Origin of the sequence: Kitasatospora sp. NPDC048540 (genome assembly GCF_040651175.1) — a bacterium.
GTDB lineage: Bacteria > Actinomycetota > Actinomycetes > Streptomycetales > Streptomycetaceae > Kitasatospora.
The window spans coordinates 1,602-49,977 of record NZ_JBEZIR010000058.1 but is presented as its reverse complement, the minus strand read 5'-3'; the positions used below and the strand labels follow the sequence as shown (position 1 = coordinate 49,977).

The following is a 48,376-nucleotide window of genomic DNA, read 5'->3' as shown; positions in this document are numbered from 1 at the left end:
ACTGAGAATCGTACGACGCGCCTGCACTCCCCATGGGGGCGCGCATGCCAGGGGACGTCCCCGCTGGCTCCCACACGCCGGCGGACGCCCGCTACAACCGGCAGGCTCACGGCTCACAGGTTCCTGAAGGTGGCACAGCGATGACGGCCGTTTCGCTGACAGGGAGGCCACGGCGCGAGGCCGCCGGAGCGGACGGTGGCCGCTCAGACGAAGGAACGGGCCCCGGTCAGGACCGCCGATCAGGCCACCAGCAGCAGCTCACGGACGGGTGACACCCAGGACTTTGCAACCGCCCTGGGGTACGGGTTGATCGCCGATCCGACTAACTTTCATCGCTGTCGTCATCCTCACTGTCGTCCACTTGGCGCGGCTGCTCCACGTCGAAGTCTCCGCCGGACTCAACCCGGACGAGCTGCCATGAATTGTCGTACGAAGATTTCTCCAGAAAGTAATCCGGCGAACCGGCGAACTCCAGCAGCCGGCCGCCCTCCCTGAGCCTCAACCGCCCCCCATTCGTCAAACAATAGAGGAAGCCTTCCAAGGAGATCACATCCCTGCGGTTACCATAAATCTTGACGAAGATCGGAGCACCTCTGTACATGAGCCGGCGATCCTCCGGCCTGACCTCGACCTCCGCCCCGGCAACCCTCACGACACCCGACACCGGATCCGGCCTGCGCACCGGGCCGCCTTCTTCTTCGCCACTCCCGGAGGCGCCATCTTTATCGACCTGACCAGCGCTTATGCTGACCTCATCGCTGCTGGTCTCGTATTCCACGCGGGGAGGCTGCTCCACGTCGAAGTCTCCGCTCGAATCAACCCTGACGAGATTCCATGAATTGTCGTACGGATATTTCTCCAGAAAGTAATCCGCCGAACCGGGGAACTTCAAAAGCTGCCCGCTCTCCCTGAGCCTCAACTTCGCCGCATTCGTCAAGCAATAGAGGTACCCCTCCAAAGAGATCACGTCCCTACGGTTACCATAAATCTTGGCAGAGATCGGAGCATCCCTGTACATCAGCCGGCAGTCCTCCGGCCTGACCTCGATCTCCGACCCGGCAACCCTCACGACACCCGACACCGGATCCGGCCTGCGCACCGGGGCGTCTTCTTCGCGATGATTTTCGTGGATGCCGCTTTCGTCGGCATGGACGGCGCCGTCACCGATCACCTCCTCCGCCTCGTCGTCTTCCTCGTCGGTGGTGTCGTCATAATCCGGGCCGGGTTGGCGATCCTGATCCAGGTAGGTCCCGGACTCGTCCACGAGGACCCAGGTGTCGTCACGGTCGAGCAACAAGAAATACCATTCACTCTCCTTGAATTTCAGCGGCTCCCCTCCGAGCAGCAGCGGATTAAAGCTGGCGCCGGCAATACCGCTCATCCTCGACAGGATGACACCGTCGTGGACGACCACCTCCGCCCGCCTTCCCCGCTCGGACGACCTCACTTCCTTCCCCTGGTAAGAAAGGCCGTGGGCGCGATCGAACGTCGTCGCCCTCTTCTGCAGGCGCTCCCCGCGAACCCGCATCATTCCGGATTTCATCTGTTCTTCGCCGGAGAAAAACCTTCCGACCTGTCCGGCGAGCTCGGACGCACCGGTCATGAACTCGGACATGTGCGCCTGTACCGTGTCGGAGAATTCTGCGGCCAGCCGCTCGGCTGCAGAAGGCGGCGGCTCGGGCCCGCGTTCGGCGACGTCAGTCTCCCCGCTGGTGGTATCGCTTTCCTCATCGGCCTGCGGAACCAGATATTCCGGAAAGAGCTCCCCGAATTTGTCTGTGAGCATCCAGCGGCCGGACCTGTCACGCTGCACGTGATACTGCCGGTCCGGATCGAAGGACAGAGGGGAATCACCCTCGAGCAGCGTCCTGGTCCAATATTTTGTGCCAAGAGAATGCGCTGCAACGATTTCTCCGTTGATTGTGCAGGCCTGTGCCTTGCACCACACGTCGGCCCAGACCGGCTCCCCCCGGTAGAACAGCCTGCCATCTTGATTCATCAGCCTGACGGGCTTGACGTCCTCAGGGAGGCCGTCCAGAACGCTCGTGAGACCGGCCTTGATGCTGAGAACTCCGCCGACCACGGATTCCAGCCGCCGTTCTTCGCCGTCCACGATCTCGACGACATCGCCCATCGCACTCAGATCTTCCAGCAGAACATCCAGTTTTCCGATTATTCCCCTGATCGTTTCAGTGCTCCGCGGAGAAGCCTCGAACTCCTCCTGGAGAGCGCCGATCCGCTCACTCACCGACTTGGTTCTCGACTGGCCAGCGCCCACTTCTCACCCATTTCCGCCAGTATTCTTCGGCCGATTCCGTCAGCGGCCGATCTCGATATCCGAATAGACTTTCTTGACGCTGTCAAGAAACCTGTCCACCGCTTCGCTCATCTGATCTATCGTTTCCGCCGGTGGCGCGGCGATGCGTTCGAGGAATGCCGCTGTCACCTCCTCCTTGATTTTTTCACCATCGGCCTGCCGGGATGCGCACACGTCGTCCCATATTTCCGAGAGCTCACTGTCCGACGGGCGCTCGCCCAACTCTTCCGACAGAGTTGATACGACGGCCTGGTAGATTTCCTGTGCCATCGGCGAATTACCCGGGCCCGGCAACCGTTCGATCTTGACACCGCAGGCCCATTCGATATACGCCCGTGCGTAGTCGACATCCCACTCCTGCGACTCCCGTGAAAATTTTTCGAACCGTTCGAACTGGCCTCTTTCCTCGGCAACGGCTCCGAGCGGTCCGAGGACGGCGTCCCCCCAGGACTCCCACCTCCCGTCCCAACTCGGCCGAAGATCTGCCAGGAGCCCCCACCAAGTGCCGTCGTCGGCCTCGTCTCCCCATTCGACCCAGCTGCTCCCGTCCCAGCAGAACGTCCCCTCCTCATGTACCGCAAACATGCTTTCCCAGTCCGTATTGATGTACGGATCTGGCCAGCGGAGGATGTACGCGTGCTTCTTTATGAGTGCAGCGAGGTCGTCCCGCCCCGCCGGAAATTCCTCCGACCTGATCCGGGCCAGGAACTCCTCGACATAGCTGTCGACCGGATCCCCGGATGTGGACACCTTGAATGCGAGGGCGCTCCAGGGATCCGACAGATCGACGTCCGGTGAATCAGGCGGGGGATCCGGTAGATCCCAGCACTGAACCGCTCGAAGACACCATGTGGTCCACTCCATCTCGCCTCCTTCGTAGCGCTGCGGTCATTCCGGCCTGGGGCTGATGAATTCCCGGCCCGCCGGCAGTTGCAATGCAACGGATGTGCTGCAGGATCAGCCACAAGACCGAGGGACCACGGGACGGACAAAGCACAGCCCACCGTCAGATTCGCACCGGTTCGGCCCGGAGAGATTCTTGTACGGCTTTTATTCCGGGTAGGAATGCGGACCCGGACCGTTGCCCAATGAGGCTTTTCATTGCCTGCCGGAGCCGGATGAGCCATGCAGCGCTCAGTGCCCGCGAAGTCGTGGAAAGCCCCAGGATCGTCCCTGGACCGGTTATCCTCGGTCGACTGTCGGGACGGTCGCTGCGGACAGCTCGATGAGGTCCGGGGCCTCGAGGGTCATCAGGGTGAGGATTCGGCGCCGGGCCGGGTGGTGTCCGGGAAGGGAGAGGCCGTCACCCCGGCGGGGCTGCACCGCTGGACTGTCGGTGGCGGGACCGTGCGGGCGTGCGGGAGCACCGCCGCCGAGAATCGTCACCACACGGCAGACTTCGCGCCGGGCACAGAGAAGCCGTCGGCGCCAGGAACACACCGACGGCGTCCCGGGGGCAGCCGGACGCGATTCCAGCGCCGGCGAAGACTGGTCCTGGCCCATTGCGCACCCCTTCGTGTCGCATATGTGAACGGAGAGCCGGTCACGGATACGGTCTCTCCGATGCTTAAGAGTGACAGACGCCGGGCGATGGCTAACCTGCGAAGAGGCAGCAGGAAGGCCGGAACAGTCAGCCCGAAAGGGCAATGCGCACGCCGGCCCTTGCCGACACGCAGGGACGGGGACGGATAAAGGGGCCGGCAGAGAATCGTGCATCAATCGACCGGTACCAGATCATGGGGTCGATTATGCCGGCCCTACGGCATCACGCGTCTCTACCGCATCCCACGCCGGTCTGCCATCGCTCAAGCTCTCGCGCTGAGCTTTGAAGAGTCCTGCCCGATCGGGCTTGTTCCTGGAATTTCCAAGGCATCTCCGACGTCCCGCAGAGGCACTCCAAAGTGCAGATATCTCACATGTGCGGATGCAACAATGGCATCCCGCACCTTAGCATGTCGCGACAGGAAATGAGTATCCTCATGACCATCTGGGTAGCCTCGCATGGCACCTTCGACGCCAACGCTCAGCCGCTCATCACATTGCCTGACGGTTGGACGCTCTCCACATACACGGACCACGGGACGGTTCTGGAGAAGGTCGTTGGATATGAGGTCGCCCGCCGAGGCCTGCCCCCGGACCCGGATCACGTCCACCGGGGACCGGTTGAAATTTCGAACTATAATATTGGCGCCCTCACCCTGGTCGAGGCCCTCGACTACCTCACCGTGAAATCACCGCAAATACGGCTGAAGCTGGCCGGCTACGATTTCGACGCACCGCCGGGGACCGCGTTGTGTCAGGGAACCGCAGAGAGCTGCACCGCGAGTGGCCACACGTGTACCGGCATTCTGGGCAGCGCCGGCCCCCTCGCTTCGACCGGGGACAGGGACATTCACTTGATCGCTTGCCTCGAGCCCACGGTCGACGGCAAGCGCCTGGCTCATGCTGCACTCATCGTGACCGAGACCTTGCCCGGCGAGAACAACGCCGAGTGGTTCACAGCGCTCACACAGAGCCAGGACAAGTGGCTGGCCAACATGATTGCTTCCGTGCAGGACATGGGTGCCCGGAGAGAGATCATGGCGGATTTCGAGCGTTTGAACGAGGAGGATAAGGTGCTTCTCCTCCAGAGGGACGCCATCAGGAAATTCTGCTACGGCCACTACGGCGCCGAGTTCCTCCTTTCCACAAAAGAGGGAGGAGAAAAGCAGCACGGAAAGATGTCCTTCCATCGCTGGCTGATGTCACTCGATGAGTCGGAGCGAGATCTGTACATAGCCTCGGACAACCCGGTTCCGGACGGAAGGGACGCCTACTGGGAAATTTACAGATGGTTCGCCGAATTCGCAGCAAATCCCGAGCTGGCCTGGAGCAGTCTCGAGGAGATCGATAGAGCGTCACTCCGGGAAGGGAACTACGACCTTGTGAGGGACGAGCAGATGCGCGATCTGCTGAAATCCTTCCAGCTGACTGCCGCAAAGCTCGACATCAAGGCCGTCTACACGCCGCCGGCGCCAACAATCCAGGGTATCTACTTCGACGAAAATGCGACTACAATACCCGAAGATACTCCGCAGCCCAGGTACTACTACACGCCAGATTCAGATGAGAATAGCACCCCTGACGATTCTCAGGATGATTCGCAGTATGACGATTGAGGCAGAAGGCCCTGGATCTTCCTTCAGTGCTCCGCCCGCTATCGCCCGTGACGGCCGTTGTCCCCTGCTGACTCGCCGGCCGGGCCCCTCCGTGGATCCCGCATCCCCGGTAGCGCCGTCGTCCGCTCACCGTTGGTGGATCGAGGACAGCGCGGCCGCGGCCATGGCCGAGATTCCCGTGGGCAGGGAGAGCCGGAGGTCGGGGGAGAATTCCGGCGAGTGGTTCGACGGGAGGCGGCTGATCTTCTCGGGCGCCGTGGTTCCGGGTGCCGCGGCCCAGTGCCGGGGGGCGACCGTGCCGAGCATCCAGTAGGCGGTGCGGATGCCGGTCACGCCGTGAATCCCCGTCCCGGCCTCCCCGAGGAGCGCAAAGTCCTCTGCTCCCATGGACAGTTGCCAGTCCGTCACCGCTTTCGCTCCGAGCACTTCGCTGTGGGCGGCGCGGACCGTGCGGGTGACGGCCGGGTGGGGGACGTTCGCGGGAGAGCGGGAGACCACCGTGATGTCCGGCTCGCGGGCGCAGCCGGAGGCGGCGCACTCCGCCTGGACGATGCGGTGCACGGCTCGGCCCACCCGGTTCAGCACCTCGTCCGAATAGCCGCGTGCCGTGATCCCCAGGGTGGCCCGGTCGGGTATCACGTTGCTGGCGGATCCGGCGTGCAGTGATCCGATGGTGAGGACGACCGGCTCGGCCGGACCGGTCTCCCGGGAGACCACGGTCTGCAGGCGCATGACGATGGCGGCGGCCGTGACCACCGGGTCGACGGTCAGTTGGGGGGAGGCTGCGTGTCCGCCGGTGCCGTGCACGGTCACCTCGAAGGTGACGCTGCCGGCCATGACCGGTCCGCGGCCGTGTGCGACCAGGCCGGCGGGGAAGCTGGCGGAGTGCTGTGCCAGCGCGACGGTGGGCGGGTCGAATCTGGTGTAGAGGCCGTCCTCCAGCATGGCCCTGGCACCGCTGAGGGTCTCCTCCCCCGGCTGGCCGACGACGAGGACGGTGCCGTGCCAGTCGTCGGCCAGCCGGGCCAGGACCGTTGCCGCTCCCGCTGCCGCGGCCAGGTGCAGGTCGTGTCCGCAGGCGTGCATGACCGGAACCTTCTCGCCGGACTCGGTGGTGCCGAAGACGGTACTGGCGTAGCTGAGACCGGTGCGCTCGGTCACCGGCAGGGCGTCGAGTTCGGCGCGGATGAGGATCACGGGTCCGTCCCCGCGGTGGAGGCGGCCGACCACGCCGTGTCCCCCGATGCCGGTGCTGACGGTGTAGCCGGCCTCCGCGAGCCAGATGGCGAACTGCTGTGCGGTGCGCCGTTCGTGGCTGGAGAGTTCGGGGTGGCTGTGCAGGTCTAGGTAGAGCGCGGCGGCCGGGACGAGGACGTCGGCGGTGGCCGCGTGGATCTTCTGCACCGTGGCAGGTCCGAGTGGGGTCATCGCGGGTTCCTCCGTGCCGGTCGGTGGGAGTCGTCGGGGGGTGTGTCATCGGGTTGTCAGTGAGGTTCGGGGGGATCCGTCAGCGGCGGCTGCTGGACTGGTAGTCACAGGTGACCTGTACGGGACAGCGGGTCACGATCCGAGAAGGAGGCACCATGGCAGCCAAGTCCGACCTCGCCACGCTGGCCAAGGAGATCCTGGAGCTGGAGTCGGAGACCTTCGAGCTCTCCGACTACACCGACGCGACGGAGATCGAGCTGGCGTCCTCGACCAGCACCTGCTCCTCCACCACCAGCACCACCAGCTGCAGCGCCTGACCGTCCTGCCGCGCGTGTGCCCCTCGGGTCGGTGTCGTCCGGCCCGGGGGGCTTCGCATGCCGTCACGGGAACGGGTGCGGCACACGGCGGATCTCCTCGTCGGACAGGTCGGTCGTACGCCGTCCCGCACGGCGGAAGGCGGTGCGCAGCCTGGGCATGGTGAGTGCGCGCTGGCGGTGCCAGCCGAAGTCGATCGGTAGCAGTCCGGGGACGATGGTGGCCACGGTCCGCAGTCCGATGTCCTGCTGTTCGGGGGTGGTCTGGTCGACGACGATGACGTCGTGGCCGGCGCCGGTGAGGTGGTCGAGGCAGAATCCGAGGTCGTCGAGGAGGTCGTCGGTGCGGGGCCTGATCCGGGCCCAGTCCCGGTAGGTGTCGTGGACTGTGCGTCGGGCGGCCGGGGCCAGGTAGGTGTCTGCGTGGCGGGCCATCCGTGGGAGTCCGAACAGCCGGGCGTGGTCCGGTAGGTGTCTGACCAGGGTGAAGTCGTCGGCCATGGCCTGGAGTTCGTCGTGGTGGTCGTGGACCTGGCGGGCGAGGTGCGGGATGTAGGTGAGGACTTCGGCGAGGGCCGCCGTGATCGCCTGTTCGGGGTCGAGGGCGGCGCCGGCGGCGAACGACAGGTGTCCCGGGCCGCCGTCGTGGCGAACGGCGAGGCCGGTGACGACGGGGATCGGCAGGTCGGCCCGGCTGTCGAAGGCGTGGAGGCGGTAGCCCTGGAGGGCGGCGCGGTCGGCCATCGCCCGGACCGGTCCGGTGGTCAGGCTGCGGAGGTCGATCTCGGTGGCCTCGGCTGCGCCGTACCAGTGGAGCAGGAAGGCGTCGCGTTCGATCAGTTCGAGCAGGCCGTGCAGGATCGCCTCTTCGAGGCAGCTGCCGGTGGCGCATCCGTTGGAGGATTCGAAGACGAAGTTGTCGGAGCTGAGTTCCGCGCTGTAGTGGGCGAGGCGGACCGGGACGAGGAGGGGGCGTTGGTCCCGGAGGGAGTAGCCCCAGATCCAGGGGATGGTGGCGGCCGGGTCGAACGGTCGGACGTGGGGGTCGTCGCGGTAGGTGTCGGGGGTGTAGCTGCCGCAGGTGCGGGGGTCTAGTGCGGCGTCGTGGAGGTGGTCGTAGGAGTCCAGGACGGGGCGGGTGCCGCGTCGTTGGTGGGTGCCGGCGTACCGTTCGAGGCCTTCGAGGAGCGCGAGGCGGCGGCTGGTGGTGTAACTGTTGCTCTGGCCGCTCCAGTTGACGTCGGTGAGTCCGGCGTAGCCGCGGACGAAGGCCGCTCCGGAGACGGGTGCGGTGGTGGGGGAGGTCAGGTTGAGGTGGGTGCGGGGGCCGAGCGCGCCGCAGACCGGGTTGGCGAGGGCCTGTTCGGGGAGGGGGAGGCTGGCGGCAGGCCGGAGCCGGTAGGTCTCGGGGTGGGGTTTGGTGCGTGAGGTGAGGGTGATGCGGGCCTCGTCGGCGTGTTGGGGTCGGGGTTCGGTGCAGGCGGGGCAGATCGGGTCGGGGAGGATGGGGACGGTTCGGGTGTGCAGTGTCGTCAGGTCGAGTTCGGTGACCCGGGGCCGGGGCGGGCCGTGGCGGGTGTGGTCGGGGTGGCGGGGCAGCAGCCGTGCCTGGTACAGGGCCCAGACGGCGTCGAGGACGTAGGCGGGCAGTGGCGGGCGTCGGGCCGTTGCGCGGGTCTCGGATCCGTTCTCCAGGGCTTCCCGTTCGGAGCGCGATCGCAGGCGCTGCCGGCGCAGGGCGAGGCAGTTGCCGCAGGCGGTCGGTTCGGTGCCGCGGTCGTCCCAGGGGCCGATCAGGATGGTGTCGGCGGTGAGGTGGACGTTGGCGCGGCGGCGAAGGCTCCGGTGGGGTTCGTCTTTCGGTGGTGTGCGGGCGTCGGTGGTACCGAGTGTCGCCACGCGGGGGGCGGGTGCCGGCGGTCCGGGCCGGTGGGTGAGGGCGAGGCGTTCGTCGAGTGACTGCTGGAGGGTGTCGCGGGCCAGTGCCCACGGGGTGTCGTCGGGTGGCGGGTGGTGCGGTGGCCGGGGTGCGGTCATGGCGTGTCGCTCCACTTGAACATCCGCAGTGCGGCGGCGCTCAGCAGGAGGGTGAAGAGCAGGAGGGCGCCGCAGGCGGCGGCGGCGTGCTGGTAGTCGGTGCGGCCCGCGATCGTCCGGGTGAGGCCTTCGTTGAGGTAGCGCAGGGGCAGGACGGTGGACAGGGTGCGGATCCAGCCGGGCAGGGTGTCGAGGGGGATCCACGATCCGGAGAAGAAGGCCATCGGCATCATGACGAAGTTGGCGAGGGCGGAGACCGCTTCCGGGGTGGCGGCGATCGAGCCGATCACCAGGCCGAGGGCGAGGAAGGTGGTGATGCCGGTCAGCAGGACGGGGATGGACAGTGGCCAGTTCGGGCCGAGGTGCAGGCCGAAGGCGGGCAGGAGGGCGACGCCGGTGAACAGGAGTGTCTGGAGGGCTGCGGTGGTCAGGGCCGTCGTGTAGCGGGAGAGCGCGAGGGTGCGGCCGGTGGTGGGGGTGAGTCGGATGAGACGCAGGAGGTCGTCGCGTCTCCACTGGACGAGGGTGAAGGCGGTGCCGAAGACGGCGGCGTTGGCCAGGCCCCAGGACAGGACGCCGGGGGCGATGTGGGCGATGGCGCCGAGCCCGTCCGCGCCCGGTTGCTCGTCGCGGAAGATGGTGCCGAAGATGGCCAGGAAGATGAGGGGGAAGGCGAAGGTGAAGAAGAGGGTGGTCTTGTCGCGGTAGGCGGTTCGGTGGGCGGCGCCGGTCAGCGCGCGGTAGGCGCTCACGGGGTCGGCTCCGGTGCGGTCAGGGTGAGGTAGACGTCTTCGAGGGTGGCGGTGCGGGTCTGGACCTTCTCCAGGCCGACGGTCGCTGCGAGGCGGGCCAGCACCTCGCCGGCGCTGCGGGTCTCGATGATCACGGACATCCCTTCGAGGGCGGCCCGGTCGACCCCTGCGATGTGTTCGGCCGCTTCGACGGTGATGCGGTCGGCGGGGACGGTCAGGCGGGTGGGTGCTCCCAGGGTGTCGAGCAGCCGGTCCGGGCGGTCCAGGGCGGCGATGCGTCCGGAGCGCAGGACGGCCACGCGGTCGCAGAGGGCTTCGGCCTCGTCCAGGTGGTGGGTGGTGTAGACGATGGTGCGGCCCTGGGACTTGAGGGTGCGCAGGACGCTCCACAGGGAGCGCCGGGCCTGCGGGTCCAGGGCCGCGGTGGGCTCGTCGAGGAAGATCAGCTCCGGTTCGTGGACCAGGGCCGTGGCGATGGCCAGTCGCTGGCGCTGGCCGCCCGACAGTGCTTCGACGCGGGTGTCGGCGCGGTCCGTGAGGCCTGCCAGGCGGAGTGCGCGGTCGGCCGCCGCGTGGTCGAGCCGGTAGAGGGCGGCGACGGTGCGCAGGTGTTCGCGGGCGGTGAGCCGGCTGAAGAAGGCGGATCCCTGGGTCTGTACGCCGATCCGCGGGAGGAGGTCCCGGTTGCGCGGCCAGGGGTTTCGGCCGAGGACGGTCACGGTGCCGGAGTCGGCCTGTCTGAGTCCTTCCATGATCTCGATGAGGGTGGTCTTGCCCGCGCCGTTGGGCCCGATGAGGCCGAGGAACTCCCCGCGTCGTACCTCCAGGGAGACGCCGCTCACCGCCGGGTGGTCGTGGTAGCTCTTGTGGACGGCCTTGAGGACCAGTGCGGGTGCGGTGCCCGGGGTCTGCTCGTTCATGTTGCCTCGGCTTCGGTCGTCGGTCGGCGGTCCGCCGACGCGGTGGCGGCGGCGGTGGGCCGGTGGCGCCGGCGGGCGGGCAGTGCGGTGAGCGTGAGGAGCAGCAGCGGCAGGCTCGTGGGGGCGGCGGCCGTCCAGGCGCCGTGGTGCGGGGCGAGGGCCCGGTACCAGGCGGCGGACCAGAGAACGGCGGCGCCGGTGAGGGCCGTCAGGGTGCCCAGGCCGTAGGCCGTGTACACCGCGCGTGCCCGGCGGGGGTAGGGCGTGAGCCGGGCCGGGGTGTCGCGGCGGAGTGTCGTGGTGATCCGCAGGGCGAGGTAGCGGCGGCTCTCGGCGGCGAGCCGGTGGACGCCCAGGGCGTGGCCGATCATCCTGTAGCCGTCGAACGGGGGCAGCGGGACGAGGTTGACGAGTGCCAGCGCGCTGCCCGACAGCAGCAGTGCGGAGAGTGCGGGCCAGGCCTGGCTGGTGGACGGCAGGGTGGTGCTCACGGCCCAGAACGGGAGCAGGACGAGGAGGTTCATGACGGTTCCGGCTGCGGCGGTGGCGACCTGGTGGCGGCGGGTCAGGAAAGGGAGGTCGTGGATGTCGCAGTAGGCGATCACGACGGGCAGTCGCCATCGCAGTCCCATGCTGCCCGCCTCGGCGCCGAAGCGGCGGGCGGCCAGGGCGTGGGCCAGTTCGTGCAGCGCGGAGCTGATCCACAGCGCGCATCCGACGGCCACCAGGGCGGCGGGCTGGTGCAGGAGCCGGCCGCTGCGGTGGAGGTGGTCTCCGAGGTGGGCGGCGATGGCCGTCTCCATCGTCAGGGCGGCCAGCAGGAGCGGTGCGAGGATCCAGGGGCGCAGGGCGAAGCCGGTGGTGCGCAGCAGGCGGTCGGTGAGTGCGGTGGTGTCGGGGATGAGTTCGAGGGTGCCGGACAGTGGGGTGTTCTTGGTGGTGGTGGGTGTGGGGGCGGGGTCGGGTGCGCCGGCCATCAGGCCTCTGGCCCAGAGCAGGCGCAGGAGTTGTGCCCAGTTGGCGTCGCCGAGGGCGCGGCCGAAGTGCTGTGCGTACTGGTGGCCGATGTCGCCGAGGGTGTGGTGGCCGTCGAGTCGGGTGATCAGGAAGTGTTCCCGTTCGCCGAGGAGGAGGGTGCGGCGGCTCCGGCCGGTGCGGACCAGGTGGACGGTGGTGGTGCCGTGGAGCAGTGGGCCGCTGAGTTCGATGTCGTGGCGTAGGGCGGGGCGGTGTGCCGCGAGCTCGCTGGGTGGGGTGTCCGCGGTCATCGGTCGCGGTCCGTTCCGGTGGTGGGTCTCGGTGGCCGGTGGTCCTGGAGTGTTCGGTACAGGACGTAGGAGAGGTAGGCCTCGTCGCGGATGGTCATGTGTAGGCGGTTGTTGGTCATGTGCATGTAGGGGAAGAGCAGGCGCAGCAGGGCTTCGTCGGGGTCGGTGATCCGCTGGTCCCGGCTTCCGTCCCGGGAGCGGAAGACGAGTTCTCCGTGGTGGGCGAGGTCCGTTGCACGTTGGGCCAGTTCGCGGCAGTGGGCGGCCCAGTCGCGGAGGGTCGCGGGCAGCCGGTGGGTCTCCCGGTGCCGGATCGCGTCGAGCATGGCCTCGAACCGGGTGTCGGCGCCGGTGGGCAGTCTGGCGTAGCCGCTTTCGTACTCGTCGCCGCCGATGAGGTCGGTGCCGGCGAAGGACGTGTGCCAGAAGCGGTGGTAGGAGTCCAGGTAGTCGATGACGTCCTCCCGGTCGCGCAGGAAGGATGCGGCCATCACCAGCATCAGTTGGGCGGCGGTTCCCAGGGTGACGGTGCGCAGGTGGAGGTTGAGCGTGGCGAGTGCGCCGATGACGAGGTCGCTGGAGTGTTCGAAGTGCCATTCGGCGAGTGCCACCCCGGCCGGTCCGCCGTACTTGCCGTATTCGGGTTCGTAGGGTTCGAAGCTGGCGGTGTTGTTGGGGCGTAGCCGCATGCGTCCGTCGGGTGACTTGAGCTGTTCCTGGTCCTTGTCGGGGTATTCGAGGCCGAAGAGTGTGTTGTACATGTCGGCGCGGAATCCGGAGGCCTCGACGTCGTAGAGGGCGGGGCGGGCGCGCAGGAAGTCGTCCACGGCGTGTCTGGAGCGGTGTCGTATCTCGTCGGTGGCGTCCGGTGTGGCGGGTTTGAGGCGCAGGCGGACATGGGGGCCTTCGAGCCAGTAGTTGATGAAGAAGTAGCCGCTCAGGAGCTTTTCGTCGCGCAGGCTGCGGATCAGGGGGTGGACGCACTGGAGCAGCAGCGGGCGGGGGTTGGCGGCGTAGAAGACGTGCAGGGCCTGCCAGGGGCCGGCGGGATCGTCGAGGTCCGTCGTGCTCGGGGTCGGGGCGGTCATCGGTCTCCTTCGGGTCGGCCGGTGGTTCGGGTGGGTGCGGTGGTGGTGAGGGTCTGCACGACCAGTTCCGCGATGTGGTGGCCGCGGCCGGAGCGGGTGAACAGGTCGTCCTCGTCGGGTAGCGCTTCCTGGAAGTAGGCCTGGCCTGCGGGTTGGTCGAGGAGGGCGTCGAGGGCGTTGAGGGCGAGGTGGCTGTCGAAGTCCACGTACTGGGGTTTGCCGTGCGGGGTGCGCCGGCGGGCGCCCGCTGGGGTGTCGGGGGTGCTGACCCGGACGTAGACGCGTGGTGGCAGGCCGTGGTCGTGGCGCCAGCGTTGCCAGGCGAGGTACCAGGTGGCGTCGGTGGTGCCGGGGCCGCGGGTGGGCAGGGTGGTCAGGTCGGTCTGCCAGGTGCGGCGGCTGAGCACGATGTGTCCGCAGCGGATCCGGGGTCGTGCGGTGACGCCGTCGTGGTCGGGGGCGTGGGGTATGCCGGCCCAGATGTCCAGGGGGATCATCCAGGTCGGGGACAGCAGGAGGAGGGTCTGGGGGATCTCAGGGAGCATCTGGGGGGCGAGGTAGCCGAAGTACACGGGGATCACCTCGCGTCCGAGCCGGGTCGAGCGCAGCAGGAGCCGGTCGGATGCGGGGTCGTGCTCGATGTGGAGGTCTTCGACGTCGATCCGGTGCTCGGGCGGGGCGGAGCTGACCTCACCGGTTGAGACGATCTCGTAGTCGGTCAGCCGGCCGTGGAGGTTGAGGTTGGTGGTGGCGAATCCCCCGGTCAGTTCGGCCAGTACCGCGCCGTGCGGCCCGGCCTCGGCGGCGGCACGCCTCAGCCGGGCGGACAGGTCGCCGTCGGCGGGGGCGTCGGGGGCGTCGCGGGCGTCGGGGGCGTCGAAGCAGTGGGTGAACCTGCTGAACGGGAAGGCGAGTCCGCCGTAGGACTGGTTGAGGACGACGTGGGGATCGCCGGTGCGGGCGACGGGCTGCAGGAAGTGGGTCCTGGGGTTGAGGAGCGGCCCGGTGCCGCGGAACAGGTCGGCGACCGCGGTGAGCGCCGGCGTGCTGAGGCGGATCTCCTCGTCCTCGCCGTGCCGCTCCCACTGTTCGCGCAGCATGCGGGTGAACGCCTGCCGGGCTTGGTCGAGTGCCGTGATGCCGGGCAGGTGCAGCCAGTTGGGCTCGGGGGTGTAGGCGCCGTCTGCGTCGAAGGGTGTACGGCGGTCGGCGGCCGTCAGGTACTGCTCGAAGAAGTCCTCACGGAATTCGTGCACCAGTCTGATGAGGTCGTCACAGCGTCCGCCCGCTCCGTAGCGGGCCAGGAAGAAGCCTTTGAAGGTGATCCGGTGGGCGATGGTCCGGTCGAATACCCGCAGGACCCGTTCCACGGCGTACAGCGATCCGGTCAGTCCGCCGTCCTGGCCGGGGGCGGGCGGGAGCGGGTATGCGGCGGTTTCGGGTCCGGCTCTCACGTCCTCGAACAGGAGTGACCGGGGCAGGGTCGCGGTGTCGTCGCCGAGTTCACGCTGGATCTCTTGGAGGGCGGTCCGTAGGTCGGCGAGCAGGTGTCCGCGCTGGGCCGGACCGGCCGAGGGATACCGGTCCACGCAGGAGATCGGTCCTTCGAGGCGGTCGGCCAGGGTTCGTGCCCAAGGCCGGTCCACGGTGCGCAGGGCGGCTTGGAAGTCCCGCGCCGGGTCGGTGCTGTGGACGTCGACGGCGAGGCAGGGGACCTGGACCAGGCCCAGTTCGGTCAGCGCCCCGAGGTAGCGTTCCGCTTCCTCGGGCCGGGCCTGCTGGTCGCGGCACAGCCAGTGGGACAGTTCCCGGTAGCGGATCGCGGGGTGGTGGCGGAAGAGTTCGAGCATCCGGTGCAGCGTCCCGCTGCGGCGCAGGAAGAAGATCCGGTCGGAGGCGGTGTCGAAGGCGACGGCCGCCGTGTCGTCGCCGGTGGCGATCCGGCGGCGTACGTAGCGGATGTGGTCGTCGTTCTCGGTCCATCCGGCGGCCGGGCTCACGGGGAGGTCGTCGCGCCTGTCGCGGTCGGCGAGGACCGAGTCGGCGAGGCGGGCGAGGACCACGACGTTCAGCCGGGGGTGGCTCGACCATCGGTCGGCGATCTGGATGACCGGTGGGGCGGCGGTGTCGGCCGGGGACGGCTGCAGGTCGCCGACGGCGACGCCGGTGAAGGTGCTGAAGGGGCTGGTCTTGCAGGCCATGCGGTAGACGTAGGCGGTGAGGGAGCGTTCGATCTTGCGTCGGCGCCGCTCCGGTGGGCGGTGGGGGCCGTCGTCGAGGAAGGCGTCGAGCTGCTGGGCGAGTACGGGTGAGGCGAGCTGGAGGCCCGCGCGGAGCCGGGGCTCTGCCGCCAGGTGGCGCAGCTCGGTGCGGGTGCGGTCGAGGTCGGCGGCGAGGACGGCGGGTCCCCGGGCCCGTAGGTCCGCGAGCCCGGTGAGGTCCGCTGCCCAGTGGGCGATGTCCTCGGCGATTCCCGCTGCCCGGCTGTCGTGGAGTGCCGGGATGTCCAGGTGGCCGTGGGCCGGGCGGCTGTTGAAGAGCTGTCGGCGCAGCCGGATGAGTGCGCGCCGGGCGTCGGCGTCCTCGGTTGCTCCGATCAGTGGGTGCAGCCGGTCGCTGAGTGCGGCGCCGCGGGCGGCGAGCCGGTCCTCCTCCCGGATGACGTGCGCGGCCCACCGGCTGCTCTCGGTGCAGCGCAGCCGGCGGGCGGCGTCGATCGGCAGGCCGGCGACGCGGAGCATGAACTGCTGCTGGAGGGCCCAGTCTTCGCCGGGATCGGCGCCGGGTCGGGGCGGCTGGGTGCCGGGTGCCCGGTCGGCCGTCGGTGCGGTCATGGCCTCTCGCCTCCGTTCCTCGCCGCGTCAGGCGATCTCGTAGCGGAACTCGGCCGGGTTCGGCCGTTCGTGACCGATCATCATGAGGAGCATGGGGGCTTCGCCGTCGGGGAGTGCGAGTTCCTCGACGAAGGAGAGGTTGTCGAAGCCGAGGGCCACTCCGGCGGCCAGGCCCAGGGCGCTGGCGGCGGTGTAGTGCGTCTGGGCGATCGCGCCGATCGTGGCGTTGACCAGCCGGTAGCCGCGGTCCCCGACCGCGTCGAGTACGGCGCCGGTGCGGACGGTCGGCACCAGGACGGCCGCGGCCTGTTCGAGGTTGTAGTTGCCCAGGAAGTAGTTCTTCTGCAGGAAGCCGCCGGGCGGGCCGGGTTTCACCAGGTGCAGCTCCCCCGGGCCGGGTGCGTACTCGTAGGCGCCGGGGGCGATGCCTTCGGCGTGGTTGACGAAGGCGTAGAGCTTGGCGAGTGCGGGTTCGCCGTGGGCCTGGGCGTCGCTGTGGACGCCGGTCGCGGCGGTTGCCGCCAGGACGGCGGCCAGCTCGGCCGCGGTGATGGGGGGTGCCGCCTGGAACCGGCCGAAGCTGCTGCGCCGGCGGCGGAGCGCCGTTCGGACGTTCATGGCGAGGGGGGCCGCTGCTGGGAGGGGGGTCCGCGGTCTGCCCGTCGGCGCCGGCCGGGCGGCGGCGTTCTCGAGTGCGCCGGGTGCGGGCCGCTGTGCGGCGTTCTCCAGGGTGGCGGCGTGGATGCGCTCGACGGTGCCGAAGGTGCGGACTCGGCGGGAGCGTTCGTGGTCCCGGTGGCGTACGGCCCGCGGGAGGACGCCGACCGGCGGTGCGAGGGGTCCCGTGGTCTGCCAGGGCAGCGGGACCACCGCGAAGACGCCTTCCTCGGCCGGGGTGAGTCCCAGCAGACGGCCGAGGCGCTGCTCGTCGAACCACAGCGCCGGGGTCACCGGCAGGTCCCGCGAGCCCGCCCAGATCCGCCAGGTCTGCAGCAGTGCGCCGACGTCCATGCTGACGGCGTGGAAGCAGAAACTGTTGTACTTGAACGAGTTCTGCCAGAACTTCACTCCCAGGACGAGGAAGTTGTCGGCTCCGTCGGCTTCGGGCAGCCCGCCCAGCGCCTCGCGTACGTCGCCCGAGAGGTCCCCTGTGGCGAGGCGGACCATGGCGTGCCGGGCGGTCGCGTAGTGGTAGACCCCGGGTGGCATCGGGCCTTGCGCGCCGCACACCCAGTAGATGGTGACGGGGTAGAGACCGCCGCCGGAGGAGGCGCCCCGGAACCAGTTGGTGCGCGAGTAGTGGGGCAGTTCGGCGAGGTCGGTGTTGCCGTGGACGGCGAGCCGCCGGCCGAGCTGGCCGTAGGAGTCGAGCAGCATGCCGGCCAGCGACGGCAGTGTGAAGCGGCCCGCCGCGGCGTCCCCGCCGGGGAAGATCCCGTCCTGGACGGTTCCCCCCGGCGGGAGGCCGGCCTCGGGCAGGGGGAAGACCTCCGCGCCCGGGTAGAACTTGGCCTTGCGGGGGCGGTCCCGCCAGTCGGGGGTGAAGTCGAGCGGCTCCATGCGGACTCTGCCGCGGGCCAGGATTGCCGCTGCGTAGTCATGAGCGAAACCCATGGGGTGTCCTTGTCTCGATCGGGGGCCGGGCGAGCTCACGGGAACGGGTGCGGCGCGGGGTTCAGGTCCTGCGGTCGCAGGTCGCGCTCCCGCAGGCCCGCCTCCCGCAGGGCGGTCAGCGTGCGCGGCATGTGCGGGGCCCGCTGCCGGTGCCGGCCGAAGTCGATGGGCAGGAGGCCGGGCACGATCACCTTGACGGTCCGCAGCCCGAGGTCACGCTGCTCGGGCCGGGTCTGGTCGACGACGATGACGTCGAACCCGGCGCCGGTGACCTCCGCCAGGCACCGTTCGAGGTCCTCGCGCAGGTCGCCGGAGCGGCTACGGCCTGCCTCGGCTCGCAGCTCGTCCAGCGACCGAGGCCGCGGCCGCGGCTCTCGCGGGTCCAGCAGGAACGCGGCGTGGACGGCCATCTCCGGTGTCCCGTAGAGCATGGGGTGGTCGTGCAGGGTCTGCACCAGGTCGAAGTCGGCGGCCAGCGTGCGCAGCCGGGCTTCGTCGCGGCGGAACCGGCTCTGCAGGTTCACCGCGTCGGTGGCGATCTCGCACAGGCCGCCCCGCAGCGCGGCCTGCGGGTCGAGGCTCGCGCCCGCGCCGAAGCACAGGGTGCCTGCGGCGCCGTCAGGCCGGGCGGCCACGGCCACCACCACCGGGATGGTCCGGAAGGTCACCCGGGCGTCGAAGAAGCGGGCACGGTAGCCGTACATCGCCAGCCGGTCGACCATCTGGCGGATGTGCGGGTCGGTGCCGTCCCCGGACGGGTCGATCTCGGGCAGCGCGGCCCTGCCGTACCAGGAGAGCAGGAAGGCGTCCCGCTCGATGACCTCCATCAGGCCGAAGTAGACGGCTTCTTCGAGGCATCCGCCGGAGGCGCAGCCGTTGGAGCTCTCCTGGACGAACCGGTGGTGCAGTCCGGGTGTGTGGTAGTAGGCGATGATCTCCGGTACCAGGACGGTCCGCGCGTCGCGCAGCGAGTACCCCCGGACCCAGGGGATCTCCCGGTCGGGGGCGAAGGGGGGCACGTCGGGGTTGGCCCGGTGGAAGGCGTCCGGGTAGAGGCCGCAGATCGCGGGGTCCAGGGCGTCGGCGGCCAGTTCCTCGAAGGTGCCGACGACAGGGGCGATCCCGGTCCCGTTCCGCATCCCGGCGAGGCGTTCCAGGCCCTCCAGGATCCCGATCCTCGTGCTGGTCGTGTAGCTGTCCGCGTGGCCGCCCCAGAAGACCTCGCGCAGGTTGTCCCCGGAGCGCACCGCGAAGGCTCCCAGGACGGCGGAGGTGGAGACCGACGTCAGGTCGGGTGCCGTGCCCGCGCCGAGGGCTCCGCAGTGGGGGTTGGCCAGTGCGTCCAGCGGCAGGTCGTAGTCGGCGAGGGAGCGTCGCCGGAACGAGCCCGGTGCGTGCTCGGGGGTGCTGTGCAGGGTGATCGCGGCCGTGGGTGGGTTCTCGGGCACGCCGGTCGAGCAGGCGGGGCAGTCGGCGTCGGCGAGCAGTCGGTGCCGGGTCACCTCGAGTGTGCGCAGGTCGACCTCGTAGACGTCCGCGGACGGTGTCCCGGGCGGGCCGGGTGGCGCGGATTCCCGGTGGGCGGCGACGAGCGCGGACAGGGCGGTGACGGTGAACGGGGTGACGTGGGGTGTCGGGTGCGTCGCCGTGGTCCCGGTGCCGAGTTCCAGGGCGTCGCGCAGCCGGCGGGGGCGCACCGACTGCCAGCGGCGGGCCAGGCACGTCCGGCACGGCCGGGACGGGCCGGTGCGGGTGCCGGTACGGGTGCCGGTGCGGGTGCCGGTACGGGTGAACGGGCCGACCAGGGCGTGGTGGCCGTAGATCTGGACCGGCACGCTGTCCGGGTCCGGTGCCGGGCCTGCGGAGGGCGGTCGGGCCGTCAGTTCGTTGCGCAGGCCGAGCATCGAGATCGCGATCCGCGGCGGCGTATGACCGCCGGACAGGTCAGCCGGCATGGGGGGACCCGCCGGTGAGGATCACGCGGACCACCTCGAGTCCCCCGGCCCGCAGATCCGCCGGGCCGGTCCGGACGGCGAGGGCGTCCCCGCCGTGCTCGCGCAGCCGTGGCAGCAGCGCCTCCCAGCTGCCGTCCGGGCCGGGAGCGGCCTGCTCGGTGATGTGCAGGGTGGCCGGCTCGAAGTCGCCGAGCAGCGGGTCACCGGTGTCGACGGCGGCCGGACTGCCGTCGGCGGCCGGCGGGCCGAACTCCGGGTCCCGGCGCAGCTGCACGGGTCCGATGAGGTCGCGCAGGGCCGTGGTGGCCGACCGCTGCCAGGACGGTGCGCTGCCGACCGCCCAGGACCAGGTGCCGTCGGCGGGGTCGAGGGCACGTGCCAGCAGGACGTGGACGCCGGTGCGCCGGGCCTCGCCCAGATCCAGCAGTTCGACGGTGAGGCCGAGGTTGCGGGCCGAGGAGGCGAGGAAGACGAGTTCGGCGTCGGTCTCCAGGTGCTCCGGCACGACCAGGCCCACGGGGACGGCCCGGCGCAGTGCGCGTTGCAGGGCGTCGTACGCCAGTGCCGTTCGCAGGCCGTGGGCCACGGCGTCGGTCGGGGTGCTGCCGACGCCGGTTCCTGCGCCGGTCGGGATGTGCAGCCGTTCGGCGTTGTGCGGGCCAAAGGTGTGCACCGCGGCGGCGGGGACCAGCACCTTGTCCTCGGTGGTCAGCGAGGTGGCGACGGCCCAGTGGCCGATGTGGTCGGGGTCCGCGCCCGTGCCGCTCGCGGTGGCGAGGGAGTCCGGTGCGAGCAGCGGCATCCGGGAGCGGGCCCGGGCGAGTTCGGTGCCGCTGAGCGGTTTCACGGGCGGCGAGGAGTGTTCGGCGTGAACGGCGGCGGCGGCCTCGATCGCTCCGAGTCTGGCCTGTGCCACCGTGTGGACGTCGAAGGCGACGATCTCGCGGCGGGCGGATCCGCCCGGCGCGAGGCTCAGCGATCCGATCTTCAGTGGTGTCTGGGTCCACGGTTCGTCCGTGAAGCGGCGGAACACCCCCACGGCCGGGCCGACCAGTCTCATCCGCGCGTCGAGTTGTTCGATCAGCCGGTCGACCACGGCCGGGGCGTGGATCGGTGTTCCGGGTCCCGTCGGCCGGGTGGCCGTGGGCGGCTGCCCCACGCGGTACTCCCCCGGGTCGTCGGCAGCCCGTTCCTCGGTGCAGAAGGGGCAGCCGGGGTGGGGCAGCAGCGTTTGGGCGTTCACGTCGAAGGACTCCAGGTCCTGGAGGAGGACCTGTCCTTCGGTCTCGGCGGGCAGCGCCCCGGTGGCGAGCCGGAACACCTCGTACCCGAGGAGGTTTCCCAGCATCGCCGACAGCGGCCGCCCGGGCCGTTGCGGGAGGGGTGTCGTCCGGGTCCCCAGGGCGATCGCGCTCCACAGGTCGGCGGCGGCGCCGGGATCGCCGTTGGCTCCCAGCCGCAGCGCGGCGCAGCACCAGCAGCCGGCCGTCCCGGGGACCATCAGCGGGCCGACGACGGCGCGCCGGCCGATGACCGAGTACGGCAGCAGGGTGCGGCCCTGCGGGATCCCGGTGCGGATCAGGTGGATGAGCTGGCGGTGGCCGGCGGGTCCGTCCGTCGTCACGACGGTGTCGTATACGGCGAGATCGGCCCAGTCGAGCGGGCCGGTTCCGCCGTCGGTGCCGGCCGGCCGGATCGGGGAGAGCTCGACGGGGCACTTGTGGCCGGTCAGCTCCAGGATCTCCTCCGCCACCTGGTCGAGCCCGTTCTCCGGTGTGTCGAGTCCGGGCAGCACGCCTACGCGGCGGGCGCCGTTGCGGACCAGGCTGAGGACGCACCAGCGGGCCACCAGGTCGTCGCCGAGCACGGCCACCCGCGTCTGCCGGAAACGGTGGAAACGTCGGTGCGCACCGTCGGCGTAGTGGTCGATGTAGGCGATCTGCGGGGCGAAGCGGTCGGCGACCGCCGTGGGCAGGGGTGAGGGTCTGCCGTCCTCGGGCGGGACGGCGCGGGCGAAGCCCCGTTCGTACAGGGCGGTCACCAGCTTGACCACCATCTCGCGCTGGTTCGCGCCGAGTCCCTCGCAGACCTCGGCGACCAGGTGTTCCCCGGTCAGGAAGGGCACCACCAGGGTGGCGAACCGGTATGCGGTCCGGCCTTCGAGCTGAAAGCCCCCGTCGGCGTTGTGGAAGAGCACGCCGTGCGGGGTCCTGGTGAACAACGTGTCCCGGCGGATGCGCGGTCTCGTACCGGCGACCGCTTCGTACGCATCGTCCATGTCGGCAACACTCCTGTTGGAGAAGGTCTGGGCTTCGACTGCTGCGGGGTCGGCAAGCTGCGGACCCGCCCCCGGTCGGTGGCTCTGTGCTCTTCCGGAGGCGGGCGTCACCGGGGGACCGTGCCCGTCGGCGAGAGCGGACCTCGGCGGGGACCGTCTCCCGGGGCGGCGGGTGGGCGTGTGCCCAGTTCCCGGCCGAACCTGCGCAGCAGGTCGTGGAGGCCGTAGGTGCCGGGTGGCCCTCCTTCCTCCGCGAGGCCGACGTCGACCAGGCGCTCCATGAGCTCCTCGGCGCGGGCGTCGGGAAGGCCCAGTGCGATTCCCGCGGTACGGGTCGACAGGGGGTCGTTCCCGGCGGCCGCCACGGTGAGGAACGCCCCGGCGGTGGCGGGATCGAGCCGTTCCAGTGCGCCGGCGAGCATTCCGGCGACGGACACCCCGGGGTCGCCCGCGATCGCCAGCCGCCCGTACGGATCTTCGCGCAGCCACTGCAGGAAGTCGCCCACTCTGAGCCGGGGACGGGTGAGCAACCGGGCCGACGCGATGCGCAACGCGATCGGGAGGTGGCCGCACAGGGCCGCCAGTTCGCGTACCGCCCCGGCGTCGGCCTCGGTGCGTTCGGGCCCGAGAGCCGTGGCCAGCAAGTCGAAGGAGTGTTCTTCGGTGAGCGGCTGCAGCCGGTACACCCGGCCTCCGTGTGTGGCGACCAGGCTCGCCAGACTCAGCCGGCTGGTCACGATCACGGCGCCGCGAGGGGCCGATCTGAGCAAAGGTTGGGCCTGCTCCGCCGCTACGACGTCGTCCAGGATCAGCAGGACCCGGCCGTTGTCGGCCGCGGCTACCGGGGCGGTGGGGGCGGCCGACGGCGGCAGCGGGTGATCGCCGCCGGCTCCGGCAGACCTCCCGTCCCCGCCGGCCGGCCAGATTCCGCTGCCGCCGGGGAAGGCTTCCCGGACGAGCGCGGCCACTTCGAGGGCGAGGGCGGTCTTCCCGGTGCCCGGTGCCCCGGAGATCACCACCAGCTCCGTCCCCGGTCGGTCCCGGGCCAGGTGGGCGACGATCGCCGCGCACTCCTGGCGGCCGGTGAAGCCCGGGACGGGGCCGGGTACGGGCGCGAAGCCCTGCGGGCGGCCGCCGCCGGACAACGCGACCTGCTCGACGGGCCCTGCAGAGCGGCGGCGCGCCTGTCCCGGATCGAGTTCTTCCCCGCGGAGTACGGCCAGTTCGAGCCGCTGCAGCGAAGCCCCGGGCGCGACGCCGAGCTCCTCCTGCAGGTACCCCTTCACCCGGCGGTACTCGGCGAGGGCCTCCATCTGCCGGCCGGCCAGGTACAGCGCGCCGATCAGCTGTTCCCAGAAACGTTCGTGGCCCGGGTGGGAGCGCGTGGTGCGCCACAGTTCGGAGATCACCTGGCGGGACCGGCCGAGCATGAGCTCGACGTCGTAGCGCCGTTCGGTCGCTCGCAGCCACTCCTCGCTGATCCTGGGCACCTCGTCCCGGTGCAGCAGATCGGAGTGGACGTTGGCCAGGACAGGACCTTTCCAGAGCGCCAGGGCTTCCGACAGCGTGAGCAGTTCCCGCTCGGGGTCGCGTGCCGCGCCCGCGGCGCGCATCAGCTCGTTGAAGCGCATCAGGTCCAGGGTCCGGCCGTCCGCGGCGATGCGGTATCCGCCCGGGATCGTCTCGATCCGTGTTCCGGCGATGCCGTGGCCTGCGAATATCCGCCGGAGCCGGAGCACGCAGGCGTGTAAGGACGTCTTTGCCGAGGCCGGTTGGACATCGCCCCACACGGCGCGCAGGAGCGACTCGGTGGAGACCACGGCGTTGGGGCTCAGTAGGAGAGCGGCAAGCAGCGTGGCCGGCTTCGACGGTTGGAGGACGACGTCCTCCGACCCGTCCGTGATGCTCAAAGGGCCGAGGACCCTGAACGTCTTCGGCCCGACCGGTTGCGGGTGCGTCATCTCGCAGACCCGTCGCGTCTCTCCGCCCCCACTCCCCCGGCCCCGCTCCGGGGCGCGGAGGAGACCGGGGAATCCGGGTCGGCGCATCGCCCGCGCTGTGTTCGCGGAGCCGGTAAGGTAATTTCCATCAGCACGGGCTGCAAATCCTCTCCGGAACAGAGAGCGGACCAGCGGGGGAAAGAAAAGCTCGCTCTGGGGGATTGATTGCACCGACCTGCCGCGGAGTTCCGGACGGGCGGATTTCAACGGACGGGCAGGCAGCGGACGACGACGGCCCTCGAACGCTTTATGCGGATGCCCTTCCGGCGGCTCGCCCGCAGCGGCACTCCCGGTCCGTTCGACGTTAGTCGGCATTCACTCGGAGCGGCAAGAGCGCGGGCGGCAGTTTTACAGGACACGGACAGGAGAATGGTCCGATTCCATCCCAAGCCTTGAGAAACGGTGACTTATGGGGCTATACGAGCAGAGCGCGATCAAACTTTGCACCACCGAAGCCGATTTCGTGATGCCGGCCTGAAGGAGGTGGCCGGCCGTCCCTGATCAGGCCGGCGGTGGGGAGGCATCGACCGATGAGATGGGGCGGCACCGGCTCTGCTTCAGGCTGCATCTGCTTCAGGCTGCGCCGGACGGCTCGGGCGACCTGGTCGAGGCAGGCCACAGCGAGACTGCCGAGGGCGCGCTCGACCAGCCGCCGGACAGACGCCCTCCTGCGGTTGGGTCCGGCGTGTACGAGGACCAGCCGTGCCGCCCGAGCAGAACCCGCACGCCTCCCACGGTGCAGCAGACGTGGAACATCCGCTCGGTCGACGGCGTCAGCCGGGCCGGAGTCCACCGCTGCCCCCGGCCCCTCCCACTCCGGCCACGCGATCCGGGGCATCGACCGGCTTCGGGGACCGGGTGATCCCTTCGGTCCGCTCCCGCGCGGCCCTCTCCGCGTCGGCCGGACCGCCACCCCCATGCCTACGATCCGCACGGCGTACTGGAGTCGCCGTCACCACACACATCAGGCACGGATCCCTGCCCTCGAGTGTGACCTTACGGAAATTTCAACGCCGGCGGAGTTCAGATCAGCTGGAGGTATCACGACCGTCGCTGCCTCCAGGGAGGATCCATGGGGAAAACCGTCTACGTCGTCAGCCATGGCAGATTGTACAACCCCAGGGCATCCTTCGAAACACCGGTCACCCTGCATTTCAATAGCCTGAGCGGCGCCGTCGTATACCGTGGAAACGGGATCGCCGTTCTCAATGTAGGCGGATTCAAGGCGATCGGCGCAAGTGAGACGATAGGGCCCGGCGGAACGGTTAGCAACTACCACCTTTCAGCCTTCAACGACTGGGAACTGATCCAGCATCTGGCAGTCGAGGGAAACAGTCAGCTGGACGGGAAGCTATACGTCATCGGCGAGCTCCAGGGAAAAACCGTCAAAAACTCCAGAGGCGAGGAGATCGGCGTCGAGTCCATAGCGGAGTGCCATCTGGACGCCGCCGTCAGAACGATGATCGAAAAGGAGGGCGAGCTCGACTCCATACAACTCATCAGCTGCAGGATCGGACTTGGCGGTGGCGGCGGCGGAACGATTCCGCTGGGGAATGAGGAGAGCCTTCCCACCGACTCGTCGAAGAGACTCAGGTTCGGACGCGGCGGTGGTGATGAATTTAATTTCGATGACGAGGAAGACCAGCGCCGGCTGCCCACGTCGAGGAGGGAGTACCAGAAACGCCGGAGAATTTCCCGAACACCCGAGGGGATGCGGGGTCTGGAGAACCTCCCCCAGTCCATCCGCGCGTCATTCTACGAGTTCGGCGATGACGACGTCCATGAGCAGCGCCAGCACTGGGAGAACGTCCAGAGGGAATCAAACTGGACCACACCGGACCGTCGACACATTGTTCCAATGATTGTTTGGGACGCAGAGTTCATGACGCCGTCGACAATAAATGACGCCTGGCCCGAGAAGGACTGGCGCGACGCATTCTACCTGTTCCTCGAGGGATATTACGGCAGCCTGCCGTCGAGAACGCTGAAGCACTTCGACCTCAAGCCTCCCGGCGAACTCAAGGCGAACCTCAACCTCTGGCTGATGATCAGCCAGTGGCTTTCACCCGGCGAAAATCTCGTTGCCTTTGTCGACGGCTCGGGGAAGGAACTGAGCGCGGAGCAGGTCATGGACTCCGAAATCATCGCCTACGCCAAGGGGGATCGCGGTCCGCAACCGCGCACACCCGCTGGAAGCGTGGAGGGAATCGAATTCCTGAGCGGCAGGCTCATGAAAATCTCCCTCGCAGCCAACGCATCCGGGCAGGGCGAATTCTTCCAGATATACACTTCGATCGACGATGCGGACGCGAAATTCGTTGCCCAAAGAATCCATTCCTGGATGCAGGGCAGCTCAAACCGGGAAGTCAAGAACTGGGCGGACTCCAACCCCCCGGGAGATGCACTTCCCGAGTGGATCGGGACTTCCTTCTTCATGCTCCCGGACGAGCTCGAGACAGAATACTGGCAGATCGTAGATTCGGCCTCGGACGAGGCCGTCAGATATTCACGAGAGTTGCTCGAGGAATCAATGACGCAACTCCGCGACGCCCTCTGTGAAAATCTGCAGGCATGGTGGGAGGCATTCGCATCCGTGCGGGATGCACTGGCCCTGGAAGAGACGAAAGAGAAAGCCAGGCGCAATGCCACCGAACACTGACGTCGCCGCGGCCGGCCAGGAGGCCGTAACGCCGGCGTCGCGCGCCGGCAGGGTGGACTTGACGGATGCTCACGGGCTGACGCCCTGACCGGACGACCCCGCGAGGGCAAGAGTTTGACATGATGTCATGTATCCGTCAACCGTCGGACGCCGCACGGTTCCCACCTGCGGCCTGGATAGGCTGCCATGCACCCCTCAGACTCGAGCATGTCCCGTCGCCGCTTCCTCGCCTCCGGAGCCGCCACGGCCGGACTCACCGCCGCCGCGTCGCTGCTGCCGCCGTCCGTGCAGGCCGCGCTCGCCGCTCCCCCGCGCCCGGGCGGTCTGAGAGCGATCGAGCACGTGGTGATCCTCATGCAGGAGAACCGCTCGTTCGACCACTACTACGGCACACTGCGTGGCGTACGCGGCTTCGGTGACCGCAGTGCGATCGAACTTCCCGACGGGAGCAGCGTGTTCGCCCAGCCGACCGGCGACGGCGGACACGTGCTGCCCTTCTCCATCCGCGACGCGGCGGCCGACGGCGGCCGGGACATCCAGTGCGTCGGTACGCTCGACCACAGTTGGCCGGGCGGTCACCGGGCCTGGAACAACGGCCATTACGACCAGTGGGTTCCCGCGAAGACGGCGGCGACCATGTCCCACTACGGGCGCGATGACCTGCCGTTCCACTACGAACTCGCGGACACCTTCACCATCTGCGACGCGTACCACTGTTCGGCCATGACCTCGACCTCACCCAACCGCAACTACCTGGTCAGCGGCACCACCGGTTTCGAGGCCGACGGCCGGCGGGCCATCGGGAACGACGCCTACGACGAGGACCACCACCCCGGCTACGGTTGGCCCACGTACGCCGAACACCTCAGCAGGGCCGGCATCTCCTGGAAGGCCTACCAGGAGTGGAACAACTACACCGACAACAACCTCGAGTTCTTCACCCCGTTCAAGCGGATCGCGCGCGCCGTGCTGGACGCGGCGGGGTTGCCGTACCAGAGCCTGGGCAGCTTCTACCACGACGTGCGGCACGCCGAGCCTGCGGATGCCGACACGCTCCTCGCCAAGCTGGCGCGTGGCGTGACCGTCCTCGACGGGCCCGACCGTGAGCTGTACGACCGCGCCCTGTACCGCGGTCGTCCGCAGAGCCTGACGGGCGCGTTCGCAGCCGACATCGCCGCCGGAACCCTGCCGGCCGTCTCCTACCTGGTCACCTCCGCCGCCGAGTCGGAGCATCCTGACGACTCCTCGCCCGCGGCCGGTGCGGCGCTGACCTACCGGGTGCTGGACGCCCTTGCCACCAACCGCGACGTGTGGGACCGCACGGCGGTGTTCATCACCTACGACGAGAACGACGGCTACTTCGACCACGTCCCCCCGCCGGTGCCGCCCGGGGACACGACGGATGAGTACGTCGATGGGCAGCCCATCGGGCTGGGTGTGCGGGTGCCGATGATCGTGGTGTCCCCGTGGACGGTCGGTGGGTATGTCTGCTCCGAGACCTTCGACCACACCTCCATCGTGCGGTTCCTGGAGAAGTGGTCCGGAGTGCGCAGCACGGAGATCAGCGGATGGCGCCGTACCGTCGCGGGTGACCTCACCGGTGCTTTCGACTTCACCGCGCACGCCCGCGCTCCCCGGTTGGACACTCCGGGTCCGGTGCCGCCGTTCACCGACCGTTGGGCTCCTGTCCCGCCCGCGGACCAGCGGATGCCTCAGCAGGAGCCCGGTAGCCGCCCGGCCCGTGCGCTGCCCTACCAGTGCGACGCCCACGGGTGTGCCGACGGGAGCGGGCTGCGTCTCGCGCTTCGGAACGAAGGTACCCGGAGCTCGCATTTCACCGTCTACACCTACGGCGACCGCGCTTCCCAGCCGCGTCCGCTCGGCGTGATCGGCTCCCAGGCCGTGCGTCTGCCGTTGAACGGTGACGGTACCTACCGCGCCGTGGTGACCGGTCCGAACCGGTTCCGGCGTGACTTCGCAGGCACCGGCGCAGAGCGCGTCGACGTCCAGACCATGATCGACGTGAAAGGCCGGGCCGTCCTGCTCACGCTTCACAACCGTCACACGACGCAGGCGGAGTTCGTGCTCGCGTCGCAGGCCTACACGGACCGGCCGCCGCTGCGGGTCGTCGTTCCTCCGGGTGGCACGACGACCGCCCGCTGGCAGACCGCGGCTGCGCAAGGCTGGTACGACCTGACCGTCACCGCGAGCACGGACCCGGCGTTCCGCCGCCGCCTCGTCGGGCACCTCGAGAACGGCAAGGACAGCGTCTCGGGCTGACCGCGGACGGGCGTCACCCGGGTCGTGGTGGCCGGACCCCGGCCCGGGTGGCGTGATCGTTCGGTTCGACGGGATCGGCCCGGCGCCATCCGGCCTTGGCAGGTGAGGGCCGTCTCGGCCTGTGCGGGTCGGGGTCGTCGGGGCAGCGTCGGCAACGGCTGCCCGTACCGGGTCACCTCGCGCTCCGTCAGCCGTCACGCCGCCAGGTCCCGCTCACCGGCGGGCGGGCCCGCGCACCTTCCGGTATTCCCGGACCGGGCAGTCGACCATGTGAGGTATCCCTCATTCGAAATCGCCGTTGGATCGTCGTATCCGGCGCCGGGATCGCTGGAACGGCCGACAGCGACGGCAATTTTCGTGCGTGCAGGTACTGTTGGGCGCAGATCAAGCAGGTTCTCCCCGAGAAGGCCTGCAGGAGAGACAAGTTGGCGATGGCCAGCACATGAGGAGAGAACGAGATGCGCACTCTCACGAAGGCCGCGATACTCGCGGCCGCTGCGCTCGTGGTACCGCTCACGTCGACTCTCGCCGTCGACGCCTATGCCGACGTCCCCTCGCCGGCCGCGGGCTCCGGGTTCCCGCTCCATATCAACGGGGGGGACGGTGACTACATAACGATCGTCGGTCAGCAGACGCCGGGGCATTACTCCTTCATCGGTTCCGAGGGCAATGTACTCCCGGTCACACAGCAGCCCGAACAGGGCATGTCGTTCCCGCTGGGTGAGGTGCATGACGGAGTGATCCCCATGCCGTCCCACCTGGAAGGCGGCCGGATCTTCGTCTCCAAGAAGCCCTTGGTGATGCCGGCGGCCACGGTGGACGGGCAGCCCAGCGACGCCGGATACGTCCAGCCGGACCTCAACAACCCCGGCGATCCCAACCAGGGCAACCCGTACGACTTCTTCGAGTACACCTTCGACAACGGTCACGTCCCCTTCGGCGGCAACACCACGCAGGTCGACGGGTTCTCGATCCCGATGACCGCGGAGCTGAAGCAGGACTCGTCGGGCTTCGACCGGACGGTCGGGATCCAGGGCATGACCGCCGGCCAGGTCGTCGACAGGTACAGGCAGTACGCCGACGGCACTCCGTTCGTCTCGCTGGCCAACGCGGACGGCAGCCACATCACGGCTCCCCGGTCGGCGGCCGCCTTCCAGTCGGGTGGAGCGGGTGTGACGTACTTCGACTCCGCGATCAAGAAGGCGTGGGACCAGTGGCAGGGCGACGGCCGGTTCAAGCTGACCGACGGGAACAACGTGTACGTCGGCGGCACGGAGGGAGCGGGCACGCAGCTCACCTACAAGAAGGAGGTCAACGGCCGGCAGGTCGGCGGCGGTACCGTGGCCATGCCCACCACGACGGATGTGGCGGCCTGCTCGGGAGCGCTCGCGTCGGGCAGTGACACCGACAAGTTCGTCGGGGCCCACCTGTGCGCCGCCTTCAACCGCGGGATCGCGCAGAACGACCCCGACACCTGGGGCGACACCGGCACCTTCTACCGGAACGCCCCGTTCAACGAATACGCCGCCTTCTTCCACCAGATCAGCGGCGACCGTCTCGCGTACGCGTTCGCCTATGACGACGTGCACAACCAGAGCTCCGTGATGATCCTCCCCAACGCGGACGCACCCACCAGCCTGACCCTCACGATCGGCTCCTGAGCCTGGCGATTCCGCGGATCCGCTCCAGAGCGCCCGCCCAGGTCGGGGCGGGTTACGGAGTCTCGCAGGCGACGGCCCGGCGGTACGTGGAGAGACCGTCGACCGAGCAGTTCGACGACCTTCAGGACGCCGCCGTCGCGGAAGCCGAGGGCTTTGCCGACGCTCGGACCGTCCCGCTCTGTCGGTGCCCGGGCTCAGCCGTGCCAAGGCCGCCGCGCTGATCCACGCCGAGACGATCGCCCGGGGTGAGCTGCGTCGGGCGGACCTGCTCCGGTTGGGCTGTCGAGGGGCTGCGGAGTACCGGCTTGCAGGTCAACGCCTTCAGCGGATCGGTGCCGCTCGCAGGCGCGCGCTCGCCGCTGCGGTCGCCGACGACCGTGTCCGCCTGGGCTCCACGCCGCCTCGGCCTGCGGGCCCGCGGGACAGGCGCCCGCTGGCGGCCCGGGCGTGGCGCGCCCTGGACCGGGAGCAGTACCGGATGATCGTGGACTCGGTGCTTGCGGAGCGTGGCATCGATCCTGTCCGTTTCCGGATGCCTGGTCAGGAGGTTTGGCGGTGGTGGAACGGCGTGGCCCCGGCGGGTCCCGGTCCGATGGACGCCGTTCCTGCTGCCGCTGGTCCTCCGAAGGCGGTCGCGGAGTTGCTCGCTCTTCCCGATGAGGAGTTCGTCGTGGCTCTTCTCCGGGACGCGTGGGAGGCCGAGAATCGGTTCCTCGCCCATGACGCGGTCGTCGAGCGTTGGGCGTCGACGGCCGCGACGGCCCGGGCGTGGGGGCGGTATGCCGTCGCACTGGCCGATCGGAGGGCCCTCGCCGCACCTTTTCTCAGCCGTTCTGCCGCCCTTGAGCGGCTCGGCGCGGTCTACAGGGATCTGGCCGTCCTCAATCTGCGTGCCCACGAGGCGCAGCAGGCTCGGAATTTCTTTGTGCGCCGGGTCTTCGCGGATCACTGTGCCCGCCGGTTGGCGCTCGTGCCCGACCTGCCGGGTCTGCTGGAGGAGGCGGTGGGTCGGCTGGTCGCGGTTGAGCCCGAGTTCGGGGGTGCGTTGCTCGAGTTGGTCGCCCGGCACGGGAGTGAGTGTCCGCGGGCGGCTGCGGGGTGTCTGTCGTGTCACCGCGGTCTTGCGGCGGCGCTCGGCGGTGGTGTGCCGGTGGCTGTTCCCGAGGATGCGCCCGGTGGGCGGATGCATGGGGATTACGCCACCCGTCATGCTCTGCTCGCCGATCTCCCGGGCGATCTACCGTGGGCGGTTGCGGATGCGGCGATCGGTTGCGAGGACTCGGCGGCCTGTGGTTGGGGGTGGGCGGCTGCGGATGGCGCGTCGGCCTGGGGGTCGTCGTACGCGTCCGGCATTGCGGAGGCCGAGCTGATCGGGCTCTGTGAGGCGGCTCTTCGGCTGCTGGAACGGTAACCCGGGCCGGACGGTGCTGGTGCTGTGTGACAACACCCAGGCCGTTGGTGCCGTCGCAGCCGCTCTTGCCGCCGGTGCTGTGGGGCCTGCTCGGTCGGGTGATCTCACACGGCGACCGTCTCGAAGTGCGGTGGCTGAAGGGGCACATCGGTCATGATCTCAATGAGACCGCCGATCGTCTCGCGTCGCTGGGTCTGCGCTCGGCGACCCGGTTCGTTCCCCCTGCCGAGGTCCGGCGGGTTCTCGGTGAGATCGGGCGGATGAGTCTTTCGGGGGTCGCGTAGGGGGCCGGGCGCCGGGGTTCTGCTCCGGGTGGGTTCCGGCCTTCCCGGTATGGCGGGGACAGGGTCAGTGTCTCGGTGTGTCCGTGCGGGGTGGGATCTCCGTGATCCCTCCGCGTCGTCTGCGGCGGGTAATCTCCTCCGTTGCGGGTGGCTGCGGCCTCGACGGGGTGGGGGTGGAGGGCAGAGCCGACCCGTGTGCCTGGTCCTGGGGGCCGAGTCGGCCCGCGCCGAGCACGATCTCGCGGGGCGCGGGTGCGAGGTCGGTCTCCAGCTGCGGCACGATGGGGACCGTCAGTTCCAGCACGAGGTGGGCGCGTGGTGTGATCCCGAGGCCGGACCACAGGCCGTGGACAGACCGGCCCCGGTCGTCGCCGCAGCGTACCGAGGTGGGGAGCCCGGAATCGGCGAGGGATCCGGTCAGGCAGTCTTCCGTGATCGAGTCGGTGGCCGAGCAGGCTTCGATGAGCCGGCCGATCAGGGTGTGCTCCTCCAGGGTGTGCTCTTCCAGGGTGTGCCGGGAGGGGTTCTGCGGGGCAGGGGTTGATCGGGGCCATGCGGTGGCCAGGTAGGAGACGCGGTAGTGGCGTGGGGCGGGTTGCCTGCCCACCAGCCGTCCGCCGTTCTCGCGTACCTCGGACCACCCGGAGCGGAGTGTCTCCTGCCCGCCTCTGCGGATGTCGCAGAGGAACAGGCTGACGAACGCCGTGTCACGTCCGTTCTGCCAGTCGGCCTGCGGTGTGTCGAATCTGACGGCGGTGCCCGGTGGGAGTGCGTTCCCGAGCCAGTTCGCCAGTGAGAGGTCCACGTCCTGCAGCATGCCCTGCTCCGCTTGTCGGTGGAACGAACGTATGGTCTCGCGAGGAGCTGCCCGTGGCCGAGCCGGTGACCGGCGCATCCGCCGGACCGCTGACCCGGTGTCACCGTGTCGGCGTGTCCGCGGGTTCCGCCGGGGCCGGTGCGGTGGGGCGCCCGCCGGTTCTCGTCCCTGCGGGCGGTGGGATCGTCCAGGGTCCGTCGGCCGTGTGCGAGCCGGTCCAGGTCCGGCTTCGCCACGATCCCGTTGCCGGGTCGTACCACTCGTAGATTCCGTTCCTGCGGTCGTGGCGGTGGTCGGGGAGGTGGTCGTCGTCGCCGGCGGGGATGGTGGTCCGGTGTGCGATGAGCCGGGTGAGCCAGTTGATGAATGCGCCCGGGTCTGCGCCGGGTGCGGTCAAGGTGGCGAACTCGGATTCGAGTCCGCTGTCGTGCTCGGAGAGCCAGTGGGAGAGCTCGGCCCGGTAGGTGTCGGCCCGCTCCGGGTGGTCGGGCCAGCGCCGATCGCCCGCGAAGGCCAGCACGGCCAGCTGCTCCACCAGGTGGGGGATTTCGGTGTACTGGAATCTGACGGTGCTGCGTGCGGTGAACCACTCGATGAGCCGTTCGACACCGGCGGTCTCCAAGGCCATGTGCGAACTCTCCTCGTCCCTGGCTGGCTGGATACGGATGGGTCGGGCTGCCGTCCGGTCCGGCACCGGTGTGCGGCCGGCCCGGTGCGGAGCTTCACGTTCCCGGTGGCCTCGGCTGTGGTCGTCCTGCGTCAGGCACCGGTGCCTGCTCCTTCGACGCCCGGTTCGAGGAAGCTCAGCACCGTGGAGCGCCCGCCGAGCAGGTAGCCGAGCGCAGCCGCGTGCATCGCCTCGACGGGTGCGATGGTCGCGGCTGCGAGTACGGCCGGCCCGTTCGCCTGCAGGCTGCCGGCCGCGGTGGTGTGGGTCTGTGCGGCGCGTTTCTCCAGGGCCTGGAGGAGGGGCACGACCTCGTCCACACTGCCGGCTGCTCCGAGGGCCAGCAGCTCTCCTCGGCCGGTCGGGGAGAGTGAGGTGACCGCTGGGCGTTTGGCGTCGCGCAGGATCGCGTTCCAGGTCTGCGCGTGCTGGGTGTGGTGCTCGACGGCCGCTTGTGCGAATGCGGACAGTGCGGGGACCGCGGGGCCGAGTTTCCCGGAGCTCAGGGCGGATTGCAGGGCCTGGTAGGCGCTGACGGCCTGGTTCTCCAGGGTTGCGGCGAGGGCCACGGTCCGCAGGTCGCCGGTGTACGGCAGCGGTGACGGTGCGCGGCGGCTGCTGCACGCCGTCAGTGCGAGGCCGATGCCCGCCCCTGCGGCGCCCAGGACGAAGACCCGCCGGGACGGCTCGGGGAGTGTCCAGTTCGCTGCGCCGGGGCCGGGGCCGGGTCGGGCCGTTCGGGATGTCCTCATCGCACCACCCCTTCGTTGATCGCGGAGGCGTCGGTGGTCGGGTAGTCGGCGTGGGGAATGCCCGCGGTTCCGAGTGCGGGTGGCAGCAGGTGGGCGGCGGTGCGGGGTGCGCCGGGCTCGGCCTGGCCGTCATCGAGCAGGCTGCGGATGATGAGGAGCTCGGATCCGTGCTGTGCCTCGACGGAGGCGACGTTCACGAAGAGCGATCGTAGGCCGCCGGTCTCGGTGAGGGTGGCGAAGCGGGTGCACGTCTGCGCGTTGATGCCTTCGAGCTCCGTGAGGAGGGCGACGAGGTGGGTCGGGTCGGTGATCTGGCCGAGCATGCGCCCGACGCTCGCGGCGTACCGCATGTCGGCGGTGTGCTGCGGGGCGGCGCCGGCCTGGGTGACGGCCTGGTTGAAAGCCGTCGCGTGTGCCGCGTGATGGGCCTTGTTACGGGCTATCAGCTCCCGCAGGTGGGCGTTGCCGTCACCGGCCAGGAAGGGCAGTGCCTCGGCCGAGGTGTAGGACGTGACGGCGAGGTTCTCCAGTGCGGCGGCGGTCTGCAGGACCTGGACGTCGAGCGGGGCCTGTGACGGGATCGGTTGCGGCGCCGCGGTGGGTGATTCGGTCATCGGGTGTCTCCCGCGGTCGCGCTGGGGCTCGGGGTGGGTCCGGGATCGGTCTGGACCGACACCGTGGACCGGGCGATGATCTTGTTCTGGCTGTTCGCCGGGTCGGTGGACGTCACGGTGACCGTGACCGTCGCCGTCTTCCCGTCGAGGTGATCGAGTGTCCCGGTGATGACTCCGGTGGCGGGGTTGATCACATCGCAGTCGTCATGGTCGACGGTGTCGCACGGCAGGCCCGTGGCGGAGTATTCGAACGTCGCACCGGGGTATCCACCGCTCGGGACCGCGGCCACCGCCTTGAAGCTCAGTGCTTCGCCCGCCGTCTGCTTGGCGCTGGTGTTGAACTTCACCACCAACGGCACCACCGTGGCCGTCAGGCGCAGCGTGGTGGTGACGGACTCGCCGAGGGCGTCCTTGACCGTGACCTTTCCCTGGTAGGTGTCCGGGGCGCAGGTGATCTGGACGGTTTTCTGGGTTCCGGTCGGCGGTTGGTCGGCGCGCGCGGCGGGAGGTTGGCTGCACGGCCCGTCGGGGATGCCGGAAAGTTCGCCGATCGCAGGGGCGAAGGTGAGTCCGTTGAGAGTGTTGGCGGGTGGTGTCGTCGTCGCGGTGAACTCGTAGGTGTAGGGGGCTTTGCCTCCGACGGGTTTGATCGCGGTGCGGAACGGTTTGCCGATCTCGCCGGTCCAGTCGTCCGCGGGCTGGACGGTCAGCGGGTTGATGACCGTGATGGTCAGTACGGTGTTGGCGGTGACGCTGTAGTCGGTGGTGTCGCTGACGGTGAGGGTGAACTGGCGTGGTCCGAGGGTGCTGGAGGGGAGGTTGGGGACGGTGCCGCTGATACGTCCGGTGGAGGCGTCGAGCTGGAAGCCCGGGGGGAGCGCGCCCTGGGTCACGGACCAGAGGTAACGGCCCGATCCGCCGTTCACACCGGTCGGTTCCACTCCCGGGTAGGGGAATCCCAGGGCCGCGTCGGGGAGCACCGGCATGGAGAAGGACAGCGGTTGGGTGACGGTCAGCGGGATGGTGAGGGTCGCGTTCTGCAGCGGGGGGCCGGAGTCGGTGACGGAGATGTCGAGTTTCACGGCGCCGGTCTGCACGGGGGTTCCGCTGAGGACCCCGGTGGAGGAGTTGAGGCTGAGGCCGTTGGGCAGGTTGGCGGAGGTGACGGACCAGGTGTAGGGCGCTCTGCCACCGGTGGCGGTGAGGGTCTGTGAGTACTGCTGGCCGGTCAGCGCGTTGGGCAGGGCGGTCGTGGTGATCCGCAGTGATCCGGCGACGGTGATCGTGAGGGATTCGGTGGCGGTCAGCGGGGGTGTGCTGGTGTCGGTGGCCCGGACGCCGAACGGGAAGCTGCCGGTCGCGGTGGGGGTTCCGGTGATGGTTCCGTTGGGTGCCAGGGTCAGGCCCGGCGGGAGGGTACCGGTTGGTGTCCACACGTAGTTCGGGGATCCGCCCGCGGCGGTGAGTTGCGCGGAGTAGCCGAGCCCGATGGCCGCCGCCGGGAGGCTGGAGGTGGTGGTCGCGAAGCCGGTCACCACTTTGGTGGTGAAGGCCTGGGAGGTGGTGCGGGCCGGCGCTCCGGCGTCGGTCACCAGGACGGTGAAGGTCGACGAGCCGTTCATCTGCGGGGTTCCGCTGACGGTACCGGTGGCGGCGCCGAGGGTCAGTCCTTCCGGCAGTTTGCCGGCGGAGACGGACCAGGTGTACGGGCCGGTTCCGCCGGACGCGCCGAGGGTCTGCGAGTACTGGGCGGTGGCGACGCCGTCGGGGATGGCGAGGGTGCTCATCAGCAGGGGCTTGGCGACGGTCAGGGACAGGTGCTGGGTGGCGGACTGGTTGGGTGAGGCCGAGTCCGTGACCTCGACGGTCAGGTCGGAGCTGCCGGCCTGGGTGGGTGCGCCGCTGATGGCCCCGGTGGTGGCGTCGAGACTCAGTCCGCTCGGCAGGGTTCCCTGTCCCGGTGCGAGTGCCCACTTGTAGGGTGCGGTGCCGCCGACCGCGGCGAGCGTCTGGGTGTACGCGGTGCCCGTGGTGGCGGACGGCAGTGACGAGCTGTCCACGGCGAGGGTGCTGAGGACGGTCAGTTTGACCGCTCTGGTGGCGGACTGGGAGGGGGGTCCGGCGTCGGCCAGGTGCACGGTGAGGGAGGCGGTTCCGGCTGCGGTCGGGGTTCCGCTGATCACGCCTGTGCCCGGGGCCAGGGACAGGCCCGGTGGGAGTGCTCCGGTGCTGATGGTCCAGGTGTACGGGGCGGTGCCGCCGGCGCCCGCGAGGGTGTGGGTGTAGGGCTTGCCGAGTGCGGCCTGCGGCAGGTCGGTCGTGGAGACGGACACCGGGCCGACGACGGTGACCATCACCGAGCCGGACAGGACGGGCGGGCCGGAGGGGTCCGCCGCGGGACTCTGGGCGGCGCCGTCGGAGGCTTTCGGTGGCGCGGGGGCGTTGGTGGCCGCCGGGGACGCGGTGGCGGTGGCGCTGGTGGCCGTGATGGTCGCCGAACCCGGGCTGAGCGCGGTCACCTGGCCGCTCTGGGACACCGTGGCGACACGGGGGGCCGAGGAGGTCCACACCAGTTTGGGCAACGGCCCGGACCCGGAGGTGAAGGTCCCGGTCACCGTGGCGAGGTCGCTCGCCCCGGTGACGAGGGTCGGTGAGGCGAGTTTGAGGGCCAGCGCGGTCGGCGGTGCCGGTTTGGGGCTCTCCTTCTGCTTGTCGCCCGCGCCGGCCGCGGCGGACTGCGCCGAGTCCGCTGCGTCCTGCGCGTGCGCCGCCGCGGACGCGGCGGTAGCGGCGGAGTGCACGACCGGGCGCAGCACGTTGATCCACAGCGCGAACAGCAGGCCGGCGGCCACGATCGAGATCGCCAGCGCGGGGAGCAGCCATTCGGGGAGGGTCTGTTTCTCCAGCATCACTCCCTCGGTCTTCGTGGTCTGTCCCTGTTCGGGTACCGCGTGGACCTCGAACGGGAGGGTGCGGTTCGGTCCTCTGAGGAAGGTCTTGCGGGGTACCGTCTTGACTCTGACGAACGTGGCGGTGCCGGGGCGCGCCACGAAGACGGCGGGCCTGGTGCGGAAGCCGAGCTTGACGTCCGGGTCGAGCGTCTCGATCCGCAGTCGCTCAGGCCGGTTTCCGCGGTTCTCCACGACCAGCTTGAACCGGGCCGCCCGGCGTCCGGTCGAGCTCTTGGGCACGAGCTGCGCCCCGAGTTCGCCGAACTCCCCGACATGGACCGTGCCTTCCTCGATGCACGAGCCGTCGGGGTCCTCCTTGGACATCGCGCGGAGACCGAAGCGTAGTTCGCCCGGGGTCAGGGAGGCGGCTCGCGGTGGCCGGAAGGTGACCCGGATGCGTTCGAAGGCTCCGGGCAGGAGATTGGCGCGGGCCGGTTCGACGCTCGCCCACTGCGCAGCCTCGCCGAGCACGTCGAGCAGGATCTGGTCCACCACCATGCCGGTGTTCTCGACGCGCAGGACGCAGGCGGTCTCTTCACCGGGTACGACCTCGACCGCGTCGCTGCCGTCTTCGAAGGTGACCGAAACACCCATCTGCTCTTCTCCTTCCGCGGCCCCCGAAGGCGTGCTGCCGGCCGGTCGGGCCGGCGGGGCCGTCCGGGGGACGACGCGGCCGGCGCATGACAGGGCGTTCGAGGCGTCCCGTGGTGGATCAGCCTGGCAGCACGCCGGAGCCGGGGGCCTGCGTCAAACGGCAGACAACTGCGCAGCCGTGGGGCCTGCGGTGCCGCGCGATGAGGGCGCGGCGCCTTCTCCATCCCGCCGAGGCGGGTGCGCGATTAGGTACCGGCTAGGGATGTCCCTAGTCGACACGGGCGATCATGACATGGACATTTGTGGGGGCTGGAGGCTCACCCCGGAGCGGACGGAATCCCGGCGGTGGTGCGAGCCCGGCCACCGCTGCCCGCGTACGAGCGCCGGGCCACCGTCGGACCTGGAGGTTTCCGTGGAAGGCCGTGTACAGGTGGCGATCTACGCCGATGACCCGCTCACCCGCACGGGGTTGGCGACCGAGTTGCGCCGACGCCCGGACATCGAACTCGTCGAACCCACGGCCGGCGGCTCGGCCCGGGTGGTGGTGCTGGCGCTCGACGCGCTGACGGCGTCGTCCCTCGAACTGATCAGGATGATGCGCTCACGGGAGGGTACGCAGGTCGTCCTCGTCATCTCCTCCCTGTCCGACGACGAGTTGCTGGCCGTCGTGGAGTCGGGCGCGTGCTCGGTGCTGTGGCGGTGGGAGGCCACCACCACGTGGCTGTCGCGGGCGGTGGTCAGAGCGGCCACCGGCGAGGCGGCCCTGCCTTCCGATCTGCTGACCCGGCTGCTCAAGCGGGTGGGCAGGATCCAGCACGACGTGCTGCGCCCCCAGGGGTTGTCGCTGGGCGGGCTCTCCGACCGTGAGCGGCGGGTGCTGCGGCTGGCGGCGGACGGCTTCGACACCGACGAGATCGCAGGTGAACTCGCCTACTCCAAGCGGACCGTGACCAGTGTGGTGCACGACATCACGGTCCGGTACCAGCTGCGTAACCGAACGCATGCGGTTGCTTACGCCATCCGCGAAGGTCTGATCTGATGACGCGTCACGATCAGATCCAGCCAACTCGTTCGGCTCCAGCCTCGTCGTCGGCGCTGTGCACCACCAGCCTCGGCGGCCACCCGTGCAGAGCAGGAGGCCCCTTGTCGACCGCCATCGGTGTCTGGTCCTTTCCACCCACCCGCCGCCTCCGGCCGGAGCCCGGGTCGGAGGCGGTCCCGTCGTCGGGTCCGCGCGAGACCACGCCCGTCGACGCGGAAGCGGACCGGTCCGGGACCGCGTACGAGCCGTGGCCGGACACCGCGTTCACGCGATCACTGCGGGCGCTGTCCCAGCCGAGCCGACGGCTGCTGGCGGCGATGGCCGTGGTGGACCAGGAGACCCCGCTGCCCGTCCTCGCGGTCATCGCCGACCTGGCCGATCCCAGCGCGGCGCTCGACGACCTCGTGGAGGCCGGATTCGTCACCTGGTTCCCGCTGGGGCTCACCGAACCGGTCGCCATCGCCTCGGCCGCGCTCCGCGACGCCGTGTACCAGGACCTGCCTCTGTCGCTGCGCCGCACCCTGCATCTCGCCGCGTCCGAGCAGATCAGCGGCGTCGGGGGGTTACGGCACGCGCTGCTCGGCACCCGTCGGCGCGACCCCGCGCTCGCCGCCCGGCTGGAAGAAGAGGCGGTGCGCTACCACGACGCCGGGGACAGCGAACAGGCCGGGACACTGCTCCTGTGGTCCGCCGACGTGTCGGCCGACCACACGGAACGCGAACGCCGGCTCCGCCAGGTGGCGCGGTGGGGCGAGCGGACGCCCACCGCGGTATGGGCCGCGCCCCTCGGACAGCGCCTCACCCTCATCGGACCGAGCGTGGAACGCAACCTGTTCCTCGGCCGTCTGGCCACCCGCGAGGCCCGTTACGCGACCGCACGCGCCCTGCTGGACCAGGCGGCCGCTCTCGCCGGCGACCTGCCCGCACCGGCCCGCGCGGACGTCGACCTGGCGACCGCGGCCCTGCACTCGGACACCGCAGCCGTGCAGGCCGAGGAGCAGGTCGCGCTGTCGCTCCTGGCACACGGCGGACTCCGGGACGAACACCGGCAGTGGGCACTGTACTTCGCGGCCGACGCACACGGCAGGATCCACCACTCGCCCGTCGCCGCTCTGCACCGGCTGGAGGCTCTCGCACCGGGGTTCCGTTCCTCACCCGGCGACCGGACCGACCGGGGCCTGCTGCTCTGGGCGCGCGGTACCTGGCTCACCCAGAGCGCACGGCCCGCCGAGGCGCTGGGTGACCTGCACGGTGCGCTGCGCTCCCACGACGGCGCGGCCGAGCGCGTCCTCGCCCTGACCTATGCCCACCTCGGCTACGCCTACTTCCAACTCGGCGACTGGTCGGCTGCACTGCGCGAGGCGCATGAGGCGATCCGGGCGGCCGATGCGCGCAACGACCGGCGTGACGCCGTCCCGGCGACCGCGCTGGCCGCGTGCATCACCGCGCTCCGCGGCGACTGGGACATGGCGGCCGCCCACACGGACACCGTCACCGCGGACCACCGCGCCCTGGGACCGGCCCACTTCGGGGTGTTCCCGGCACTGGCCGCCGCGACACTGGCCCGGGCGCGCCAGGAACCCAGCCGCATGCTCACGGCGCTCACCCCGGTGGCCGCACAGCCGGACCTGTTCTCCCTGCACCAGTTGTGGTGGCGGCCACTGCACGTCGAGGCCCTCGTCAGGACCGGCAGACTGCGCGAGGCACGTCCGGCACTCGCCGGCCTGCGCACCGCCGCCGAGCCCGGCGCCCGCCTGACGGCGACCCTGGCCCGGCTCGAGGGCCGGCTCACCGCGGCCGAGGGCGACCCGGCGACCGCGACCGACCACCTGGCCCTGGGAATCGAGCGCGCGGCCGGCGAGGACTCCCCTCTCGCCCTGGCCGAACTCGACGAGGAGTACGGCAGGCAGCTGTTGTTGCAAGGCGCCCGGCGCCGGCGGTCCGCGATCAGGTCCCTGGTGTCCGCGCACGAGCGTTACCGCGAACTCGGCGCGCGGCCGTTCGCCGAACGGTGTGTCAGACAGCTCCGGGAGGTCGGTGTGGAGATACCTCAGCCGGCGACGGGTGACAGGACCGCGAACCTGCCGACGGCCGACCGCACCCCCACCGCCCTCACCGAGCAGCAGTACCACATCGCCCGGCTCGCCTCGGACGGCATGACGAACCAGCAGATCGCGCACGGCCTCTTCGTCAGCCCCAAAACGGTCGAGTACCACCTGGGAAACATCTTCGCCATGCTCGGCATCACCTCCCGCCGCCAACTGCCCGCCAGTCTCCGCATGCTGACGGCGGTACGCCGGGAGGCATACGGGCCGGCCTGAGGTCGTACCCCGCGGCTGTCCGGCCGGGTGTTGTGCTCCGAGGGCCGCGGGCTAGGCTCCTGACGAGATCATCGCCACCGAGCAGGAGGTCCGCGGGATGGGCGGGACTGTGACAGCGGTCAGCAGCAACAGCGAGTACTCGTTCACCAAGCCCAACCGGGCCGGCATCATGCTGCTTGCCGGGCTCGGTGTGGAGGGGGACGTACACGCCGGCGTCACGGTCAGACACCGCTCACGTGTCGCGCAGGACCCCACCCAGCCGAACCTGCGTCAGGTCCACCTCATCCACGAGGAGCTCTTCGCCGAAGTCGGGGAAGAGGGATTCTCCGTATCGCCCGGCGAACTCGGCGAGAACATCACCACCAGCGGAATCGACTTGCTCGGCCTGCCCGTCGGCACACTGCTGCACCTCGGCGACGAGGCGATCGTGGCGGTCACCGGCCTGCGCAATCCCTGCCTGCAGATCGACGTCTTCAAGGACGGCCTGCTGAAGAGGCTCGTCGGCCGCGACGAGGCCGGGACCATCGTACGTAAGGCCGGCATCATGGGCGTCGTCCGAGAAGGCGGCGTGGTGCGTCCCGGCGACACCATCACGGTGGAGCTCCCGGACCAGCCGCATCGGCCCCTCGACCGGGTCTGACCCTCCTTTCCTCCTTTGCGAGCGAGCCGGCCGGGTCCGGCCTCGATCGCGGGTCGGCCCGTAGGCGGCCGGAGCCCGGAGGTCACGGCCATCGGCCGCACCACCTCCCCCGCTCCACCGGTTGCTCCCGGTTTCGATCACCGTCGAAGGCGATCGTCCTCGCCGTACACGGCACCGCACAATCAGTCGTGCCGGTTTGAGCAGCGCTCGAAAGGCCCGGAAGGCCGGCATCCGCACCACCACCACCCGGAGGATCCGGCACGCAGCGACGACGGCAACGGCAAAGACTATTTCAAAGCATTGTCATGGGCGCGACACTTCAGCCATCCTCACCGCTGTGAGCACACCCGCTCCCCCGCCCGCCACCCGCACCGCCTCCGGACCTCGCACAGCACCGTCATCGAACCGCCCCCTCGTGACCGGGGAGAGCCGACCGCCCGGGTCACCCGGCGGTGCCGTCGCAAGCGAAGGGAGAACCCGTGCACCCGGCAGACCGAGGAGACCAGGCGATCCGGCCGTGGGCCGGGGCCGGGACACCGCCCGGGGACGGACCGAGGTGGCGCCGGACGGTCCCCACCGAGGACGACATCCCGCTCCGGAAAGCGATGCGATCGCCGACCCGGAACCGGCCCGTGACCGAAGTGACCCGCACCGCCCCGGCACCGGCACGGCCCCCGGGTCCAGGGCTCACATGGATCCACGTCACCGGGGGTGCCCAGGCCTGCCGCACCTCGCCCGACCGGGAACACGACCACGACGTGGCACCCGCGGCACCCGAACTGCGCCCCACGGGACTACGGGCCCTCCACCGTGCCGCCCAGGCCCACGACGCAGACCACGCACTCGCCCACCGCGCACTGGCAGCAGACCGCCCCGATCCGGCCCTGGCCGCAGCGCTGGAGGACGCCGCCCTGAACGGCCAAGGGCCCCTCGGCGCCCGTTCCGTCGCAACCCGCCAACTCCTGGTGTGGGCAGCCGACCTCAGCACCACCCGCGCGCAACGGGAACGCCGACTGCTGCTGGCCGCACTTCACGAGGTGTACGAGGGAGTGCCCGGGAACGGAACCCTGTGGACGCGGATCGAGACGCTGCCGCCGTCACCTCTGCGATGCTGCGCACTGGCCGGCCGCGCGCTCCTCCAGGACCGGCTCCGTACGGCGGGGATCCGACTGCAGGCCGCCCGCGACGCCCTGGCCGCCACAACCGCGCCCCCGGCACCGGGCGACGGCGACGGCGACCAACCACATGCGCATCCCCGAGGGGAGGACCCGTACTTCGCGCTCGCGGCGATCGAGACCCTGGCGGCCGCCCTGGCGTGCCGCACGGCACGGGGCACAGCAGCCGTCGACGCCGCGGGCAAGGCGCTCAACGCCGCGAGCCGGGACACGGTCCAGACCCGCACCGCACGGCGTCTGATGCTGATCGGCCACTCCTACACCGCCGGCCCTCGTGAAGTCCTGGCCGCCCTGGGCGAGCAGGACTTCGCCGTGACAGCGCCGGCGACCGTGCCGGTGCGGCCACCGGAGCACCTGGAACCGGAACTGCTGCTCCTACGCGGAGAGAGCCGACTACTGGTGGGCGAATTCGCGGCCGGCACGAGCGATCTGGAATGCCTCGTCCAACGTCACACCGGACACCGGGGGCACCCGGTACGGCTGCGCGCGCTGGAACGACTGGCGCTGGCACACTTCCTGGACGGGAACTGGCAGGGCGCCGATGACGCCGTCGAGCGCATCGACGCGGCCGGAGGCGGCACGGCCGGACAGGCATTGCGCACGATGCTGCTCGCCGCGCGCGGATCGGCCACCACGTCACCACCGAGCGGAACGCCGGTACCGGCACACCGCAGGGCGTTCGAAGCCGACGACCCCGAGCGCCTCGTCATCGCCGTGTCCGCGGACGCCATCGGCCTGCTCGCGCGCCGCCGCTACGCGGACGTGCTCAGGGCGACCACGCCACTGACCGACGACTCCCACGATCTGCACGACGCACCGCAGAAGTTCGCACCGCTGTGGCTACCCGCCCGTGCGGAGGCGATGGTCGAGACAGCGGCAGCGGCAGCGGGGGCGAGGGCGGGGGCGACAGCCGAGGTGGAGGCGGAGGCGAGTCTGGACGAGCTGCGCCGGTGCGGCGGTCGCAGCCCCCACCTGATGGCCACCTTCCACCGACTCGCAGGCCGGGCGGCCGAGTATCGGCAGGAGCCGGCACTGGCGGAACGCGAGTACCGGGCGGGCCTGTGGACCGTCACAACGGGTATCCGGGTCCCGCGCCTGGAGGTGGCTCAGATCGAGCACGCGTACGGCCGGTTCCTGTGCTCTCTCGGGCGGTCGGCGGAGGGACGCGGACGGCTGCAGCGGGCCCAGGACATCTTCGTATCACTCGGTGCGTTCGCGTTCGCCCGCCGTGGCGAGCACGATATCAGCGCCGCTGCCCCCGTGGCTTCGCGGCCCCCGTTCGTCGATCTGACCGAGCGCGAAGCGGAGGTGGCCCGGCTGGTCTCAGCGGGGTTGACCAACCGCCGGGTCGCCGAGGAGCTGTTGATCAGCGCGAAGGCGGTGGAGTACCACCTCGGGAAGATCTACCCGAAACTGGGGGTGCGCACGCGGGGCGAGCTCACGAACAGATGGCCGGGCTGACACCGCCGGGGCCGGTGACAGGACAGCCGCGCTGCTGCCCCTGCTATGTGGAGGCGGTCCCGGTCACGGCCCGGTCGCGGGACTGCCAGGAGCGCGGATCGTGGAAGTCGACGAAGTGATCGACGGCCTGGTGGCCACCGGAGAACCAACCGACGGACCTCGTACGTGCCGGGCCTCGTCGGTGCAGTGCCACTCGTATACGGTATATCCCGATCAGCCGGGCGTCGGCCCAGTGGGAGGCCGTCCGGCCGAGCGTGAAAAGTCGACAGAAAGACGATCCGTCTCGGGACTACGGATTGCAGCAGGAATTTACTTCACACTCGGCCCGGCTGGGAACTTGCCCATACCAGCCAAACTCATTGCCCCAAGAGTCCGGATTCCTTCCCTAAAATCGGCACAGCGGGCCAACTGGGATCAGCATCAGCGCGGCGACACTGGTCTTCCAGACACGGGCGGTGACGCCCACTGCCACAAGGAGATGCCGTGGCTATCCACGCACCTGGCGCTCTGCGCTGGCTGGCCCGCCACGCACTATCCCGTGTCAGTACCGAACTCCCACCAACGATGTCCGCAGCTCCCCGCCCTCCAGAACCTGCCGACGGTGGCACGGCCCCTGGTGAACGCCCGGCATCGGGAGTGCCACCAGCCGGCAGGGAGCAGAAGCGGTCTCTACTGGGGATCATGAGCGCGATCGGATTGATCGGCGGCACCCGACGCCGACGCTGCCTCGCCTCGGACAGTGATCCAGAGCCCGCCCTCCCGAACCCTGGGATCATGCGCACCTCCAGAAGAGCCGTCCCGCGCAGATCAACCATACGTGCCATCCTCGCTGCACTCCTCACCACTGGCCTCGCGCTATCCGGTCTCGCTCTCTTCACCAGCACCACTCACGCCGCAGGTCTTTGGACTTTCACTAGCAACGACATGGCCCATGCCCGCGGAAACGCGACGGCAACGGCCCTTCCAGACGGCAAAGTACTCGTCGCCGGAGGAATCATCAATGGCACTGTACTGAAATCTGCCGAGATATACAATCCGTCGACAAATCTTTGGACCAGCACACCGGACATGACCCATGCCCGCACGGACGCGACGGCGACGGCCCTTCCAGGCGGCAAAGTACTCGTCGCCGGCGGCTCCGGCAGCAACGACGCAACCGACAATCTCGACTCTGCCGAGATCTACGATCTATCCACAAATACATGGTCCGAAACAAAGACAAACATGGCCTTCGCCCGCGAGCTCGCTACGGCGACGGCCCTGTCCGATGACGAAGTCCTCGTCACCGGTGGCATAAACAGTGTCGACGGCGTACTGAGCTCTGCCGAGATTTACGATCAGTCCGATAATTCTTGGACCGTCGCAAGCAGTATGACCAACGCCCGCCTCGGCGCGGCGGCAGCACGGGTCGGCGATAAAGTACTCATTGCCGGTGGCGTTGGAAACAGCGGCGTGCTCAAATCTTCCGAGATCTACGATCCGTCGACAAAAAAGTGGGCCAACACGGACATGACCCAAGCCCGCGCAGGCGCGACGGCGACGACCTTGTCCAGCGGAAAAGTCCTCGTCGCGGGAGGATTCGGCAGCAGAAACGACGCACTGAGCTCCGCCGAGATCTACGATCCGTCGGCTATTCCACCGACAGAATCTTGGACCGCAACATCAAGCATGGCCGAAGCCCGCGAGTTTGCGACGGCGACGGCTCTGCCAGACGGCAAAGTCCTGGTCGCAGGTGGCAATGGAAATAGCGACAACAGCCTGGCGACGGCAGAATTGTACGACCAGAATCAAGGTCGCTGGGCTAGCGCCGGCAGCATGAACTCTCCCAGGACCAAGGCCTCTGCAGCGATACTACCGAATGGAAACGTCCTTGTTGCGGGAGGGATCCAATCCGGGCCCCTAGCGTCAGCCGAGGTTTACTGGCCAACTCCGGCACAAACAACTATTCCACAAGTAGATAGCTACGGATTCTCCCACACATACACCCAGTCAAACTTCGACTACTTGCCGGTCTGGCGAGATGACAACACCTTCACGATATCACTAAAATCCCCAAGCCAGTCCACCCCGACACCTCCGGGGTCAATTACTTTCAGCAGTCAAATAAAGGGGGTCAATACGGATACATCCGTAAATATCGTCAACGGAATCGCCAAGGTCCCCATCACAAACAAGCCGGGGCACTATAGCTACTTTGTAACATACAATCCGTGCTCGATAGGGGAAAATCAGTGCGCCGCAAGTGAATTCTATTCCGCATCTGAAATTATTTCAGGATTGCATGTTTTCGACGTCGTGAAGGAGCAGTCGAAAACAATCTTGGGCGCAATTCCGACAGTTGATTCCTGGGCGCCCGGGAAGTCCGTGGAGCTCACCGCCACTATAACAAATCCTAACAACAATGAAGCGCCGACCCCCACTGGGACAGTGGAATTCTTGGACGGCCAAACCAGCCTGGGCAGTGCTCCCATCGGCATCGATGGAAAATCCCATCTGACCACTCAGATGAGTGCGGGCCAGCACGATATCTTCGCCAAATACTCCGGTAGCGGCGTTTACGAGGCAAGTGATTCCGCCAGACTCAGTCAGACCGTCGCCAAAGCCGAATCGGAAACAACCATCAACCCGGCCGCGACCCCGCCGACCGCCGGCACCAAAGCCACCTACACCGTCACCGTCACCACCCCCTCCGGCCTGACCCCCACCGGAACGGTCGCCCTCACCGCCGACGGCAACCCGGTCACCTCCCCGAACGGAGGCGACCTGACCGCCCAACCCGACGGCAGCATGGCAGCCACCTTCACCCTCGACCACGCCGTCGCCGACACCAAACTCCACGCCACCTACAGCGGTAACGCCAACCTCAACGGCAGCACCGACGACCTCACACAGACCGTCACCAAAGCCGAATCGGAAACAACCATCAACCCGGCCGCGACCCCGCCGACCGCCGGCACCAAAGCCACCTACACCGTCACCGTCACCACCCCCTCCGGCCTGACCCCCACCGGAACGGTCGCCCTCACCGCCGACGGCAACCCGGTCACCTCCCCGAACGGAGGCGACCTGACCGCCCAACCCGAC

General features: G+C 69.3%; 31 protein-coding genes and 1 pseudogene. 12 read left to right on the top strand and 20 right to left on the bottom strand.

What is annotated here, in order from left to right; genetic code table 11:
* Positions 1-322: 322 nt before the first annotated feature.
* Positions 323-2,248 (bottom strand): hypothetical protein, encoded by a 1,926-nt coding sequence (locus AB0D08_RS22535; RefSeq protein ID WP_359891042.1) that lies wholly within the window; start codon positions 2,246-2,248, stop codon positions 323-325.
* A 69-nt stretch (positions 2,249-2,317) separates the two neighbouring features.
* A complete protein-coding gene (locus tag AB0D08_RS22530; RefSeq protein ID WP_149037861.1) occupies positions 2,318-3,181 on the bottom strand; it encodes a hypothetical protein in 864 nt (287 codons plus the stop codon).
* A 1,115-nt stretch (positions 3,182-4,296) separates the two neighbouring features.
* Here AB0D08_RS22530 and AB0D08_RS22525 point away from each other — a divergent pair.
* Positions 4,297-5,475, top strand: a complete 1,179-nt coding sequence (locus AB0D08_RS22525) for a putative adhesin (protein ID WP_359891039.1) — start codon at positions 4,297-4,299, stop codon at positions 5,473-5,475.
* A 126-nt stretch (positions 5,476-5,601) separates the two neighbouring features.
* On the opposite strand, the gene AB0D08_RS22520 is transcribed toward AB0D08_RS22525, so the two are convergent.
* Entirely contained in the window at positions 5,602-6,903 is a 1,302-nt protein-coding gene (locus AB0D08_RS22520; protein WP_359891037.1) for an amidohydrolase, read from the bottom strand.
* Between the two features lie 155 nt (positions 6,904-7,058).
* On the opposite strand from AB0D08_RS22520, the gene AB0D08_RS22515 reads away from it, so the two are divergent.
* On the top strand, positions 7,059-7,220 hold the full coding sequence (locus tag AB0D08_RS22515) for a thiazolylpeptide-type bacteriocin (RefSeq protein ID WP_033817651.1): 162 nt from the start codon (positions 7,059-7,061) through the stop codon (positions 7,218-7,220).
* Positions 7,221-7,283: 63 nt separating this feature from the next.
* Here the strand turns inward: AB0D08_RS22515 and AB0D08_RS22510 are convergent, their stop codons facing one another.
* The 11 genes and pseudogenes from AB0D08_RS22510 to AB0D08_RS22460 form a co-directional block, all read right to left on the bottom strand.
* On the bottom strand, positions 7,284-9,254 hold the full coding sequence (locus tag AB0D08_RS22510) for a TOMM precursor leader peptide-binding protein (protein ID WP_359891033.1): 1,971 nt from the start codon (positions 9,252-9,254) through the stop codon (positions 7,284-7,286).
* Positions 9,251-10,006 (bottom strand): ABC transporter permease, encoded by a 756-nt coding sequence (locus tag AB0D08_RS22505; RefSeq protein WP_033817984.1) that lies wholly within the window; start codon positions 10,004-10,006, stop codon positions 9,251-9,253. The genes AB0D08_RS22510 and AB0D08_RS22505 overlap by 4 nt, the downstream gene beginning before the upstream one ends.
* Positions 10,003-10,926 (bottom strand): ABC transporter ATP-binding protein, encoded by a 924-nt coding sequence (locus tag AB0D08_RS22500; RefSeq protein ID WP_033817985.1) that lies wholly within the window; start codon positions 10,924-10,926, stop codon positions 10,003-10,005. The genes AB0D08_RS22505 and AB0D08_RS22500 overlap by 4 nt, the downstream gene beginning before the upstream one ends.
* Entirely contained in the window at positions 10,923-12,194 is a 1,272-nt protein-coding gene (locus AB0D08_RS22495) for a M50 family metallopeptidase (protein ID WP_359891030.1), read from the bottom strand. The genes AB0D08_RS22500 and AB0D08_RS22495 overlap by 4 nt, the downstream gene beginning before the upstream one ends.
* Complete coding sequence (locus AB0D08_RS22490; protein ID WP_359891027.1) at positions 12,191-13,282, bottom strand: lantibiotic dehydratase C-terminal domain-containing protein; 1,092 nt, start codon at positions 13,280-13,282, stop codon at positions 12,191-12,193. Before AB0D08_RS22490 ends, AB0D08_RS22495 begins: the two co-directional genes overlap by 4 nt.
* Positions 13,279-16,116 carry a lantibiotic dehydratase gene (locus AB0D08_RS22485; RefSeq protein ID WP_359891025.1) on the bottom strand — a complete coding sequence of 946 codons (2,838 nt, stop codon included), beginning with the start codon at positions 16,114-16,116 and terminating at the stop codon, positions 13,279-13,281. The genes AB0D08_RS22490 and AB0D08_RS22485 overlap by 4 nt, the downstream gene beginning before the upstream one ends.
* Before the next feature lie 27 nt (positions 16,117-16,143).
* A complete protein-coding gene (locus tag AB0D08_RS22480) occupies positions 16,144-17,730 on the bottom strand; it encodes a nitroreductase family protein (RefSeq protein WP_033817986.1) in 1,587 nt (528 codons plus the stop codon).
* Between the two features lie 35 nt (positions 17,731-17,765).
* The gene (locus AB0D08_RS22475; protein ID WP_051811632.1) at positions 17,766-19,685 is read right to left on the bottom strand and encodes a TOMM precursor leader peptide-binding protein; all 1,920 of its coding nucleotides are present in this window, start codon (positions 19,683-19,685) and stop codon (positions 17,766-17,768) included.
* Positions 19,675-21,963, bottom strand: a complete 2,289-nt coding sequence (locus tag AB0D08_RS22470) for a TOMM precursor leader peptide-binding protein (protein ID WP_359891022.1) — start codon at positions 21,961-21,963, stop codon at positions 19,675-19,677. The genes AB0D08_RS22475 and AB0D08_RS22470 overlap by 11 nt, the downstream gene beginning before the upstream one ends.
* Positions 21,964-22,070: 107 nt before the next feature.
* Entirely contained in the window at positions 22,071-23,873 is a 1,803-nt protein-coding gene (locus tag AB0D08_RS22465; RefSeq protein ID WP_359891019.1) for a BTAD domain-containing putative transcriptional regulator, read from the bottom strand.
* A gap of 663 nt (positions 23,874-24,536) precedes the next feature.
* Positions 24,537-24,752 (bottom strand): annotated as a pseudogene (locus AB0D08_RS22460) (hypothetical protein); the annotation flags it as partial.
* Positions 24,753-25,035: 283 nt separating this feature from the next.
* On the opposite strand from AB0D08_RS22460, the gene AB0D08_RS22455 reads away from it, so the two are divergent.
* The 5 genes from AB0D08_RS22455 (at position 25,036) to AB0D08_RS22435 (ending at position 32,258) form a co-directional block, all read left to right on the top strand.
* The gene (locus AB0D08_RS22455) at positions 25,036-26,622 is read left to right on the top strand and encodes a hypothetical protein (protein ID WP_033817989.1); all 1,587 of its coding nucleotides are present in this window, start codon (positions 25,036-25,038) and stop codon (positions 26,620-26,622) included.
* A 207-nt stretch (positions 26,623-26,829) separates the two neighbouring features.
* Complete coding sequence (locus AB0D08_RS22450; protein WP_359891016.1) at positions 26,830-28,902, top strand: phosphocholine-specific phospholipase C; 2,073 nt, start codon at positions 26,830-26,832, stop codon at positions 28,900-28,902.
* A 458-nt stretch (positions 28,903-29,360) separates the two neighbouring features.
* The gene (locus AB0D08_RS22445) at positions 29,361-30,563 is read left to right on the top strand and encodes a beta-1,3-glucanase family protein (RefSeq protein WP_033817991.1); all 1,203 of its coding nucleotides are present in this window, start codon (positions 29,361-29,363) and stop codon (positions 30,561-30,563) included.
* Positions 30,564-31,041: 478 nt separating this feature from the next.
* A complete protein-coding gene (locus tag AB0D08_RS22440) occupies positions 31,042-31,974 on the top strand; it encodes a hypothetical protein (protein WP_359891013.1) in 933 nt (310 codons plus the stop codon).
* A 44-nt stretch (positions 31,975-32,018) separates the two neighbouring features.
* Positions 32,019-32,258, top strand: coding sequence for a hypothetical protein (locus tag AB0D08_RS22435; protein WP_033817993.1), 240 nt, complete (start codon positions 32,019-32,021; stop codon positions 32,256-32,258).
* A 64-nt stretch (positions 32,259-32,322) separates the two neighbouring features.
* Here AB0D08_RS22435 and AB0D08_RS22430 read toward each other — a convergent pair whose 3' ends face one another.
* The 5 genes from AB0D08_RS22430 to AB0D08_RS22410 all read right to left on the bottom strand — a co-directional run bounded on the left by AB0D08_RS22430 (position 32,323) and on the right by AB0D08_RS22410 (position 38,653).
* Positions 32,323-33,075 carry a Pvc16 family protein gene (locus tag AB0D08_RS22430; protein ID WP_359891010.1) on the bottom strand — a complete coding sequence of 251 codons (753 nt, stop codon included), beginning with the start codon at positions 33,073-33,075 and terminating at the stop codon, positions 32,323-32,325.
* A gap of 100 nt (positions 33,076-33,175) precedes the next feature.
* Positions 33,176-33,703 (bottom strand): hypothetical protein, encoded by a 528-nt coding sequence (locus AB0D08_RS22425; protein WP_033817995.1) that lies wholly within the window; start codon positions 33,701-33,703, stop codon positions 33,176-33,178.
* Positions 33,704-33,834: 131 nt separating this feature from the next.
* Positions 33,835-34,494: a ferritin-like domain-containing protein gene (locus AB0D08_RS22420; RefSeq protein ID WP_051811634.1), complete on the bottom strand. Its 660-nt coding sequence runs from the start codon at positions 34,492-34,494 to the stop codon at positions 33,835-33,837.
* Positions 34,491-35,108 (bottom strand): ferritin-like domain-containing protein, encoded by a 618-nt coding sequence (locus AB0D08_RS22415; protein ID WP_051811637.1) that lies wholly within the window; start codon positions 35,106-35,108, stop codon positions 34,491-34,493. The genes AB0D08_RS22420 and AB0D08_RS22415 overlap by 4 nt, the downstream gene beginning before the upstream one ends.
* The gene (locus AB0D08_RS22410; RefSeq protein WP_051811639.1) at positions 35,105-38,653 is read right to left on the bottom strand and encodes a putative Ig domain-containing protein; all 3,549 of its coding nucleotides are present in this window, start codon (positions 38,651-38,653) and stop codon (positions 35,105-35,107) included. Before AB0D08_RS22410 ends, AB0D08_RS22415 begins: the two co-directional genes overlap by 4 nt.
* Positions 38,654-39,065: 412 nt before the next feature.
* On the opposite strand from AB0D08_RS22410, the gene AB0D08_RS22405 reads away from it, so the two are divergent.
* The 3 genes from AB0D08_RS22405 to AB0D08_RS22395 all read left to right on the top strand — a co-directional run bounded on the left by AB0D08_RS22405 (position 39,066) and on the right by AB0D08_RS22395 (position 42,656).
* Positions 39,066-39,692: a response regulator transcription factor gene (locus tag AB0D08_RS22405; RefSeq protein WP_033817996.1), complete on the top strand. Its 627-nt coding sequence runs from the start codon at positions 39,066-39,068 to the stop codon at positions 39,690-39,692.
* A gap of 104 nt (positions 39,693-39,796) precedes the next feature.
* Complete coding sequence (locus AB0D08_RS22400) at positions 39,797-42,016, top strand: LuxR C-terminal-related transcriptional regulator (RefSeq protein WP_359891004.1); 2,220 nt, start codon at positions 39,797-39,799, stop codon at positions 42,014-42,016.
* Between the two features lie 97 nt (positions 42,017-42,113).
* Positions 42,114-42,656, top strand: a complete 543-nt coding sequence (locus tag AB0D08_RS22395; RefSeq protein WP_199520245.1) for an MOSC domain-containing protein — start codon at positions 42,114-42,116, stop codon at positions 42,654-42,656.
* A gap of 794 nt (positions 42,657-43,450) precedes the next feature.
* Here the strand turns inward: AB0D08_RS22395 and AB0D08_RS22390 are convergent.
* Positions 43,451-43,579: a hypothetical protein gene (locus AB0D08_RS22390; protein ID WP_359891001.1), complete on the bottom strand. Its 129-nt coding sequence runs from the start codon at positions 43,577-43,579 to the stop codon at positions 43,451-43,453.
* 492 nt (positions 43,580-44,071) lie between these two features.
* On the opposite strand from AB0D08_RS22390, the gene AB0D08_RS22385 reads away from it, so the two are divergent.
* Complete coding sequence (locus tag AB0D08_RS22385) at positions 44,072-45,292, top strand: helix-turn-helix transcriptional regulator (protein ID WP_359890998.1); 1,221 nt, start codon at positions 44,072-44,074, stop codon at positions 45,290-45,292.
* A gap of 774 nt (positions 45,293-46,066) precedes the next feature.
* Positions 46,067-48,376: kelch repeat-containing protein (locus AB0D08_RS22380; RefSeq protein ID WP_359890995.1), on the top strand; the 2,310-nt coding region annotated here is incomplete at its 3' end.

Coding starts and splice junctions, on each gene's coding strand:
- AB0D08_RS22455 (WP_033817989.1), top strand. CDS start 25,036: ATGGGGAAAACCGTCTACGTCGTCAGCCATGGCAGATTGTACAACCCC.
- AB0D08_RS22395 (WP_199520245.1), top strand. CDS start 42,114: ATGGGCGGGACTGTGACAGCGGTCAGCAGCAACAGCGAGTACTCGTTC.
- AB0D08_RS22475 (WP_051811632.1), bottom strand. CDS start 19,685: ATGCCGGCTGACCTGTCCGGCGGTCATACGCCGCCGCGGATCGCGATC.
- AB0D08_RS22495 (WP_359891030.1), bottom strand. CDS start 12,194: ATGACCGCGGACACCCCACCCAGCGAGCTCGCGGCACACCGCCCCGCC.
- AB0D08_RS22440 (WP_359891013.1), top strand. CDS start 31,042: ATGATCGTGGACTCGGTGCTTGCGGAGCGTGGCATCGATCCTGTCCGT.
- AB0D08_RS22490 (WP_359891027.1), bottom strand. CDS start 13,282: ATGACCGCCCCGACCCCGAGCACGACGGACCTCGACGATCCCGCCGGC.
- AB0D08_RS22415 (WP_051811637.1), bottom strand. CDS start 35,108: ATGACCGAATCACCCACCGCGGCGCCGCAACCGATCCCGTCACAGGCC.
- AB0D08_RS22525 (WP_359891039.1), top strand. CDS start 4,297: ATGACCATCTGGGTAGCCTCGCATGGCACCTTCGACGCCAACGCTCAG.
- AB0D08_RS22515 (WP_033817651.1), top strand. CDS start 7,059: ATGGCAGCCAAGTCCGACCTCGCCACGCTGGCCAAGGAGATCCTGGAG.
- AB0D08_RS22450 (WP_359891016.1), top strand. CDS start 26,830: ATGTCCCGTCGCCGCTTCCTCGCCTCCGGAGCCGCCACGGCCGGACTC.
- AB0D08_RS22385 (WP_359890998.1), top strand. CDS start 44,072: ATGCTGATCGGCCACTCCTACACCGCCGGCCCTCGTGAAGTCCTGGCC.
- AB0D08_RS22410 (WP_051811639.1), bottom strand. CDS start 38,653: ATGGGTGTTTCGGTCACCTTCGAAGACGGCAGCGACGCGGTCGAGGTC.
- AB0D08_RS22470 (WP_359891022.1), bottom strand. CDS start 21,963: ATGGACGATGCGTACGAAGCGGTCGCCGGTACGAGACCGCGCATCCGC.
- AB0D08_RS22510 (WP_359891033.1), bottom strand. CDS start 9,254: ATGACCGCACCCCGGCCACCGCACCACCCGCCACCCGACGACACCCCG.
- AB0D08_RS22430 (WP_359891010.1), bottom strand. CDS start 33,075: ATGCTGCAGGACGTGGACCTCTCACTGGCGAACTGGCTCGGGAACGCA.
- AB0D08_RS22480 (WP_033817986.1), bottom strand. CDS start 17,730: ATGGGTTTCGCTCATGACTACGCAGCGGCAATCCTGGCCCGCGGCAGA.
- AB0D08_RS22530 (WP_149037861.1), bottom strand. CDS start 3,181: ATGGAGTGGACCACATGGTGTCTTCGAGCGGTTCAGTGCTGGGATCTA.
- AB0D08_RS22520 (WP_359891037.1), bottom strand. CDS start 6,903: ATGACCCCACTCGGACCTGCCACGGTGCAGAAGATCCACGCGGCCACC.
- AB0D08_RS22425 (WP_033817995.1), bottom strand. CDS start 33,703: ATGGCCTTGGAGACCGCCGGTGTCGAACGGCTCATCGAGTGGTTCACC.
- AB0D08_RS22420 (WP_051811634.1), bottom strand. CDS start 34,494: ATGAGGACATCCCGAACGGCCCGACCCGGCCCCGGCCCCGGCGCAGCG.
- AB0D08_RS22485 (WP_359891025.1), bottom strand. CDS start 16,116: ATGACCGCACCGACGGCCGACCGGGCACCCGGCACCCAGCCGCCCCGA.
- AB0D08_RS22445 (WP_033817991.1), top strand. CDS start 29,361: ATGCGCACTCTCACGAAGGCCGCGATACTCGCGGCCGCTGCGCTCGTG.
- AB0D08_RS22500 (WP_033817985.1), bottom strand. CDS start 10,926: ATGAACGAGCAGACCCCGGGCACCGCACCCGCACTGGTCCTCAAGGCC.